Below are 57671 nucleotides of genomic sequence, written 5' to 3'. Positions count from 1 at the left end.
GTGAAGTTAGCACATGAAAAAGGAATTCAAGTAGTGCCGTTAGTAGGACCAAGTTCAATTTTATTAGCTTTAATGGCAAGCGGAATGAACGGACAAAGTTTCGCTTTCAATGGTTATTTACCAATCGATAAAAACGATAAAAAACAGGCTTTAAAGAATTTCGAACGTTTATCTCAGGATAAAAATCAGTCTCAATTGTTTATTGAAACGCCTTATCGCAATAATAAATTGATGGAAGATTTGTTGCAAATTTTACAACCAAGTACCTATTTATGTGTAGCTTGTGATATTACTTTGCCTACAGAATACATCAAAACCAAAACGGTTAACGAATGGAAAAAAGAAAAGGCCGATTTACATAATCGACCTTGTATTTTTATTATTCACAAAATGTAAAATTACTCTAAATCTACTTTTGCATTTGCATCTGCTTCAATGTGTGAAATATCGTAATTTGAAAATTTTCTGATGTAGCTTGATAACGATGTTCCAAAACCATCTTTGAAACCATTACGCCCATTACTTCTTAAATATTTTTTTACTGAACCAGCTCCACCTAAATGTGCTGCCGCAATTAAACCTGATTCTGTAATTTCTACACCATTGATTACTCTACCTGAATATTTTTGAATTTCTTTACGTAATTCCCACTTGTTTCTAGCGATTAAAGCTTTGAAAGCTTCATCTTGCCATACAGCATTACGTAAAAACTCTTGAAAATCATAAATACCCACAGTGCGCAGTGTACTTCTTCCGAATTGGTATTTACCCATGTATCCGTATGGATTCACTAAATGCAATATACATCTTGACTCTTTATAAGCCATTTTTTGAGCAAAACCTATAAAAGATTTACCAACTTGTGGCACTTTAATTGGTAATACCTCTTCGTTTTCATATTCATTTGGAACGTGGTATTTGATACCTTCGTAATTTGACAAATGAAATCCTTCTAATTTTTCTTTCTTAAAGGTTATAAAACCTGAAGAAACGACTAATACTAGGAGTGTCAATCCTATAAAATACGACCTTTTTTTTATCATGAATTGTTATTTCTCAGCGCCTGTCACCCATCTGAAATTACCGCTGCAAATATACAAAAAAAATTACAATATTGATTTACAGCATGTTAATAATCCCTAAAAGTAGATAAAATGCCCTTTAAGTCCGTTATACTCATCGTATTGCAAAGTAGGTGCTGGAATTTTAATCGTGTTAAAAACAGAGAAAAGTGTCTTTAAAAAATGAGATTTTGTAGTAATTTTCGTTAAGTCAACATCTAAACTAAGGTAAAATTGACGATATGGGTTTTGAATAATTCCGTTTTCGATTGCTTCAGCATCATTTCCGTACAACATTCCCTCTCCACTATAACCAATTGCGAGGTTTAACCACTTGGGAATAAAGCTATCTTTTGTAAACGAATGAACGTTAAACGACAACCAATACGTTTGACCGTTGTAATCTTTTAAAATTTCTTCGTTAAAGGATACTCCCAGAGTTTCAGGACGTTGTGAAGCGAATTTGGTTTGATGAAATGAAAACTTCGGTGTGATACGCTGTTCTTTCCAAAGTAATTCTTGAGAAACATACAGCGCCGTTCCCGAAACATTTGCAATAATATCGCCAGATGATGCTCCCCATTCTTGTGAAAAACCATCAAAAACCTCAACTACAGTTAAAAATCCTAATCCAAGAGTGGAACCATAAATTAGTTGTTCTTTTTTTGAAGCGCCGCTCCATTGTAACATTTCAGCTCCTACCCTTCCTAAATGATAAGTAGAATATAGATGTCCTAATTTATCCATTTGCAACCACTGATTGTTATCATTAATAAAATGAAAATCAGATTTTGGATAATCTTTATACCAAAGTTGGTTTAAACCTACTAGTGTTACTCCTAAAGCCACAGATTCACCAACATAAACACTAGTTCTTCTTGGTTTATTAAGCGTATCTGAAGGTTTTAAGAAAGTATTGTTATCTGATTGCGCTTGAGAAAAAACAGACACAAACAGAAAAATGAACAGCCAGCTAGCCCTGATTGCAATAAAAATCCTATGCTGAAAGCATAGATTGAAATGGAAAGCAGGAAAATGGTTTACTAATAAAGCCCAAGCCATTCGCTCTTAAAAATTAACGATCGATTCCTAATTTAGTAACCCACTCAGCATATTTTTTAGCATTTACTTGATGTGCTTCGTAGCTTGATGCAAAGGCATGATAACCTGGTTTATCTGGATTTGCACAGAAATAAATATAATCGTGTTTTTCTGAATTTAAAACTGCATCGATAGCCGAAACATCTGGCATAGCGATTGGTCCAGGAGGTAATCCTTTATTTACATAGGTATTGTAAGGAGAATTAATTCGTAAATCGTTAAAGAAAACGCGTTTAATTTCTTGGTCAAAATCGCCCGAACGTTTTTTGATTGCAAAAATAATGGTTGGGTCAGCCTGAAGTGGCATATCTTGTTTCAAACGGTTTAAATAAACGCCAGCTACTGTTGGTCTTTCATCTACTTTTGCAGTTTCTTTATGCACAATTGAGGCTAAAGTATATACTTGAATTGGTGTTAATCCTAACGCTTTTGCTTTTTCTGTACGCTCATTATTCCAAAAAATTCGGTATTCTTTTGCTAATTTTTGAGCAATTTTGTCCGCCGGTGTATTCCAATAGAACTCGTATGTATTAGGAATAAAAAGCGCTAAAATGGTTTCTTCCGTTAAGCCATTCTCTTCCATAAAAGGTGTATTGGTAAACGCTACATCTAATTTTAAACTATCAGGTTCTAATTGGGTAGCTAAACGTTGTACTAACTTACCTAGCGTTTCTTGATTGTTAAAAGCTACTTTTACAGGAACATTTAAACGTAAACTTCTTACCATATCAAAACTAGTCATGTCTTTTTTGAAAAGAAATTTTCCAGCTTTTACATTCGTACTATAATTTCTTGATGTGGCAACAAAATCAAATTTTTCAAAATCTTTTACCAATGGTTTTACAATTTCTACTACTTGTTCATAAGTTGAATTTGAAGGAATGTAAACATAAACTTCGTCTTGTGAAAACTGTGTATTAGGTGTAAAAGCTTTAAAATATACATAAACACCAACTGCAGTTGCTACTACGATTCCGGCAACAGCGATTATTGAAATTATTTTTTTTACGTTCAAGGGATTATTTTTTAAATGTGATTGATTAATTGATATAAAATTTCGTCTTCGTATTGATTGTTGATTTTATTCCAATCTTTTTTTACTCCGATTTTCTGAAAGCCAAATTTAGTAAAAAGGGAAATACTAATTTCATTTTTTGAACCAATATTTGCATATAGTTGATGCAATTGCAATTGATTGAATGCATAATTGATTACAAGTTGCAATGCTTCGGAACCAATTCCAGCATTTCGATTGGTTTCGCTTGAAATGACGATTCCAACTCCCGCTCTATTATTTTTAGGATCAAAATCAAATAAATCGATTAAACCTACTGCTTCAAAAGTATCATTTAAGCAAATAGCTAAGCGCAATTGTTTGGCTTCATAAATATCTTGGTGCGCATTTTCTAAATACTGACGAATCAAAAATCGACTATAAGGTGTTTGCGTGTTACTTACATCCCAAACTGATTCATTGTTTTCTATTTTGTAGATAAACTCTAAATCTTCGGGTTCGAGTGCGCGAAGGTATATGTTGGTTCCTTTTAATGTTATCATTCCAAATTCAAGTTCAAATACAAGTTCAAAAATCTAAATCAATCTTTCCTTCAAAAACGAAAGTTGCTGGTCCAATTAAGAAAACATTGGTGTAATTTCCATTATCTACGTCAAATTGTACTTTTAATTTTCCGCCTTCAACATTCAAATCTATGATATTATTATTTGTTTTTCCAGTTTGATGCATGGCGATGGCAACTGCTGTTACACCAGTTCCACAAGACAAAGTTTCATCTTCAACACCGCGCTCGTAGGTACGAACTGCAAAAATATCATTCGCTAATTGATATACAAAATTGACATTACTTCCTGCTTTTCCATACAAATCGGAATAACGTATTTTTGCTCCTTCTGTTTTGATATCCAATTCAACTAAATTATCTACCAATTGCACATGATGAGGCGAACCTGTATTTAAAAAGGTATAATCTTCATATTGATTAACTGTATCAACATCTTTCATTTGAAGCGCTACGATTCCTTCTGCATCGATAGTTGCGTAATGATATCCATCCACGGCTTCAAACTCGGCTTTGTTTTCGATAACACCCATTTGTTTGGCAAAAGCAACTAAACATCTACCACCATTTCCACACATTGAACTTTCATTCCCATCTGAATTATAGTAGACCATTTTAAAATCATATTGTGGATGATTTTCTAGAAGAATCAACCCATCACCACCTATACCGAATCTTCTGTCACATAGTTGTGCTACAAGTTTGGTATTATTTTTAGGAAAAAACTCCGAACGATTGTCAATCATAACAAAATCGTTTCCAGTTCCTTGATATTTATAAAATGTAAGTTGCATTGTGTAATTAATTTATACAAAAGTACGAATTATTAATAAGATGTTAAACATTGTTAATCGAGCGTTAAAGTGATTTTTTGGAATATTTTTTATTATAATTTTGAGTGAACAAAAATTAATACATATGAAAAAATTTGGAAGTTTATTACTCGTATCGCTCTTGAGTGGAGCTGTAACATTAGGTGCTTACAAATTCTTTTTAGAGCCAAATAATGCAGGAAAACTAACACTTGCATCACCTAATTATGCCAAAAATGTAAACTTAGGCGCAGAAAACATTGATTTTACCGCAGCAGCTGAAAACACGATTCATGCTGTAGTTCACGTAAAAAACGTGAGTGTTTCAAAAGTACCAAACAATCCTTTAATGGAGTTTTTCTATGGCTATCAAGGACCAAGAGAACAAACACAAATAGGAACAGGTTCGGGCGTTATTATTACCGAAGATGGTTATATTGTTACCAATAATCACGTTATTCAAGATGCAACTGAAATTGAAGTTACACTAAACAATAACAAATCCTACAAAGCAAAATTAGTCGGAACCGATTCTAAAATGGATGTCGCGCTTTTAAAAGTAGAAGCCGATGAAAAATTACCTTATGCGGTTTTTGGTGATTCTGACTCAATTAAAGTGGGAGAATGGGTTTTAGCAGTTGGGAATCCGTATAACTTAAATTCTACCGTTACTGCGGGAATTGTTTCGGCAAAAGCTCGAAATTTATCCAACAACGGAATTCAATCGTTTATCCAAACCGATGCAGCGGTGAATCCTGGAAACAGTGGTGGCGCATTGGTAAACACTCGTGGGGAATTAATTGGAATTAATACGATGATTTCTTCTCCTACAGGAAGTTATGCTGGATATTCGTTTGCTGTTCCATCGAATTTAACTCGAAAAATTATTGAAGATTTAATGCAATTTGGAAATGTTCAAAGAGGTGTTTTAGGAGTTGAAGGTGGCGAATTGAATTCGAATTACGCAAAAGAATTAGGAATCAAAGAAACACAAGGTTTCTATATTAATAAGGTGACTAAAAATTCGGGAGCTGAAAAAGCCGGATTAACCAAAGGTGATATTATTATACAATTAGACGATAAAAAGATCAATGGTTTTGCCGAATTATCAGCATATATTAATACAAAACGCCCTAATGATGTCATTCAAGTAAGTGTTTTACGTGATGGAAAACAAAAAACACTTCCGGTTAAGTTGACTAAAAAAGAAATTTTAAATTACGAATTCAACGGAATTGAATTTGAAGATCTTGATGCTGCTGATAAAAAACAATTCAACGTTAAAGAAGGCATCAAAATTAAGAAAGTCAACAATCCTGAATATGCCGAATATAGTGACATTTTAGACGGCGCTGTAATTTTAAGTATTGACGGAAATAAAGCAAAAGATATGGAGACTGTTTCGAGCTATTTGGCTAAAAAAGAAAATCAGAAAGCACGCTATCAAATTATTTCTAAAAACGGTCAGATGTATAGTATTATCATGTAAAAACACATTAATAAATGAACTTTAAAACCAGACATTATTTTTGTCTGGTTTTTTTATTAAAAAAATTTTACGAAAACGATTGAAATCTATACTTTTGCACCACAAAACAACACATTTATTTTCATGAGCAATATCTCTTTATACGAAAAAGAATTAGCTTTTCAGGCAGACAGAAGAAAAGCTGGTGTAGAATTCATTAAAATCATCAGTGATTTATGGTATGACAAATCAATTGAATTGGTTTTATTCCGTAATCAATTGATCGATAAAAACGTAAGTGAAATCATCAACTTACACGAGTACGCTGGTGCTTTTGTTGAAAAACCAATCAACGTTTTTGACTCAGTTGAGATTGCAAGTGCTATTGTAGATTTAGATTTACCACCATCAAGAATTGATATTGGAAAATTAACTTACGAATATCATTTAGAAGACGACAAATACAATGATGCCAAAGCATTCGTTATCGACAAATTAAAAAATGCAAAAAACTTCCAAGAAATAAAACCAAAAGATGTCGTGTTATACGGATTTGGTAGAATTGGTCGTTTATTAGCTCGTGAATTAATGTCGAAAATTGGAAAAGGACAACAATTACGTTTAAGAGCGATTGTAACTAGAGATAAAAATGACGCTGTTTTATTAGAAAAAAGAGCATCTTTATTACGTTACGATTCTGTTCATGGTGACTTCAATGGCTCGGTAATTGCAGATCCAGAAAACAATGCTTTATTGATTAATGGAACAACAGTTCACATCATTACAGCTAACACACCAGAAGAAATTGATTATACGGCTTTCGGAATTGAAGATGCATTAGTAATCGACAATACAGGAGCTTTCACTACTGAAGAAGCATTAAAACGTCATTTAACTTCTAAAGGAGCTGACAAAGTTTTATTGACAGCACCTGGAAAAGGAGTTCCAAATATCGTTTACGGAGTAAATCATGAAGATTATAACCCAGACGAAGTAAATATTTTCTCTGCTGCTTCTTGTACAACCAATGCGATTACTCCAGTTTTAAAAGCTGTTGAAGATACTTTAGGAGTTGTAAAAGGACACTTAGAAACGATTCACGCTTATACAAATGACCAAAACTTAGTAGATAACATGCACAAAAAATACCGTAGAGGTCGTGCCGCTGCTTTAAACATGGTTATTACAGAAACTGGCGCTGGAAGTGCTGTTGCAAAAGCTTTACCTGCATTAGCTGGAAAATTAACTTCAAATGCGATTCGTGTTCCTGTTCCAAACGGTTCATTAGTAGTATTGAATTTAGAAGTTGGAAAAAACACTTCAATTGAAGAAGTAAACAACATTATGAAAAAATACGCTTTAGAAGGTGATCTTGTAGAGCAAATTAAATACTCTTTAAACAATGAATTAGTATCTTCAGATATCGTAGGAACTTCTGCTCCTGCTATTTTTGATAGTAACGCTACCATTGTTTCTGGAGACGGAAAAAACATTGTAATGTATGTATGGTATGATAACGAATATGGTTACAGCCATCAAGTTATTCGTTTAGCGAAATACATTGCTAAAGTAAGAAGATACAGTTACTATTAGTAGATAGCATAAAATTTCAAAAGCTCTTAGTGTAAACTAGGAGCTTTTTTTGTTTTTGTCGAGATTGATTTTGGTATATTTGATCTGTCGAATTAGATAATATTAAACAAAATGAAACCAATTACGCTACTTTTTTATTTATTTATAATATGTGGTTGTAGTAATAAAAATTACAATCTAATAATTGATATAAAAGAAGAATATGAAAATAACTACGAAGATAAAATTGTTTTAAGAGACAAAGGTTTCAGACCAAATAAAGAAATTTTTAAAAAATTAAAAAAAGATATAAAGGGTGATTTTATTTACATCTTTTCGTGGGTTAATCATTTACCAATAGCAGGAGTTGATGAATATAAATCAATTCTATATGATAAAAACACGCAAAAAGTATTCTATATAAATAACACTTCCGAAAATAAGAAAAGGATTAATATTGCAACTGAAAATAAAAATTTCAAAGAAGAGAAAAATTTATTAGATGGTTTTTTAGATGGAAAAATTGATTCTTTAGTAAACTTAAAACCTAGATATGTTTCCTCAGAAATAGGATCTGATTATTATATTTTTGATTCAACATCAAAAAAGGTTTTTGTGATTAAAAATTTCACTTTGAGATAAAACCAATCACAAACTCATTAAACGAAAAAGCTCTTAGTTTTCACTAAGAGCTTTTTATTTATTTTTTCACCAAGTTATCCATGACAATCCTAAACGCATCGTCATCCCAATTGGTTGCTACTTTAGATTCCACTACAATTCTTCCTTTTTTACTTAATAAATAGGTAGAAGGAAAAGTGGTGAATTCCATAGGCTTCGGAATTCGACTCAAACTAAAATACACTGGAAATGTAAATTGATGTTTTTCAATAAAATTACGAACCTCTATCTGTGAATTTTTAGTCACAAAGTAAAACTGAGCCTTCGTTTTATATTCGTCATAAATAGTTTGTAGCAATTCTAATTCTTCCACAGCATTTGAATTATTTAAATCCCACATGTGAATTAAGATTACATTATTTTGATCCACATACATGCTTTTTTCTACTCCACTTGGACCAATTAATGCCCAATCATAAAATCCAACTACTTTTTGTTCTTCTACAGGAATAAATTTTGGAGATGGTAAAGTTGAAGTGCTTTTTGCATTGGCAAAATAAAATACCAAACCAGAAACACCAATAAAAAACACCAATAAAAAGATTTTTTTAGTATTCATGATTTTATAATTTAAAGGTTACTCTTTCGAAGCAATATAACGTTCTGCATCTAATGCTGCCATACAACCAGTACCTGCAGCTGTAATAGCCTGACGATATACATGATCAGCAGCATCACCTGCTACAAATACACCTGCTACATTTGTTTTAGAACTTCCAGGTACATTTACGATGTAACCTGTTTCGTCTAACGTAATGAAATCAGCAAAAATATCAGTATTTGGTTTGTGACCAATCGCTACGAAAAATCCTGTTGCTGGAATTTCAACAACTTCTCCTGTTGCTCTATTTTTTGCTTTAACTCCAGTAACAACTTGTCCGTCACCTAAAACTTCTTCTGTTTCAGTATTCATTAAAATTTCGATGTTTTCAGTTTTTTGAACACGTTCAGCCATAATTTTAGAAGCTCTAAATTTATCACTACGAACTAACATCGTTACTTTTTTACATAATTTAGATAAGTAATGTGCTTCTTCACACGCACTATCTCCTGCTCCTACGATTACTACTTCCTGATTTCTATAGAAAAATCCGTCACAAACCGCACAAGCGGAAACACCACCACCTAATTTTAAATAGTGTTGTTCCGATTCTAATCCTAAATATTTAGCAGAAGCTCCAGTAGAAATAATTACCGTTTCTGCATGGATTTCTATAGTATCATTAATCCAAACTTTATGAATATCTCCAGAGAAATCTACTTTTGTAGCCCAACCATCACGAATATCTGAACCAAAACGTTTTGCTTGTTCTTGCAACTGAACCATCATCTCAGGTCCGGTTACACCTTCAGGATATCCTGGAAAGTTTTCAACTTCATTAGTTGTTGTTAATTGACCACCTGGTTGTTGTCCTTGATATAAAACAGGATTCATATTCGCTCTAGCCGCATAAATAGCCGCAGTATATCCCGCTGGACCAGAACCTATAATTAAGCATTTTACTTTTTCGATTGTATCTGACATAACTTTATTCTTTTAAGAGTAGCAAATGTAAGTTTTTAATTAAAATTATTTCTTAAAAATAGATTAGAATTCACTATTTCATAATAAACTAAATTTATTTTTAAAAAACGTTTTGAAAATAACAATATAGTTCTATATTTGCACTCACAAATTCGGGGTGTAGCGTAGCCCGGTTATCGCGCCTGCTTTGGGAGCAGGAGGCCGCAGGTTCGAATCCTGCCACCCCGACAAAAGACCTTCAATTGAGGGTCTTTTTTCATTTATAAAAATCTGTTTTCTATCTGCGATGCAAAGCATCTGTTTTATCCGCGTTCTAAAACCTATATTTTTTTAGCATTTATTCCCAAAACTTTCTCACCAAAACAAAAAACACATAGAATATTATTTCTATTTTTGCTAAAACAATCAATTTAAGAATCTTTATGCTAATTATTGGAATTGCCGGCGGTACCGGAAGTGGAAAAACAACAGTTGTACATCAGATTATGAATGAGTTACCTGCTACTGAGGTAGGTATTATTTCTCAAGATTCTTACTACAAAGAAACGCATCATCTGAGTTATGAAGAGCGTACCAAAATTAATTTCGACCATCCAAGAGCTATTGATTTTGAGTTGTTAGTAACACATCTTAAAGATTTAAAAGCAGGAAAAACAATCGAACAACCTGTTTATTCTTTCGTTACTCACGATAGAACTGACGATAAAGTCATCACACATCCAAGAAAAGTAATGATTGTAGAAGGCATCTTAATTCTAACCAATCCAGAATTAAGAGATATGTTTGACATTAAAGTATACGTTCATGCCGATTCTGACGAACGCTTAATTCGTCGTTTAAAACGTGATATTGCAGAACGTGGTCGTGACATGGAAGAAGTTTTGAATCGCTATCAAAACACGTTAAAACCAATGCACGAACAATTCATCGAGCCTACAAAAGCTTTTGCTGATATTATCATTCCAAATGACAAATACAACACGGTTGCTATTGATGTAGTGCGTGCTGTAATTAATCAAAGAATCGCTTAAAATGAAAAAAATAAAGAATTTAATTGCCAATTATCCGTTCCTAAGGTTTTTAGTGAACCGTTATATTTTGGTATTACTTTTCTTTATTGTTTGGATGTTATTTTTCGACAATTATTCCTATTTAGAACATCGTGTTTTAGATAAAGAAATTGAGGAAATTGAAGACAACATTCAATACTACAAAACCGAAATCAAAAAAGACAGCGCCAATATAAAACACCTTAAAAATGATGATCGTGTTGAAAAATACGCTCGCGAAAAATATTATATGAAACGCGAAAACGAAGATATTTACATCATCGAATTTGAAGGCGAAAAGAAAGCTGAACCAGAGAAAACAACTAGTAACAATTAAACATATAATTCGTGGCTAACAACAATTTATTTTCCGATTTTGAAGCCGTTTCTTCTAAACAATGGAAGCAACAAATTCAATACGAACTAAAAGGTGCCGATTACAACGAAACATTAGTTTGGGAAAGTCCAGAAGGCATAAAAGTAAAACCGTTTTATCACAATGATGAAACAGCAATAAATCTTGACGCCATTGTTCCAATAAAACCTTTTGCAATCGTTCAAAATATTTTTGTTCATGATGTTCAAAAATCAAACGCTCGTGCGCTAGAAACGTTACAAAGAGGAGCTGAAAGTGTTCGCTTTACATTAGAAAACGATACGGTTTCAATTGAAGAATTAATGCAAAATCTTCCATTAGAAAATGTGAATTATTATTTCAATTTACCTTTTCTTTCTGTTGAATTTTCGAATAAAATCAATGATTTTAAGGCAAAAAACAATGCTAACATCTTTATCCAAAACGATCCAATCGGACAATTAGCAAAAGACGGAAATTGGTTTGAAAACCTTGAAAAAGATTTCGAAAAACTAAACACAATTGCTTCAAAAACAACTGTTCCGTTTTTAACTATTTCAAGTAGAATTTATCAAAATGCAGGAGCGAATATCGTGCAACAATTGGCTTACACTTTAGCGCAAGCAAACGAATATTTCAATAGAATTCCAGCCATCAACCAACCGATTACGATTGAAGTTGCTGTTGGAACAAATTACTTTTTCGAAATTGCGAAACTAAGAGCATTACGTATTTTATTCAACACATTAGCATCAGAATACAACCATAATTTTGATTGCCATATCATCGCAACACCAACCAAACGCAACAAAACCTTATACGATTACAACGTAAACATGTTGCGAACGACTACGGAATGTATGTCGGCCATTTTAGGTGGAGCAGATGCGGTTGCGAATTTAGCTTACGATGCAATTTATCACAAAGACAACGAGTTTGGTGATAGAATTTCAAGAAACCAATTGTTAGTTTTAAAACACGAAAGTTATTTTGACAAAGTGAATAATCCTGCTGATGGTGCTTATTACATTGAAACATTAACAGAACAATTAGCAGAAAAAGCTTTGGAATTATTCAAAGATATCGAGAAAAATGGTGGATTGATTTCGCAATTAATCGATGGAACCATTCAAAGAAAAATCAACGAAAGTGCTCAAAAAGAACAAGAACTTTTCGATTCAGGGAAAGAAGTTTTATTGGGAACCAATAAGTATCCAAACAAAAACGACCAAATGAAAAACGACTTGGAATTGTATCCTTTCGTAAAACAAAACGCCAGAAAAACGTTAATCACACCAATTATCGAAAAACGTTTGGCTGAAAAATTAGAACAAGAACGATTATCTCAAGAGCAATAATCATGAGAAAAGATATACAACATTTAAAGTTAGAAGTTAGAAGTCAGAAGTTAGAAGTTTCTGAAAAACAACACTTCACCACAGCCGAAAACATCGAGTTAAAACCAACTTACACTAAAGAAGACATTTCCGATTTAGAACATCTTGGTTTTGGCGCTGGTTTTGCACCCAATTTACGCGGACCTTACGCTACCATGTACGTTCGCAGACCTTGGACGATTCGTCAATATGCAGGATTTTCGACTGCTGAAGAAAGTAATGCTTTTTACAGAAGAAACTTGGCCGCTGGACAAAAAGGTTTATCCGTTGCCTTCGATTTAGCAACACACAGAGGTTACGATTCGGATCACGAACGTGTTGTTGGTGATGTTGGAAAAGCTGGAGTTGCGATTGACTCGGTGGAAGATATGAAAGTACTTTTCGACCAAATTCCATTAGGTGAAATGTCGGTTTCGATGACGATGAATGGTGCGGTTTTACCTATTATGGCATTCTATATTGTGGCAGCGGAAGAACAAGGCGTTACTCCTAACCTATTATCAGGAACGATTCAGAATGATATTTTGAAGGAATTCATGGTGCGAAATACCTACATTTATCCACCTACGCCTTCGATGAAAATTATTGCCGATATTTTTGAATATACGAGTAAAAACATGCCAAAATTCAACTCGATTTCTATTTCGGGTTACCACATGCAAGAAGCGGGAGCTACTGCTGATATTGAATTAGCTTACACTTTAGCAGATGGTTTGGAATACATTCGCACAGGTTTAGCAGCTGGAATGGATATTGATACGTTCGCTCCTCGCCTTTCGTTTTTCTGGGCGATTGGAATGAATCATTTTATGGAAATTGCAAAAATGCGTGCCGGTCGTATGCTTTGGGCAAAACTATTGAAACAATTCAACCCTAAAGACGAAAAATCATTGGCTTTAAGAACGCATTGCCAAACTTCGGGTTGGAGTTTAACCGAGCAAGATCCTTTTAATAACGTGGCTCGAACTGCGATTGAAGCAGCCGCAGCAGCTTTTGGAGGAACACAATCGTTACACACCAATGCTTTAGACGAAGCGATTGCTCTACCAACCGATTTCTCGGCTCGAATTGCACGTAATACCCAAATCTTTTTACAAGAAGAAACCAAAATTTGCAAAACGGTGGATCCTTGGGCAGGAAGTTATTATGTAGAAAGTTTAACAGCTGAAATTGCAGAAAAAGCTTGGGCTTTAATTGAAGAAGTAGAAGAATTAGGCGGAATGACAAAAGCCATTGAAGCTGGAATTCCAAAATTAAGAATTGAAGAAGCTGCTGCGCGTAAACAAGCCCGTATCGACAGCAGTCAAGATATTATTGTTGGGGTGAACAAATACCGTTTGGAAAAAGAAGATCCGTTACATATTTTGGATGTAGATAACCAAATGGTGCGCAAACAACAAATTGAACGTTTAGAACAAATTAAAGCGACTCGTGATAACGCTAAAGTTGCCGAATGTTTAGCAAAATTAACCGAAAGCGCTAAAAATGGTGGTGAAAATTTACTATCTTTAGCAGTAGAAGCAGCACGAAACAGAGCTACATTAGGTGAAATTAGTGATGCTTTAGAAGTAGTTTTTGGAAGATATAAAGCACAAATTAGAAGTTTTAGCGGCGTGTATAGTAAAGAAATTAAAAACGACGAAAGTTTTGAAAAAGCAAAACAATTAGCCGATGCTTTCGCGAAGAAAGAAGGTCGTCGTCCTCGTATTATGATTGCGAAAATGGGACAAGATGGTCACGATCGTGGAGCAAAAGTAGTAGCAACAGGTTATGCTGATGTTGGATTTGACGTAGACATTGGTCCATTATTCCAAACACCACAAGAAGCAGCCAAACAAGCGGTTGAAAACGACGTGCACATTTTAGGCGTTTCTTCTTTAGCAGCGGGACACAAAACCTTAGTACCACAAGTTATTGAAGAACTAAAAAAATACGGAAGAGAAGATATTATGGTAATTGTTGGTGGTGTAATTCCTGCACAAGATTACCAATTCTTATTCGACGCCGGAGCTGTAGCGGTTTTTGGTCCTGGAACTAAAATTAGCGATGCCGCGATTACGATTTTAGAGGTTTTATTGGAGGAATAAATAAAAACTTGTCATGCTGAACTCATTTCAGCATCTAGAAATAAAAAACACCAGCAGAAATGTTGGTGTTTTCTTTTTATAAAATCTGTAAAATCAGCGTTGCAAAGCATTCGTGTTATCTACGTTCCAAATAACCATCCACCGCCATCACACCTTCCAAAAAATCAATCCCTTTCACTTCTTCAAAAAAGTCGATTTCGGTTTCGTGCGGTAAAAAATCGGAGATGATGCGCACGATAAAATCTTGTGGTTTTTTCAAATATTTAAAAGTGTAATCTTCCATATTTACAACCGTTTTCTCGGCTAAATCGGTTGTTCTTACAAACTTGTCGGAAGTTAAGGAAGACAAACAAGGTAAATTTAGCTTTGGTTTTTCGGTGATAATGGGTTTTCCGTTTTCAAACAAACCGCCTTCGTAACCGTATAGCGAGGCATTAGTAATTTCGATAGGTTTTCCTAAATGCAAATAATCGGGCAAATGAGCTTCTTTTCCTACTACAGCAGCAAAACCCATTAATACACAAATATCGTGTGGTGGCATTTGCATCATCGCCTTAGCCGTACTTTCACGACCAATTCCAGAAACGATTACTTCGTAAATATGATTCAAATTGGAAATTCGATCTAAAGCGTTAAGTACTTTTTCTCGTTCAATTTCCATTGGTGTCAATATAATTATCTTCAAAATCTCAGAATTAAACCACAAAATAAAGTAATTTGAAGAGATTAAAGCGTGTATATTTTTTATATTTTTGTTCCATGTCAAAACTACCTAACATCACAACCAGTATTTTCTCTGTAATGTCGCAATTAGCGAACGAGCACGGAGCCATTAATTTATCGCAAGGATTTCCAAATTTCCCTGAAGACGAACGTTTGTTGCAAATTTCGGAACGTATTATTCGAGAAAACATTCACCAATATACACCAATGGCGGGTTTGCCTTCGTTATTGGAAAAAATTGCGAATCAAACTTTAAAACAATACGGTAGAAAAGTCAATACCGCAACTGAAATGTTAATTACCGCTGGCGCTACACAAGGCGTTTTTACAGCAATTAACACGTTTGTGAATCATGGCGATGAAGTGTTGATTTTAGATCCAAGTTATGACAGTTACGAACCTTCAGTTTTGGTTGCGGGTGGTAAACCAGTTCGTGTTTCATTAAACGATGATTACACACCGAATTTCAACCGAATTGAAAGCGCGATTTCTGTTAAAACAAAAATGATTATCATCAATAATCCACACAATCCTACGGGAAGAATTTGGACAGAACAAGATTTTGAAGCTTTAGAAACCATTTTAGAAAAACATCCACAAATTCTTATTTTGGGAGACGAAGTTTACGAATATATTACATTTTCGCAACCGCATATTTCATTTAATACACGTCCAAAATTAGTAGAACGAACGATAATTGCTTCGTCTTTTGGAAAATCATTACACGTTACGGGTTGGAAAGTGGGTTACTTAATTGCACCTGAAAATCTAATGTACGAAATGAAGAAAGTACATCAATTTTTAGTGTTTAGTGTGAATAGTTTTTCGCAACATGCTATTTCGGAATATTTGAATGTAGTTGATTTTAGCGAAGTTTCGAAAATGTACCAACGCAAACGCGATTTGTTTCAAAACCTAATAAAAGACAGTCGTTTTGAGTTAATGCCTTGCGATGGAACGTATTTTCAAGTGGTGAATTACAACCAAATTTCATCCAAAAACGATGTGGATTTTGCTAAAGAATTGATTGTAAATCATGGTGTGGCTTCCATTCCGATTTCCGTTTTTTACAATGATGCTACGGATAGACATATGCTTCGTTTTTGTTTCGCTAAAACGGATGAAACTTTAATTGCCGCGGCTGAAAAACTGAATCAGATTTAAAAGTCGAAGGACAATATTAAGCGCAATTTCATACAAAAAAAAAGCTAATCTTCAACTAAACAAGACTTTAACCCATTGTTAACAAAATTGCCTTGAAAAAACCATAAATAATTGTATTTTTACGACTTAAAATTTTTAACTATCAAATGGGTAAAATCATTGCAATTGCCAATCAAAAAGGTGGTGTAGGAAAAACAACTACATCTGTTAACTTAGCGGCGTCTCTTGGTGTTTTAGAAAAGAAAGTGCTTTTAATCGATGCTGATCCACAGGCTAATGCCAGTTCGGGTTTAGGAATCGATGTAGAAAGTGTGGAAATTGGTTCGTATCAAGTTCTAGAACATAGCGCTACACCTGAAGAAGCAACCGTTTCTTGTTCGGCACCAAATGTTTCGGTGATTCCAGCTCATATTGACTTGGTGGCTATCGAAATTGAATTAGTAGACAAAGAAAATCGCGAGTACATGCTAAAACAAGCATTGGAAAGCATTAAAGATAAATACGATTATATTTTAATTGACTGTGCGCCTTCTTTAGGATTATTAACATTAAATGCATTAACAGCTGCTGATAGTGTTGTAATTCCAATTCAGTGCGAATATTTTGCATTAGAAGGTTTAGGAAAATTATTAAATACGATTAAAAGTGTTCAAAAAATACATAATCCGAATTTAGATATTGAAGGATTGTTATTAACCATGTACGATTCTCGTTTACGTTTATCGAACCAAGTGGTTGAAGAAGTTCAAAAACACTTTAACGATATGGTTTTTGAAACGATTATTCAAAGAAATATCAAATTGAGCGAGGCACCAAGTTTTGGAGAAAGCATCATTAACTATGACGCTACGAGTAAAGGAGCTTCAAATTATTTGAACTTGGCTGAGGAAATTATTAAGAAAAATCAATAATAGAGAAGATGACAAAAGCGGTAAAAAAACAAGCCTTAGGAAGAGGATTATCGGCTTTATTGAAAGATCCTGAAAACGACATCAAATCGGTTGAGGACAAAAACGCAGATAAAGTTGTAGGAAATATTATTGAATTAGATATCGAATCGATTGAAATTAATCCGTTTCAACCGAGAACGAATTTTAACGAAGAAACTTTACAAGAATTAGCCAAATCGATTAAAGAATTAGGTGTAATTCAACCGATTACTGTTAGAAAATTAGAATTTAATAAGTTCCAATTAATTTCGGGAGAACGTCGTTTGCGCGCTTCTAAATTAATTGGATTAAAAACGATTCCGGCTTATATTCGTTTAGCTAATGACAATGAATCTTTGGTTATGGCTTTGGTGGAAAACATCCAACGTCATGATTTAGATCCAATTGAGGTGGCTATTTCGTATCAAAGATTAATCGAAGAAATCAATTTAACGCAAGAAGAATTGAGCGAGCGCGTTGGTAAAAAACGTTCAACTATTACCAATTATCTTCGTTTATTGAAATTAGACCCAATTATTCAAACAGGAATGAGAGATGGTTTTATTTCGATGGGACACGGAAGAGCGTTGATTAACATTGACAATCAAGATGTTCAAAGCGATATTTATCATAAAGTGGTAACTCAAAATCTTTCGGTTAGAGAAACAGAAGCTTTAGTTAAAAATTATCAAGATAGTTTAAAACCAAAAACAGCTAAACCTGCAAAAGGCAACTCATTTGACATCAAAGAAGATGAGAAAAAAGCCTTTGCTAACTATTTCGGAACAAAAGTTGATGTTAAAGTAGCTGGCAATGGAAAAGGAAAAATCACAATTCCTTTCCATTCAGAAGAAGACTTTAATCGTATTTTAAAATTAATCAACTCTTAGTGAGAAGGCTACACTACATATTTATTTTAACTTGTCTTTTTCTAAGTTTTAAAGGAAGAGCACAAGAGGAAATGACGCTAAAAACGCAAGATACGGTTAAAGCTATTATTGACCCAAATCGTCCTGCTAGAGCCGCTTTTTATTCTGCATTGGTACCTGGACTTGGTCAAGCTTATAACAAAAAATATTGGAAAGTTCCTATTGTTTACATAGGTCTAGGTGTAGGTATTTATTCTTATAGCTGGAATCAAAAAAAATACCAAGGATTTAGAGATGAATACAAAAGACGATTAGACGGAACTTCAAATCCAAATCACCCAATTTATGGCGATTTAGATAATGACCGATTAATTCGTGGGCAAAAATTTCATCAAAGAAACAGAGATTTATCTGCATTAATTACAGCTGGAATATACATTCTAAACATCGTTGATGCTAATATTGACGCACACTTGATGCAGTTCAATGTTAACGACAATCTTTCTTTAAAACCCGATATGAATCAAAATCAAATTGATTACAAATTCAACTACGGAATGACATTAACCTATAGTTTTTAACAAAATATTAGGTAACAATAAGATCAAAACTACAACTAACTACTATGAAAATTGCACTTTTAGGATACGGAAAAATGGGTAAAGTTATTGAAAGAATAGCTTTAGAAAGAGGACATGAAATTGTATTAAAAAAAGATCAGGATAACACTTTTGAAGGATTGTTAAATGCTGATGTTGCTATCGACTTTAGTGTGCCTGATAGTGCTATTACCAATATTTCGGAATGTTTAAACAATGGGATTCCTGTTATTTCAGGAACTACAGGTTGGGTTGCAGACTATCCAAAAATGGTAAACTTATGTGAAGCTAAAAATGGAAGTTTTATTTATGCTTCAAATTTTAGTTTAGGTGTAAATGTATTTTTTGAATTAAACGAATACTTAGCCAAAATGATGGCCAATTTGAAACAATATAACGTTTCAATGGAAGAAATTCATCACACACAAAAATTAGATGCACCAAGCGGAACAGCCATTACATTAGCAGAAGGCGTTATCAAGCATACTGATTATTCTAATTGGACATTAGAAACCCCAATTAGTAACGAAATACATATTGAAGCAAAACGCATCGAAAACGTTCCTGGAACGCATAGTATTTTCTATGATAGCGAAGTTGACCAAATCGAAATCAAACACACCGCTCACAGCAGAGAAGGTTTTGCATTAGGAGCTGTTGTTGCTTCGGAATGGTTAGTTGGAAAAAAAGGGGTTTTTACTATGAAAGATGTTCTTTTTAATGGCTCTAAGCTATAGGCTTTAGGCAACAAGAAATATAATAATAAATAAACAGAGCTTAAAGCATATTGCTTAACGCTTATAGCAAAATAAAATTATGGAAATATCAGGTTGGTTAATTTTTATCTTATTAGTTCAGGTAATTCACGGAATTGGAACTTGGAAATTATATGTAAAAGCAGGTAGAAAAGCATGGGAAGCATTTATTCCGGTGTATAACGGAATTGTTTTAATGCAAATCATCAACCGACCAAAATGGTGGATTTTATTGCTTTTTATTCCAGTTATTAACTTGTTTTTATTTCCAATAATTTGGATTGAAACCCTAAGAACTTTTGATAAAAAATCAACTCTTGATATGGTTTTAGGAGTAGTAACATTAGGCTTTTACATCGCCTATGTAAATTACACACAAGAAACTACTTATCATGCCAATCGCGATTTAACGGCACCAAACAAAACAATGGATACGTTAGGTTCATTATCTTTTGCAATTGTTGTTGCCACATTAGTTCACACGTATTTTATTCAACCATATACTATTCCAACATCATCGTTAGAAAAATCGTTATTGGTGGGTGACTTTTTATTCGTAAGTAAATTTCATTACGGAGCAAGAACTCCTATGACTCCAATTGCTGCACCAATGGTTCATGATACTTTACCAATTGTAAAAGTAAAATCATATAGTGCTAAACCTTCATTGCCTTATTTTAGATTTCCTGCGTTACAAAAAATCGAACGCAATGATATTGTAGTATTCAATTGGCCAACCGATACAGTATATATGTTTAGAGATGGATTACATAGATATGCTGAGAAGCCTATAGATAAAAAAACAAATTATGTAAAAAGATGTGTTGGTTTACCTGGAGATAAACTAGAAATAAAAAATGGTGACTTATTCATCAATGGTAAAATTGAAAATTTACCTGAAAGAGCAAAAACACAGTATTCTTATTATACAGAATTTGATGAGAAAACTCCAATTAATGAAAACCAACTTTTTGAATTAAACACTTACAGAAGTGATAAATTTCAACGATATCAAAACAAAGTAGTATTTCCTGCAATCACGAGTGAAAATGTAGAAAAATTGAAAAAAATTGAAGGATTAAAACTTCTTCAAAAAAACATTGATACTACAAATACTATTTTTTCTTATGTTTTTAAATTAGACCCAAAACAAAATATTTCTGAAATTGAAAACATTGTTGAAAAATTAAAAGAAAATAAAATAAGTGCAACCATTAGAAAAGATGACAACTTATTATTTGTAGATTATATTCAAACAGATATCGTTAACTTTATTAAATCTCAAAAAGCGGTTACACAAACTATTGAGAAATATGAGATTTTCCCTCATGGTCCAAACCAAAAAAATTGGACTAAAGATAATCTAGGACCTATTGAAATCCCAGCAGCTGGAAAAACTGTAGCATTAAATCAAGAAACATTACCTTTTTACAAAAGAATCATTAAAGAATACGAAGGAAATGATTTAAAAATAAATGGTAATGAAATAAGAATTAATGGTCAGATTGCAACTTCTTACACCTTTAAGCAAGATTATTTTTGGATGATGGGAGACAACCGCCATAATTCTGAAGATTCTCGTTATTGGGGATTTGTTCCAGCTGATCATATCGTTGGAAAACCAATTTTCATTTGGATGAGTATCGATGGCATCAACGATGGTCTTAAAAACTGGAGCATTCGTTGGGATAGGTTATTTACAACTGTTAGCGGTGATGGCCAACCAAAATCTTATTTTCAATATTTCTTAATTGCTTTAGCAGCTTACTTTGCTTTTGATTATTTTAGAAAGAAAAAGAAAAACAAAGAAGAAGCATAATTTCAAATTACCAAAATGAATATTCTTATACATCCTACTTATTTCCCATCAATTAGTCATTATATAGCTATGATTAAGGCTGATTCGGTTACGTTTGAAATGGAAGATAATTTCCAAAAACAAACCAATAGAAACAGGATGTATATTTATAGTCCAAATGGTGTTCAATTACTAAATATTCCAGTAAAACATGCTGTTGAAAAACATCAGAAATACAAAGATGTTCGTATTGAAAACGATTTTGGATGGCAAAAAAACCACTTTAAATCACTTGAAGCTGCTTACCGAACTTCGCCTTTCTTTGAATATTTTGAAGATGATTTCCGTCCGTTATTTGAAAAGAAACATGAGTTTTTAATGGATTTGAATTTAGAAGTTTTTCAATTGGTAAACGATTCATTGGGAATTAAAATCCAACCAGAAAAGACCTCTGAATTTTTTCATGAAGCTTCTGATTATTCAGATTTCAGACATTTAGTAAACGGTAAAAAAGACAACTCTCAATTAGAAGAATACACTCAGGTTTTCAATGAAAAACATGGATTTATCAACAATTTAAGTATTCTGGATTTATTATTTAACGAAGGAAGATATGCTGTTGATTATTTGAAGAACCAACAAGTTTAATTTTATTTTTCTTCTTTTTTCTCCAAATTCAAGCGCGTTATTTGTGGGAAGTGATCGCTTTGAAAAAAGGTATCAATTGATTTAAATTGTTTTACCTGAATTGCATCATCTACCAAGATAAAATCAATTCGGGCAGGATAATATTTGAAATTATACGATTTTCCAAAACCAGTTCCCGCTTCTTCAAAAGCATCTTTCATGTCGCCTTTAATGGTTCTGTAAACATAGGAAAAAGCGCTGTTATTCAAGTCACTACAAATGATTTTTGGGTAAGAACAATTTTCGAAATGCTCACTTATAATCTCTGATTGTTGTTGTTGTTTTCCAAAAGCTAAACTCAATCTTTTTAAGATAAACTTCGATTTAGCTTCATCAATTTTCTCATTAATATCCGCACTAATTTTAACCGATTGCAAGTGAATACTATATACTCTAACCGTATCTTTTCCTTTTAATACATCCGCAAAAATAGCATTGTTAAAAGAATCCGGGAATTCAATTTCACCTTTGTTTATGATTTTGTAATTAGAATAAATGGCTTGCCCGTATTTTAGGTTTTCACCATTCAATTTCACATAAGAATAAGGATATCGACTAAAATCGACATTATCATTTGTAGTAAAATCTTGCAAACATAAAATATCAGGAGACTTTTCGTTTATTAGTTTTGAAATTTGTTCGGCCACATCATCTTTAGGCAACCATTCGTAAATATTAAACAATCTAACGTTGTATGACATTACCTTAAAATCAGTATCTTCTTTTGGTAAATTCGTTTCTGAAAACTTATAAAAACGGTTTATAAAAGTTATTCCTAACAACAATAAAATTCCAGACAATAACATTTGGCGTTTTAATTGTAATAGCCAATACACGAAAAAGAAAAAGTTTAAAATTAAAAACAACGGCATTATAAGTGTCAAAACACTTAAAAAAGGAAAAGCTTTTGGTGCTAAAAAAGGTAATAAATACGCAAGAAAAGTTAATATAGCAAGAACTATATTAAAAAAGAACATTATTTTACTCAACCATGTTTGTTTGCGCATCGATTACTTTCCTGCTTTAAATAGGAATTCTTTTTCTTCTTTTGTTAAACTATCATAGCCCGATTTACTGATTTTATCTAAAATATCATCAATCTGCTTTTGTGTTACATCTTTATTCTCTTGAAACGAATTTACACCTTTTTTTGTTGTATTGCGATGCACTTTTTTAAATGGTGTTTTCTTTTTTGGTTTGAAAAGATTTGCAAAAGCATCTAATAAAGCTGAAAAAGGCTTCGTAATATCTGTACCTGATTGCAATAATTTTATGTAGATAAATCCGAATAAAGCTCCGCCAAGATGTGCCAGATGTCCGCCTGTATTATCTAACGGCATTTGAATTAAATCTACTAATAAAATCACAAAAGCGACATGCCAAAGCTTGACAATTCCTATTAACGGAATGCGCAACAACATAAAAGGCGCATACGTTGCTGTTGCAATTAAAATAGCCATAATAGCACCACTTGCTCCAACCAATAAACCTGCTTTTCCAATAAAAATATAGGATAGAACGAATGTTAACCCAGAGAAAATTCCACCTAAAACATACACACCAAACAATTGCTTATCTGTAAAATAGGTATTGAATAAACGTCCAGAAAAATGAAGCACTATAAGATTAAAAATCAAATGTAAAAATCCCGCATGAAAGAAATTGAATGTGATTAATGTCCAAGGTGTTCTAATGAACGTTCCTAAATCAGACGACAGCGCTATCCATGTTGGAATTTGGAATTTCCCAGCAGAAAAACTATAAAAAAACACCAATGAAAACAAGAAGAAACCTATGTTCCAAAAGATTAACTTTTGCACCATACCTCCTGTTTTGTATTGTAGTTTTAAATCGTCTAAAATGTTCATTTTCTATTATTTATCCTTTATTCTATTTGATGAAAAACTATCTATCCCATCGATTTTGATTGAACTGGTTCTTCTTCCAATACCACATCATGATAAAACCAATTAAAGCGCCACCAACGTGAGCAAAATGGGCAATATTACCTCCAAAAAGACTAATTCCTGTTACTCCAGAAAATAAATCTAACAATACGATTACAGGTACAAAATATTTTGCTTTAACTGGCACAGGAATAAACATCATCATCAACTCAGCATTTGGAAACATAAAAGCAAAAGCAACTAATAAGCCATAAATAGCTCCAGAAGCTCCTACTGCCTGATTATTAAAGGCATCTCCCATTTGATTTACATAATTTTGAAGCAAAGCCGTATCAGAAGCATTAATATTTACACTATCTCCTTTTATTAAAGTTTGAATATCTTGAACAGAAACACCACTTTGGATTAAGAAATTTTGAGCGTCATGAAAGTAATAATAATTCACACCTGAATGAATTATGGCTGCTCCTAATCCACAAGAAAGATAGAAAAACAAAAACTTTTTTGCTCCCCAAAAATGTTCCAATGCACTTCCGAAAGAAATTAAAGCAAACATATTAAAGAAAATATGCATTAAACTTCCATGCATAAACATATGTGTGATAGGTTGCCAAAATTTAAAACCATCGCTTTCAAAATAATGAAGTGATAATAAATCATTGGCTTGTGGCACAAAATAACTTCCTATAAAAAATAAAACGTTAATAATTAATAACTGTTTTACGGTGTCGGTCATATTATTCATCATAGAGCAAATCTTTTATCTAAATCTTCTACCGTTAAGGTAATAAATGTGGGTTTTTGAAAAGGAGAAACGTTTGGATCTTTACAAGCAAATAACGAATTTACTAAATTCTCTTGTTCTTTTCCTGTTAAATACGTTCCTGTTTTGACGGCCATACTTTTTGCCATTGATTTGGCAATACTATCACTTTGTGAAAAACTACTTTCCGGAATTTCGTTTTGTAAATTACTAATTAATTCTTCTAGAACAATCGAAACTTCGCTCTCAGCCATTCCAATTGGCAATCCCGAAATCTGAACTGAATCGCTATTGAAAGCATCAAAAACAAATCCTGTATTTTCTAACGATGATTGTAATTCATTCAATAAAACCATTTCTTCCGAAGAAAAATACAATTCCAAAGGAAACAACAATTGCTGACTCGATGCTTTTTGAACCGTAATACTTGTTAGAAATTGTTCATATAACACACGTTGGTGCGCTCTACCTTGATCAATAACCAACATGCCCGATTTTATAGCACTTACAATATATTTTTTATGAATTTGATAAGTTGAAGAAGATTTTGTTTCCTCAACCTCATCATCAAATAATTTTCCAGTTACTTCTTCGCTTTCAAATGAGAACTGTTCTAATTCTTGTGTTTCTTGCTTTAATCCTACATATAAACTTTCCCAACTTGCTGTTGACGTTTCTCTCTTATAACTTCCAAAAGAAGAAAGCGATTTAGCAGCTGGTTTATCAGTAGCAAACGGATTAAAGCTAGAATCCACTTGAATCGTAGGAAAATCGGCTTCTTTATCTTTGTATTGATATGGCGTATCTAAATTAGAATCTCGTTCAAAATCTAAAACTGGCGCCACATTAAATTGTCCTAAACTATGTTTTACAGCCGAACGCAATATAGCATATAACGAATGTTCGTCATCAAATTTGATTTCGGTTTTGGTTGGATGAATATTGATATCAATGGTATGTGGCGGCACTTGCAAATACAAGAAATAACTTGGTTGATTGCCTTCTTTTAACAAACCTTCGTAAGCACTCATAATTGCATGATGCAAATACGCGCTTTTGATATATCTGTCATTTACAAAGAAAAACTGTTCGCCTCTACTCTTCTTAGCGAATTCGGGCTTTCCAACAAATCCTGTAATATTGATTAACTCGGTCTCTTCTGAAACAGGCACTAATTTTTCATTGGTTTTTCCACCAAAAATATTGACGATGCGTTGGCGATAATTTGAACTTGGCAAATTATACAACTCACTTCCATTATGAATCAACGTAAACGAAATTGACGGATGCGCCATTGCTACACGCTGAAATTCATCCATCACATGACGAAATTCCACCGTTTCCGATTTCAAGAAATTTCTTCTAGCTGGAATATTGAAAAAAAGGTTTTTAACAGCAAATGAAGTTCCTTTTGGTAAAACTGCCACTTCTTGAGTTACTAATTTACTGCCTTCAATTACGATATGAGTACCTAATTCTTCCTGATCTTGTTTGGTTTTCATTTCTACATGCGCAATTGCGGCAATTGAAGCCAATGCTTCTCCACGAAAACCTTTGGTATGTAAATCAAATAAATCTTCCGCTTGACGAATTTTAGAAGTTGCATGACGCTCGAAACACAAACGCGCATCAGTTGTATTCATACCTATACCGTTATCAATTACTTGAACTAAGGTTTTACCAGCTTCCTTAACTATTAATTTGATATCGGTAGCTTTAGCATCAACGGCATTTTCTAACAATTCTTTTACCACAGAAGCAGGTCGTTGAACGACTTCTCCGGCAGCAATTTGATTGGCAACATGATCGGGTAAAAGTTGAATTATACTTGCAGCCATTATTTTCTTCTAAAAATGGAAAAATCAAAATCGATTATAAAGAAAAATAACAGTACCAAAATCAAGGCAATGATGATTACTCTCATATTGAAAGATCTATTTTTTCTGTTACGACTACTCTCACGTGCATCTTGCCATTGACCTCTGAAATCGTTATAACTTACTCCATCTCTATCACGACGAATAGGTGAATCAAAATCAAACGGATTATCAACTGTTTTTCCTTGATAATGACGTGGTGTATAATTGAATTGCTTATTTTTTGGCATTCTACTTTTTCCAAACTTAATCATGTCGCATTATTTTTTTCAAATTTAGGGATTTTTACGCTTTTAACCTCCAAATTTTTGTTAACAAAAAATCCCGATGAAAATCGGGATTAGTATATTGATTTTAAAGGAAATCCTTTTATTTTCTATTCAAATCTACCATTTTAATTGCTGCAATAGCCGCTTCTACACCTTTATTACCGTGTTTACCTCCACTTCTATCTAACGATTGTTGCATGTTGTTATCGGTTAGCACACAAAAAATAGTTGGCACATCATATAAAAGATTTAAATCTTTCATTCCTTGTGTAACACCTTCGCATACAAACTCGAAATGCATAGTTTCACCTTTAATTACACAGCCAATTACAATTACAGCATCCAACTCTAATTTTTCATGCATTTGACGTGCTCCGAAAATCAATTCGAAACTTCCTGGCACATTCCAACGGATGATATTTTCTGGTAAAGCACCACAATCTGTTAAAGCAGAGAAAGCTCCGTTATATAAACCTTCGGTAACTTCTTCATTCCATTCTGAAACAACAATCCCAAACCGAAAATCTTTCGCGTTTGGGATTGTGTTTTTATCGTAATTAGATAAATTTTTATTTTCTGTTGCCATTCTTATTCAGTCATTGCAATGAAAGCATCAATATTCATTCCTTCTTTAGAAGTTTCATATTTCTCTTTAATCTCAACAAATAAAGCATGAGCTTCAGCTTTTTTACCAGCTGTTAAATATAATTGAGCTGCTTTTAATAAATATCTTGGTGTAGTGAAATCATTTTCAGAAGCTTCAGCTGCTTTTTTGTAATGAGCAATTGCATCTTCCACTTTATTAGTTTCCGATAAAGCATCTCCGATAGCTCCTAAAGCGATTGGTTTTAAAATAGCATCATCAGATTTAAATTTCTCTAAATAAGTAATAGCATTTTTAAAATCACCTAAGTTTAAGTAAGCCATACCCGCGTGGTAGTTAGCTAAGTTTCCAGCTGCAGTACCTTCGTATTGCTCAGCTACTCCTAAGAAACCTAATTTACCTTCACCACCTTTAAGTGCTAAATTATATAAAGAATCATTTTTCTCTGTAGCATCAACAGCTTGTTGAAAATATTGTTGTGCTTGGAAAATTTCGTTAGCTGCTTTTTCTTCTTTTGGCTCAACAACAAATCTATTGAATAATAAATATCCTAAAGTTCCAATCGCAATTGCACCTACAATACCTAAAAGTACTTTTTGATTTTTAGCTACCCACTCCTCAGTTCTTGAAGCTTTCTCGTCTAAAGTATTAAAAACCTCAGCCGTAGTACTATCTTGTACATCAACTGCTTCTACTTCGTCAAACTCGTTTTCAACTTTAGCTTCTTCTGGTTTTGGAGCTTTGTATCCTCTTTTGTTATATGTTGCCATTTATATTAAATTTAATGAGGTGCAAAAATATAATTTTTATTAAAATTAAAAACCATTTTAGTATATATTTTTAACAAATTCGATTTACTTTTGCATTAAGTCCTATTTTTAGTCCAAAATCAAAGTATATTTATTGTGTTTTTAAAACAATTATCGCTTCTTAACTATAAAAATTTAGCCCAAATCGAATTTGATTTTGACGCTAAGATTAATTGTTTTGTAGGGAAAAATGGCGTTGGAAAAACTAATATTTTAGATGCAATATATCATTTGGCTTATGGCAAAAGCTATTTCAACCCTTTAGCAGTTCAAAACATCCGACATGGCGAAGAGTTTTTCGTGATAGATGCTTTACTTGAAAAAAACGGCAAAGAAGAAAAAATTGTTTGCAGTTTAAAAAAAGGACAAAAAAAAACCATCAAACGAAACGGCAAAGTCTATGATAAACTTTCCGAACATTTAGGTTTGATTCCATTGGTAATTATTTCACCTTCTGATGCTGATTTGATTGTGGAAGGAAGCGAAACACGCAGGAAATTCATTGATAGCGTAATTGCAACTTTAGACAATACATATTTGCAATTGCTAATTCAATATCAAAAAACGTTAGCACAAAGAAATGCTTTATTAAAATATTTCGCCTTGAATCAGACTTTTGACGCGGATAATTTATCGATTTATAACGAGCAATTGAGTAATTCTGGACAATTGATTTTCGAAAAAAGAAAACAATTTCTAGCTGATTTTATTCCAATTTTCGAACAACATCACACCAATATTTCGGGCGGAAATGAAAAAGTTGCTTTAAAATACGAAAGTCAACTATTTGAAAAAGATTTAATATCTCTTTTAGAAGAATCACTTCAAAAAGACCGAATTATTCAATATACTAGCGCTGGAATTCATAAAGATGATTTGATTTTTGAAATTGATGGTTTTCCGATTAAGAAATTCGGTTCGCAAGGCCAACAGAAATCATTTTTGATTGCTTTGAAATTGGCGCAATTCGAGTTCATGAAAAAACAAAGTGGCGAATTACCAATCCTTCTTTTTGATGATATTTTCGATAAATTAGACGAAACACGTGTGCAAAAAATTGTAACGATGGTGAATGATGCCGTTTTTGGACAAATTTTTATTTCTGATACTCATGCAGAACGAACAGAACTGATCATCAAAGAAACGCATCAATCGTATAAAATATTTCCAATTTAAAATTCATAATACTACATTTGAAAAAAATTATTCTACTATGAATATTCAAACCAATTTCTCTCTAAAAAATTACAATACTTTTGGAATTGAAGCTAAAGCCAAACAATTTGTTTCGGTAAGCTCGATTGCAGAATTGAAAGAAGTATTGACAAAAAACGATGATATTTTTATTTTGGGTGGCGGAAGCAATATGCTTTTAACACAAGACATCGAAAAATTAGTCGTTCATGTGAATTTAAAAGGAAGAGAAATTGTTGAAGAAAACGATGATTTTGCCATTGTAAAAGCTCAAGCTGGTGAAAACTGGCACGAATTTGTACTTTGGTGTATTGATCAATATTTTGGTGGTATTGAGAATTTATCATTGATTCCAGGAAACGTTGGCACAACTCCAATTCAAAATATTGGCGCTTATGGTGTGGAAATTAAAGACACCATGTTTTCATGCGAAGCTTTAAACTTGAAAACATTAGAAATTGAAACTTTCACAAACGCTCAATGCAAATTTGAATACCGTGAAAGTGTTTTCAAAAACGAATTGAAAAATCAATATATTATCACTTCAGTTTGTTTTAAATTGACTAAGAAAAACCACAAAGTTTCTACTACTTACGGTGCAATTGAAACCGAATTAAAACAAAACGGAATCGAAAACCCAACTCTAAAAGATGTTAGCAACGCTGTAATTGCCATTCGTCAAAGTAAATTACCAGACCCTAAAGAATTAGGTAACAGTGGAAGTTTCTTCAAAAACCCGATTATTGCAAAAGAAGTTTACGAAAAAGCAAAAGCACTTCATCCCGAAATGCCGCATTATGTAGTTTCTGAAACTGAAGTAAAAGTTCCTGCGGGTTGGTTAATTGAACAAGCTGGTTTTAAAGGAAAACGTTTTGGTGATGCTGGAGTTCATAAAAATCAAGCCTTGGTTTTAGTGAATTATGGAACCGCAACTGGAGCTGAAATTGTAGCCCTTTCAAGAAATATCCAACAAACCATTTTAGAAAAATTTGGAATTGCAATAGAAGCGGAAGTAAATATTATTTAAGTCAAAATTCTTTTGTAAATTTGCAGTTCAAAATAGAAAAAGATGAAACTTGTATTGTTTACCATTGGACTTTTAGGACTTGCGTTTGCAGGTATCGCGATAAAAATTTGGGCAAAAAAAGACGGAAAATTCGCTGGAACTTGCGCTAGCCAAAGTCCGTTTTTGAATAAAGATGGAGAAAACTGCAGCTATTGTGGAAAAACTCCAGAACAAATGAAAGACTGCAACGAAGAATCGCACGCATAATTTTACCCATTTATGATACTAACAATACTCTTAATCGCTTTTGCGGTTATCGTGTTTATTCAATTTATTTATTACCTTTTTATTTTCGGAAAATTCTCATTTGGTAAAAAAACAGATGGAACTCCGAAACGTTTACCTATTTCCATTATTGTTTGTGCTAAAAACGAAGAAGAAAATATCAAAAAATATTTTCAAACTTTGGTTACTCAAAACTATCCAGATTACGAAATTGTCTTAATTGACGATGCTTCGAGCGATGAAACTTTGGAATTATTCGAAAGTTACGAAAAACAATATTCGAATGTAAAATTGGTAAAGGTTGAAAATGTAGAAGCATTTTGGGGTAATAAAAAATTCGCGTTAACCTTGGGAATCAAAGCCGCAAAAAACGAGTATTTAGTATTTACCGATGCGGATTGTTATCCTGCTTCAAACGATTGGTTGTTGCAAATTTCAACTCAATTCACCAAAGAAAAAACGATTGTTTTAGGATATGGTGCTTACGAAAAAGTAAAGAATTCCTTCCTAAACAAAATCATTCGTTTTGAAACAATGTTAACTGCTACACAATATTTTTCTTGGGCAAAAATTGGCAAACCTTATATGGGTGTTGGGCGTAATTTAGCTTATAAAAAAGAAGAGTTTTTCAATGTTCGTGGTTTTATGGATCACATGAAAATTCGTTCGGGCGATGATGATTTATTTATCAATCAAGCAGCAACAAAGAAGAATACAGCAATTTTATACACGCCAGAAAGTTTTACTTTTTCGGAACCAAAAACTACTTTTTCGTCTTGGATTTACCAAAAAAGAAGACACGCTACAACAGCGAAATTCTATAAAGGATTTGATAAATTTCAATTGGGATTATTTTTCTTTAGTCAGTTTTGGTTTTTAGTTTTGGCGATAATTTTATTGGCGTTTCAATTCCAATGGATGATTGTGACTGGAATTATCGTTTTTAGATATTTATTCACTTGGATTTCTTTAGGTTATGCCGCTGGAAAACTAAAAGAAAAAGATGTGATGTATTGGTATCCAATTATTGAAATTGTACTTATCTTTACTCAACTAAGCGTATTTTTTAGAAACCTCATCTCAAAACCTGTACATTGGAAGTAAATTCGGTAATTATTCAAGAAAACATTGAAAAAGCAAAAAAGGGAGACCAAGTTGCTTTCACGTTTTTATTGGATTTTTTCTGGAATGAAGTTTACGGTTTCATGCTAAAACGCACCGAAAACGAAACCGACACCGAAGACATCGTAATTGAAACTTTCGCAAAAGCGTTTGATAAAATCGCAACTTACAATCCAGAATACGGGTTTAATACTTGGTTGATTGCGATTGCAAAAAATGTACATATTGACATGCTTCGCAAAAAGAAATCATCTTTGTTTATTGAAATTAATGACGAAGAAGACCATCAAGCCTACAGCGTTGCCGATGATTCCAATTCTGCCGAAGATGAATTGATTATCGAGCAAAATTTAGCCCAATTACTACAATACATCAAACAATTGAAACCTGCATATCAGGAAGTCATTCAAATGCGTTATTTTCAAGAAATGACGTATCAAGAAATGGCAGAACAAATTGATGAACCACTAAATAACATCAAAATTAAGTTACTTAGAGCTAAAAAATTATTGGCGGAGATTATTTCAGGGAAGTAATTCACTTTTACATTTCCTAAAACTTTACTAAAGTTTTTACTTTTTCTAAATTCTTACTTCAAAATTCTAAATTTCATATCGTATCTTTGCCTATCAAAATTTTGATTATGGACACGGCTATTGACAATGTTTTTCCACCAAGAGAACCCAAACCAAAATGGTTACGCGTAAAATTACCAACCGGTAAAAACTACACCGAACTTAGAGGTTTAGTAGACAAATACAAACTGAATACAATTTGTACTTCGGGGAGTTGTCCTAATATGGGCGAATGTTGGGGCGAAGGAACGGCAACTTTCATGATTTTAGGAAATATCTGTACCCGTTCGTGCGGCTTTTGTGGTGTAAAAACAGGGCGCCCTGAAGATGTGGATTGGGATGAACCTGAAAAAGTAGCACGTTCTATAAAAATTATGAACATCAAGCATGCGGTTATTACTAGCGTTGACCGTGATGATTTAAAAGATATGGGTTCGATTATTTGGGCAGAAACCGTGAAAGCCATTCGCCGAATGAATCCAAATACTACTTTAGAAACGTTAATTCCAGATTTTCAAGGTAATACTAGAAATTTGGATAGAATTATTGAAGTTGCTCCAGAAGTAGTTTCTCACAATATGGAAACCGTAAAACGTTTAACACGTGAAGTTCGTATCCAAGCGAAATATGAGAAAAGTTTGGAAGTTTTGCGTTATTTGAAAGAGCAAGGTATCAAAAGAACGAAATCGGGTATCATGTTAGGTTTAGGTGAAACTGAGGAAGAAGTGATTCAAGTTTTACACGATTTAGCCGATGCAAAAGTGGATATTGTAACCATTGGTCAATACTTACAACCAAGTAAAAAACATTTACCGGTTAAAGAATACATCACACCAGAACAATTTGCGAAATACGAACAAATAGGAAAAGAATTAGGTTTTAGACATGTGGAAAGTGGCGCTTTAGTGCGTTCGTCTTATCATGCAGAGAAACATATTCACTAAAAGTTCAAATTCAAGAACAAATTCAAAATAAATAAAATTGAAAACACGAATTGCTATTAATGGTTTTGGAAGAATTGGACGTAATTTGTTCCGATTGCTTTTGAATCATCCTACTATTGAAGTGGTTGCCATCAACGACATTGCCGATAACAAAACAATGGCGCATTTGGTAAAATACGATAGCATTCACGGTGTTTTGAACAATAAAGTTTCATTTTCTGACGATTCTATTTTCATTGATGATAAATCCTATTTATTTTTTCACGAAAAAGAAATCAAAAATTTAGATTGGAAATCGATTAATATTGATATTGTTATTGAATCGACGGGAAAATTCAAAACGTTTGAAGATATTAACCAACATATTTTAGCTGGAGCGAAAAAAGTAATTCTTTCTGCACCTTCTGAAGTGGATGAAATAAAAACCGTAGTTTTAGGGGTAAACGAACACATTTTAGACGGAAGCGAAACCATCATTTCAAACGCAAGTTGCACAACAAATAATGCGGCTCCGATGATTAAAATCATTCAGGAATTGTGCGAAATTGAACAAGCGTACATCACTACAGTTCACTCCTACACTACCGACCAAAGTTTGCACGATCAACCCCATAAAGATTTACGTAGAGCTCGTGGTGCAGCGCAATCTATTGTTCCTACTACAACTGGAGCAGCAAAAGCATTGACAAAAATTTTCCCAGAATTAGAAGGAAAAATGGGCGGTTGTGGTATTCGAGTTCCAGTTCCTGATGGTTCGTTGACCGATATTACTTTTAATGTAAAACGAAAAGTAACTATCGAAGAAATTAATCAAGCATTTAAAAAAGCTGCCGAAACTAATTTCAAAGGTATTTTAGATTATACGGAAGATCCTATTGTTTCTGTGGATATTATCGGCAATCAAAACTCTTGTTTATTTGACGCACAATTAACATCTGTTATAGACAAAATGGTTAAAATTGTAGGTTGGTATGACAATGAAATTGGCTATTCTTCTCGATTAATTGACTTAATTACATTCGTTTCTAAAAAATAAAGTTTTTATTATCGCTAAAAAACTTTAAATTGCAGGGTTAAATTTAACTCAGGCATTTCTTGATTAAACGTATTCTCATATTATTTCTTTTGGTAACTATAAATGGTTACACGCAGTCTGTCTATAAAGATGCAGGAAAAATAAGCGATAGTACTGACTACTATTTAGAGATTGGTCTTTTCAATAAAGAAGCTAAAAAATCCTATACAAAAGCTATTTTGTATACCGAAAAAGCAATTGAATATGCCAAGGCTAACAAATTAGACAATAAACTTGCCGACTGTTATTTGCAATTAGCCACCATTTTTTACGAACTTGAAAAAAATGATTTAGCTATCGATTATTACATTAGAGCTATTAGTATTTATAGCAAAAGTGAACCTAAATCTAATATTGCTCTTTCCTATTATGGTTTAGGAAAATGTTACCTTAAAAAAAACAACATTGCCTTTGCTGAAATCTATTTTGAAAAAGCAACTGTTGTTTATAAGAAATTAAATTTCCTAGAAGCAATTGAATTAATTAACCTGCAAAAAGCTATCATCAAAAAAGAAAAAGGAAAATATAATGAAGCTAGCAATATATTAAGAGGTGTAGTAGAAAATATTAGTGACGACGCATTGCTAAGTACAAAAACAGAAGCTTATATACAGTTGGGCGAAATTGAGATTGTTAAGAAAAAGTATCCTCAAGCGATTAATTATTTAAATCTTGCAGACCAAACCAATCAAACAAACAATAATGATTTTCAGCTTACTAAACGTATTTACAAACTGTTAAGTACTACGTATGAGAAAAATAAAAACATTTCAAACGCTAATTTCTATCTAAAGAAATACGCTAATATTACCGATTCAATTGGGAAATATTACAATAGCTATGTTGCTGAAAATACGGTTGATAAAATTCAATTTGACAAACAGCTAAAAACGATTGAACAATTAGATAAAGAGAAAAAAAGCCAACAAAAAACCCTACGATTCTCAAAGTTAATTAGTATTTTGAGTATTGCACTTATTTCGATTTTATCATTATTGAGTTTATCGCTATACAAAAACAATAAAATTAGAATTAGTACTAATAAACTTTTAAAAGAAAAAAACAGAGAGTTAACTCTTGAAAAAGATAAAGCAGAAAGAGCTTCTAAAGCCAGAGCCGATTTCTTATCAACCGTAAGTCATGAACTTCGCACCCCTTTGAATGCCATAAATGGTATTACTTATCTTTTATTACAAGAAAAGCCAAAAGCAAGTCAGTTAAATTATTTGAAATCATTAGAATTTTCTGGAAACTATCTATTAAATTTCATCAATGATATACTAGAAATTAATCGTTTAGAATCGGATAAAGTAGTGATTGAAAAAATTAATTTTAATCTTTCCGAGTTAACTGAAAACATCGTTATTTCATTCAAAGAATTCATTCACGAAAACAACATCAAATGTCATCTGAATGTTGATAAATCTATTGATTACAATTTAAAAGGCGATCCAACTAAATTATCTCAAATTCTTATCAATTTATTAAATAATGCTATTAAATTTAGTAAGAATGGAGATGTGTGGTGCACCATCAAAAACAAACGAGAAACTAAAGATAATGTAACGTTATATTTCGAAATAAAAGATAACGGAATTGGCATCCCAAAAGACAAACAAGATGCTATTTTCGATAGTTTTAGCCAAGGTTCGGTTGAAATTAATCGTACTTATGGTGGAACAGGTTTAGGACTTTCCATTGTGAAGAAAATCTTAGAATTAATGGGAAGTGAAATTCACTTAACGAGTGAATCTGGCAAAGGAAGTGCTTTTAGTTTTGAATTAGAATTTGAAAAAGGAGTAGCTAATAAAACTAAGGAAATAGAAGCTACACCTGACTTAACTTTACTGAATAAGAAAAAAGTTCTTTTAGTTGAAGACAACAAAATCAACCAAATGATTACTCAGAAAATGCTTGAAAAAAGAGGCATTTCTTGTAATATTATTGACAATGGTGAAGATGCCATTGAAGATGCAAAAGCAAATGATTACGATTTAATTTTGATGGACGTTCACTTACCAGGAATTAACGGAACGGAAGCCACAAGCGAAATCAGAAAATTCAATAGTCATATTCCAATCGTAGCATTAACAGCAATCTCTCTGAATGAAAACAGAGAAATGCTCTTGTCCTATGGTATGAATGAAGTAATCACAAAACCTTTTGAACCAGAGCATTTCTATACGATTGTTACCAAATACTTAACTAGTACTGAGCAATCAAATTCTTAATTAAGTTTCTTACATGTGGTTCTGCTTTTTGAGCCGCTTGTAATACTTCTTCATGGTTTACTTCTTCGATATTTTCTTCATCACCCATATCAGTAATCACAGAAACCCCAAAGCATTCCATATTCATATGACGCGCTACAATCACTTCTGGAACGGTTGACATTCCAACGCAATCAGCACCTAACGCTTTTACCATTTTATATTCGGCAAGGGTTTCAAATGTTGGCCCTTGTAACCCTAAATAAATACCTTTTTTTAAATCGATATTTAGTTCTTTAGCTAATTCAAATGCTTTAGCATTCATTGCTTTTGAATACGGTTCACTCATATTAACGAATCTTGGACCAAAACGTTCATCATTATGACCACGCAATGGATGTTCGGGCATCATATTGATGTGATCTGTAATCACTGCAACATCACCTATTTTATAAGATGGATTTACGCCACCCGAAGCATTGGATACAATTAATTTTTCCACCCCTAAGTATTTCATTACACGAACTGGAAACGTTACTTGTTTCATATCATAACCTTCATAAAAATGAAAACGCCCTTGCATTGCAACCACTTTTTTTCCTTGAATGGTTCCAAAAACCAAAGCACCTTTATGGCCTTGAACGGTCGAAACAGGGAAGTTTGGAATTTCCGTATAAGGTAATGTATGTTCAATGGTAATATCCGCAGTAAATCCGCCTAATCCTGAACCTAAAATCACACCGTATTCTGGAGTAAAATTGGTTTTATTTTTAATATAACTAACTGTTTCTTGTACTTTGTCCCACATAATCTTCTATCGTTTTATCAATGTTTTTATTTAAAAAAGCTGATTTTATTGGCAAATAGAACAATTGCGATTTTGGCAATAATCCGTTTAAACGAACAAAATCTTTTTCTGTTGTAATTATTTTTCTTCCATTGGCTTTTGCCAAAATTTGCTCACAATCTTGTTTCGAAAAATGATGATGATCTGGGAAAACCAAAGTTTCATCAGATTCATTTTTTAGAAAATCGAAGAATAATTTAGGCTTTGCAATTCCAGCAACCAACACTTTACTTTCGGATTGAATTTCAGAAACCAACAATTGACTGTCATTTCCAAAAACAAAATCGTCGTACTGAATTGTAGTGAAGAAAACTTGCTGCTTTACCTTCAACTTTTCTCTGATTTTCTGCTGTGCAATTTCGGACAAATCATTCGGACATTTTGTGACAATTATCATATCCGCTCTTTTTTTACCTGAAGAGGGTTCGCGTAAATTCCCGAAAGGCAAAATATAATCATCGCAAAACAAATCGTCATACGCCGTGAGCAAAATATAAAATCCAGCTTTTACTTTTCTGTGCTGAAAAGCATCGTCCAATAAAATAACATCAGGCTTGTTTGAAAGTTGTAATAAATTTTCAATTCCGTTTTTTCTATTTGCATCAACCGCTACTTGAATATTCGGGAATTTGGAATAAAATTGAAAAGGTTCATCACCGATAGAACTCGCAGTAGCTTTTTCATCAGCCAAAATAAAACCTTCAGTTGTACGCTTGTAACCGCGACTCAAAACAGCGACTTTATAGTTGAAGGAAAGTAATCGGATTAAATATTCGATTTGAGGTGTTTTTCCGGTTCCGCCAACGCTAAGATTTCCAACTGCAATAATTGGAATATCAAAAGAAGAACTCTTGAAAATGCCTTTGTCGTATAGCCAATTTCGGATAAACGTAATGAGCCAATACAAAAAGGCTAAAGGGAAAAGTATTTTTCGTAACAAAATCATATTACGAAAGTATAATAAATTATCATCATATTAAAGTTTATGCTATTTATCATTTCATTTCTAACTGGTATTTCGTTAATTTGTGTAATCATTTAGTAAAATCAAACATCATGAAACTTTCCGATATACTTTCTGTTCTTGAAGAAATGGCGCCACTAGGTTACGCCGAAGATTTTGACAATGTTGGGCTCTTAGTTGGAAACCCGAATCAAGAAATTGATGGCGTTTTAGTTTGTCATGATGCGTTGGAATCGGTGATTGATGAAGCGATTTCGAAAAAATGTAATTTGGTCGTTTGCTTCCACCCTATTTTGTTTTCGGGAATTAAGAAAATCACGGGTAAAAATTATGTCGAACGTTCGATTTTGAAAGCCATTAAAAATGACATTGCTATTTATGCCGTTCATACTGCTTTGGACAATCATCAAAAAGGAGTGAATAAAATTTTCTGCGATGCTTTAGGTTTGAAACATTCGAAAGTACTGATTCCAAAAGAAAATTACATTCAAAAATTGGTTACCTATACGATTCCTGAAAATGTTGAAAAATTGCGAAATGCGTTATTTGATGCTGGCGCTGGAACTATTGGGAATTATGAAGATTGTAGTTTTAATTCGAAAGGAATTGGAACCTATATGGGAAATGAAAATTCGAATCCGGAAATTGGAGAACGTTTTGAATTTGTAGAAAACGAAGAAATTAAAATCGAGCTAACGTTTGAAAAGCATTTGCAAGGTAAAATCTTGAAGACTTTATTCAAAAATCATGTGTACGAAGAAGTAGCTTACGAAATTTATCAATTGGAAAACAAACATCAAAATATTGGTTTAGGACGCGTTGGAGAATTCGAAAATCCGCTTTCTGAAACTGATTTTTTACAATTGGTAAAAGACAAATTACAATGCGAAGGTATCAGACATTCGGCTTTCACAGGGAAATCAATAAAAAAAGTAGCAGTTTTAGGTGGAAGCGGTAGTTTTGCAATTAAGAATGCAATTTCCTCAGGTGCAGATGCTTATCTTACTGCCGACTTAAAATATCACCAATTCTATGAAGCTGAAAATCAATTACTTTTGGCTGATATTGGACATTTCGAGAGCGAAAGATTTACAAAAAATTATATAGTTGATTTTCTTAAAGAAAAAATCACTAATTTTGCACCAAATTCGCTGCAATGCGGAATTATTTTATCAGAAGAAAATACAAATCCAGTTAAGTACTTTTAAATATGGCAACAATCAAAGAGCTAAATGTAGAAGATAAGTTAAGAGCCCTTTATGCTTTACAACTAGTTGATTCTAAAATAGACGAAATAAGAAATGTAAGAGGAGAATTGCCTCTTGAAGTAGAAGATTTAGAAGATGAAGTTGCAGGACTTTCTACTCGTTTAGAAAAACTAAAAAGCGATTTAGAATCTATTGATGATTTAATCAAAGAAAAGAAAAATGCTATCGACGAGCACAAAGCTGCGATTAAAAAATATTTAGAGCAACAAAAAAATGTTCGTAATAATAGAGAATTCAACTCTTTAACTAAAGAAGTGGAGTTTCAGGAATTAGAAATTCAATTGGCTGAAAAACACATTAAAGAAATGAAAGCTTCTATTGAGCACAAAAAAGAAGTAGTAGCTCAAACTAAAGAAAAATTAGACGGAAAACAAACTCACTTAAAACATAAAAAAGCTGAATTAAGCGATATTATGGCTGAAACTGAAAAAGAAGAAAACTTCTTATCAGCAAAATCAGAAGAATTAAGAGGTCAAATTGAAGAGCGTTTAATTGCTGCTTACGACAGAATTAGAAACAGTGTAAGAAACGGTTTAGCGGTTGTTTCGATTGAGCGTGGCGCTTCTGCTGGTTCATTCTTTACTATCCCACCACAAACGCAAATGGAAATTGCAGCTCGTAAAAAAATCATTACAGATGAGCACAGTGGAAGAATCTTAGTAGACGGTGTTTTAGCTGACGAAGAAAAAGAAAAAATGGAGAAATTATTTGCTAGCATCTAATTGAATCCTTTTCCAAATAAATGAAAGTCCTTTTTTTAAAAGGGCTTTTTTTTGTTTTAAGATGCAAAGAATATTTCTGTAGAAAACTTGCTAATCACTATTCACTATTCACTATTTACTAAAAAAACCTATCTTTGCATCATGGAAGAAAATACAACACGAATTAATAAATTTTTATCAGAAACTGGCTATTGTTCTCGTAGAGAGGCTGATCGTTTGATTGAGCAAGGAAGAGTTACTATTAACGGAAAGATTCCGGAAATGGGGACTAAAGTTGCGCCTGGTGATGAAGTTCGTGTGAATGGTGAATTGGTACAACAGAAAAATGAGAAACCTATTTATTTAGCGTTTTACAAACCTGTTGGTATTGAATGTACTACCAACTTAGGTGTGCGAGACAATATTGTAGATTACATCAATTATCCAGAGCGTATTTTTCCTATTGGTCGTTTAGACAAAGCCAGTGAGGGATTGATTTTTATGACGAATGATGGTGATATTGTAAACAAAATTCTTCGTGCGAGAAACAACCACGAAAAAGAATACATCGTAACCGTAAACAAACCTATTACTGACCGATTTATTGACCGAATGGCAAACGGAATTCCGATTTTAGAAACGATTACCAAGAAATGTAAAGTAGAACAAATTAGCAAATACGTTTTCCGAATTATTTTAACGCAAGGTTTGAATAGACAAATTCGTAGAATGTGTGAGTATTTAGATTACGAAGTAACCGCTTTAAAACGTACCCGCATCATCAACATTTCCTTAGACGTACAAGAAGGCAAATACCGAAACTTAACCGATGCGGAAGTTGATGAATTGAACCAATTAATTGCGCCTTCCAGTAAAACGGAAGAAGCGAGTTTACCAAGTAATAAAAGTAAGTTTACTGGGAAAAGGAATTATGGGGAGCGAAATAGATAGAAAATAAATAATTTGAAAAAGCACGAGAAATTTCTCGTGCTTTTTTTGTTTTGTGGTCACGAGCGTGACGCTCGCGCTAGCGGGGGTAACAGATTATAAATATTTACTATTCTTTAATCATTACTAACAAATCTTGAATAAATTTTTTTTTGCTGATATTATATAAAGAAACTTTATCTCCAAAAATACTTTCAATAGTTATAAAATTCTGTCCTAACAATCTAAATGAATAAGGACGAAATGAATATTCCCATTCTGGTGTAAAATCAAAAGACAAAGTTTCTGAAGTATTATTGTACTTCTTTTCTTCAAAATTATATTTGTAATTAGCCGTAATTACAGTCAATGAATTAATTTCAGTAAAAACAAAAAGTAGATTATAAGTTGGAGTACTTAATTGTAAAATTTTATCGAGTTTGGCAACTTCTATTATTTTCCCATTTTGATAACTTAAAATATGATATATTCCTTTTTCATAAAAGTAATCATATGAATCTAGTATTTTAAGTTCTAAAACATCCTTAGGACGAAAAATCTTATTATTAAGAATATTTTCAACATGTTCCGAACTTTTAGAATTATACCAAATTGAAAACATATTCTTACTTCTATCAAGTGAAATTTGATTTATAATTATGTTTTCAACTAAACTTAGTGTTTTATTAATATCTGTTTCCTTTTCATAAATCAAAATATTCAACACTTTACTTTTTGATTCTTCATTATCAAAGAAAGCATAACATTTAAATTCTTTATCTTGAGTTAATCTTAAATTAATTTTATTCTCATAATTCATTTCTTTTAAAAGTAACTCAACATATTTTGCGGTAATTATATTTTTATTTACTTCTTCAGTTAAGAAAGCAGTTGATGAAATTAAATCAACATTTCCATATGACTTTTGAAATATCTTATTCTTATGAGCATTTATTATTCCGCATGAGAGAAGAAGAAATATATTTACAAGCTTTAACATTTTTGAGAGATATAATTAAACAACCAAATATAACATCAAATTTAAAAACAAACTATTTTCAAACCAAAAACACTTAAAATCCATAATGCTATAAACATTTTAAATTGCTACCTCCATTACATAATCATCCATAACATATCCATTTCCAATATCAATAACCTCGTCTTTTACTTTTGTAAAACCTAATTTGGTGTAAAAATGTATGGCGTTATTGTATTTGTTAACGTTTAAGAAAATGGCGTTTTGCTTATTTTCTATGGCTTTTTCTTTTACCAATTCAAAAAACAGTCGCCCCAAACCAGTGCCTTGTGTTTCGGGTAACACGTAAATTTTGTGAATTTTAGTTTTTTTGGGTTCGCTATTAATTTCATAGGAAACAAAACCTACATCTTTTCCATTATCGTCTAGCGCTAAATAAAAAACGTGACCTTTTTGCATTAATTCGCGCAAAGCGGTTTCGTTATAAAATTTGTCAATCATGTAATCTAATTGCGCTTTTGACAAGATTTCGCCATACGCCACAGGCCAAATTTTCTTGGTTAATTCAATAACAACGGGAATATCAGCCGTATTTGCTTTAACTAAATTCATATAGGTGTTCAACTAAAAAAGTCTCGCAATATACGAGACTTTTGTGTATTAAGCTTGACCCGTTGGACCAAAATTTAAAGGAATTGGCATTTGTTCGCCTTCTTCAATTTTTCCGTGAGCGGATTCAAATCTGTGGATATTTTCGCCTAACGCTTTCAACAGACGCTTAGCGTGTTGTGGTGTTAAGATAATTCTCGATTTTACTTTTGCTTTTGGTACACCAGGCATAATGGTTACAAAATCAACTACAAATTCTGAATTTGAATGATTGATAATTGCTAAATTAGAATACGTTCCTTCAGCTGTTTGTTCGTCTAATTCGATGTTAATTTGCCCTTGTTGGTTATTATTTTCCATGTTATATAATATTGCTATTTTGTTCTACAAGAATAAGTATAATTTGGGTAAAAAAAAAGCCTAACAGAAAATCTGTTAGGCTTTGTATTGGAATAATGGAACTAATTAGTAGTTAAACTCTTCTTTAGCAGCCATTAACTCATTGTATTCTTCTTTAGAACCTACTATTGTATTGTCGTAGTCTCTCATACCTGTACCAGCTGGGATTCTGTGACCTACAATAACGTTTTCTTTTAATCCTTCTAAAGTATCTACTTTACCTGCTACTGCAGCTTCGTTTAATACTTTAGTTGTTTCCTGGAACGATGCAGCAGAAATGAATGATTTCGTTTGTAACGATGCTCTCGTAATACCCTGAAGTACTGGAGTTGCAGTTGCTGTAATAACATCACGAGCCACTACTAAGTTTTTATCATTACGTTTTAATAACGAATTTTCATCTCTTAACTGACGTGGAGAAATAATTTGACCTGGTTTTAAATTCTCAGAGTCACCTGCATCCTCTACTACTTTCATTCCGTATAATTTGTCGTTTTCAACAAGGAAATCGCTTGTATGGGCTAATTGATCTTCTAAGAATAAAGTATCTCCTGGATCAACAATTCTTACTTTACGCATCATCTGACGAATAACCACTTCAAAGTGTTTGTCGTTAATTTTTACCCCTTGTAAACGGTATACTTCTTGAATTTCATTTACTAAATACTGTTGAACAGCAGATGGTCCTTGAATTCTTAAAATATCCTCAGGTGTAATTGCACCGTCAGAAAGTGGAGTTCCCGCTTTTACGTAGTCATTTTCTTGAACTAAGATTTGGTTAGAAAGTTTTACTAAGTATTTCTTCACTTCACCAAATTTAGACTCGATAGCGATTTCGCGGTTACCTCTCTTAATTTTTCCAAATGTTACAACTCCATCAATTTCAGAAACTACTGCAGGGTTTGAAGGATTACGAGCTTCTAACAACTCCGTAATTCTTGGTAAACCTCCTGTAATATCTCCTGCTTTTGAAGAACGACGAGGAATTTTAACTAAAATCTTACCAGCTTTAATTTTTTCTCCGTCATCTACCATAAGGTGAGCACCTACTGGTAAGTTGTAAGAACGAATTAATTCACCATCTTTACCATAAATCAATAAAGTAGGAACTAATTTTTTATTTCTACCCTCAGAAATTACTTTTTCTTGGAAACCAGTTTGCTCATCGATTTCAACTAAGAACGATTGTCCTTGTTCTAAATCTTCGTAAGCAATTTTTCCTGTAAATTCTGAAACAATAACTCCATTATATGGATCCCATTTACAGATAGTAGTACCTTTCTCAACAACGTCTCCGTCTTTAACAAAAATACTTGAACCGTAAGGAATATAGTGTGTATTTAATAAAATACCAGTTTTAGCATCAACTAATTTTAACTCAGTAGAACGTGAAATTACGATATCAACAGTATTTCCTTCAGCATCTTCACCTTTAACTGTTTTTAAATCTTCAATTTCTAATCTACCTGCAAAACGAGTAACAATACTAGATTCTTCAGAGATACCTCCAGCAACCCCTCCAACGTGGAACGTACGAAGTGTTAACTGTGTACCTGGCTCACCAATTGATTGCGCTGCAATAACTCCAACTGCTTCACCTTTCTGAGTCATCTTACCTGTAGCTAAGTTTCTACCGTAACATTTCGCACAAATACCTTTTGTAGCTTCACATGTTAATGGAGAACGCACTTCTACTCTTTCGATTGGAGATGCTTCAATTTTCTTAACGATTGCTTCTGTAATTTGCTCACCTGCATGAATTAAAACTTCATTATCAAGAGGATTAATTACATTTTGTAAAGCAACACGTCCTAAGATTCTTTCTCCTAAAGTTTCAACGATTTCTTCGTTTTTCTTTAAAGCAGAAACTTCAATACCTCTTAAAGTACCACAGTCTACAGAGTTTACAATAACATCTTGAGATACATCATGTAATCTACGAGTTAAGTAACCTGCATCGGCAGTTTTAAGAGCCGTATCCGCAAGACCTTTACGAGCACCGTGAGTAGAAATAAAGTACTCAAGAATCGAAAGACCTTCTTTAAAGTTAGATAAAATTGGGTTTTCAATAATTTCACCACCACCAGCAGTTGATTTTTTAGGCTTAGCCATCAAACCACGCATACCAGTTAACTGACGAATCTGTTCTTTAGAACCCCTTGCTCCAGAATCAAGCATCATATATACCGAGTTGAAACCTTGTTGGTCTTCACGGATATTTTTCATTGCTAATTCTGTTAATTGAGCATTCGCAGAAGTCCAGATATCAATAACTTGGTTGTAACGTTCGTTATTGGTAATAAGACCCATACTATAGTTCATCGAAATTCCATCAACTTGCTCACGAGCATCAGCGATTAACTGCGTTTTTTGTTCTGGAATTCTAATATCTCCTAATGAGAAAGATAACCCTCCACGGAATGCGAACTTATACCCCATATCTTTCATGTTATCCAAGAAAGCTGCTGTTGTAGGAACGTCAGTAACCGCTAAGATTTTACCAATAATATCACGAAGTGATTTCTTAGTTAATACCTCATTAATATATCCTGCAGCTTCAGGTACTACTTCATTAAATAATACTCTACCTGCTGTAGTTTGGATAATTTTATAAACTAATTCACCTTCTTCATTAAAATCTCTTGCTCTAATTTTCACTCTAGCATTTAATTCTAATTTTCCTTCATTCAAAGCAATATTTACTTCTTCAGCAGAATAGAAAGTTAAACCTTCTCCTAAAATTTTCATTTCTGGAGTAGACAAACGTTCTTTGGTCATATAGTAAAGACCAAGTACCATGTCTTGAGAAGGTACTGTAATTGGAGCACCATTTGCAGGATTCAAGATATTGTGAGAAGCCAACATTAATAATTGTGCCTCTAAAATAGCTTCTGGTCCTAATGGTAAGTGAACCGCCATCTGGTCACCATCGAAATCGGCGTTGAATGCCGTACATACTAATGGGTGTAACTGGATTGCTTTTCCTTCAATTAACTTTGGTTGGAATGCTTGAATACCTAAACGGTGTAACGTAGGAGCACGGTTAAGTAATACTGGGTGACCTTTAATTACATTTTCAAGGATATCCCATACAACTGGCTCTTTTTTGTCGATAATTTTCTTAGCCGACTTAACTGTTTTAACAATTCCTCTTTCGATTAACTTACGAATAACGAATGGTTTGTATAGTTCAGCAGCCATATCTTTTGGAAGACCACATTCGAACAATTTCATTTCTGGTCCAACGACAATTACAGAACGAGCAGAATAATCTACACGTTTTCCTAATAAGTTTTGACGGAAACGACCTTGTTTACCTTTTAATGAATCTGATAAAGATTTTAATGGTCTGTTTGATTCTGTTTTAACTGCAGAAGCTTTACGTGTGTTATCAAATAATGAATCTACAGATTCTTGTAACATACGTTTTTCGTTTCTTAAGATAACTTCTGGAGCTTTAATCTCCATTAATCTTTTTAAACGGTTGTTACGGATGATAACTCTTCTGTATAAATCATTTAAATCTGAAGTTGCGAAACGACCTCCATCAAGTGGCACTAACGGACGTAATTCTGGTGGAATAACTGGAATTACTTTTAAAATCATCCATTCTGGACGGTTTTCTCTGTTATAGTTAGACTCACGGAATGATTCTACAACATTTAAACGTTTTAACGCTTCTGTTTTACGTTGTTTAGATGTTTCGTTGTTAGCTGCGTGACGTAAACTATAAGAAAGTTCATCTAAGTCAGTACGAGCTAATAAATCCATAATACATTCAGCACCCATTTTAGCGATGAATTTATTAGGATCGTTGTCATCTAAATATTGATTTTCCATTGGAAGTGTATCTAAAATATTTAAATACTCTTCTTCTGTTAGGAAATCTAATCTTTGTAATGATTCGCCATCAGCATTTTTAGCAATACCTGCTTGAATTACTACGTATCTTTCGTAGTAAATAATCATATCTAATTTCTTAGATGGTAAACCTAAAATATAACCAATTTTGTTTGGTAACGAACGGAAATACCAGATATGAGCGATAGGCACAACAAGGTTGATGTGTCCTACTCTATCTCTACGTACTTTTTTCTCAGTTACTTCAACACCGCATCGGTCACAAACGATTCCTTTGTAGCGAATTCTTTTATATTTTCCACAAGCACATTCGTAATCTTTTACTGGACCGAAAATACGCTCACAGAAAAGACCATCTCTTTCTGGTTTGTGAGTACGATAGTTGATAGTTTCTGGTTTTAAAACCTCACCTCTAGACTCTCCTAAAATAGATTCTGGAGAAGCTAATCCTATCGTGATTTTGTTAAACCTTTTGATTTGGTTTTTATCTTTATTATTTCTATTATTCATCATAGTTTTTACTATTGATTTACTTGCAATTAAAAATTGATTTTGAACAGCTGTAGCAATGCTACTTTCCTGTTGACTCGAATTACTTCTCTAAACTTCAAATCTAAAATTTTGAAGTGCTAATTATAAAAACCAAAAGGTTTAAATAAAAAATCGGAACGGTTTACGGTTATAAATCCTTAAAAACTTATTATAAATAAGCATTCAGCTCCGAAAATATCGGAACTGAATACTGCATTCTTTTTTATTCTTCTAATCTGATGTCTAAACCAAGACCTTTTAATTCATGCATTAATACATTGAATGATTCAGGTAATCCTGGTTCTGGCATAGTTTCACCTTTTACGATAGCTTCGTAAGTTTTAGCTCTACCAATTACGTCATCCGACTTAACAGTTAAGATTTCTCTTAAAGTACTTGATGCACCGTATGCTTCAAGTGCCCAAACCTCCATCTCTCCAAAACGCTGACCTCCAAATTGAGCCTTACCTCCTAATGGTTGTTGCGTAATTAACGAGTATGGACCAATAGAACGTGCGTGCATTTTATCATCTACCATGTGTCCTAATTTCAACATGTAAATTACACCCACAGTTGCACGTTGGTGGAAACGCTCTCCAGTTCCTCCATCATACAAGTATGTATGACCGAATCTTGGAATTCCAGCTTCGTCTGTAAATTCATTAATTTGATCTAAAGTAGCACCGTCAAAAATTGGAGTTGCAAATTTCTTGTTCAATTTTTGTCCAGCCCAACCAAGAACTGTTTCATAAATCTGTCCGATGTTCATACGAGATGGTACCCCAAGTGGATTCAATACGATATCTACTGGTGTTCCGTCTTCTAAGAATGGCATATCTTCATGACGAACGATTTTAGCAACAATACCTTTGTTACCGTGACGTCCTGCCATTTTATCCCCTACTTTTAATTTACGTTTCTTAGCGATGTAAACTTTAGCAAGTTTTAAAATTCCAGAAGGTAATTCATCTCCAACAGTAATTGTAAATTTCTCTCTTCTTAACCAACCTTGTAAATCGTTTAATTTGATTTTGTAGTTGTGAATTAAGTCGTTTACCATTGCATTGGTATGCTCATCTGTTGTCCATTGACCTTTAGTTAAGTGAGCAAAATCTTCTACACCTTGTAACATCTTTTTAGTGAATTTTTTACCTTTTGGTAATACTTCTTCACCTAAATCGTTCATTACACCTTGAGAAGTTTTACCATCGATGATAACAAATAATTTTTCAATTAATTTGTCTTTCAAGTCAGTATACTTAACTTCAAATTCAACTTCTAATTTATCAACGTCTTCTTTATCTTTAGAACGTTTTCTCTTATCTTTTACTGCTTTCGCAAATAATTTTTTATCTAAAACCACACCATGTAAAGATGGAGACGCTTTTAATGAAGCATCTTTTACATCACCTGCTTTATCCCCGAATATAGCTCTTAAAAGTTTTTCTTCTGGAGTAGGATCTGATTCTCCTTTTGGTGTAATTTTTCCGATTAGAATGTCGCCAGGTTTTACCTCTGCTCCAATTCTAATCATACCGTTTTCATCTAAATCTTTAGTAGCTTCTTCAGAAACGTTTGGAATATCATTAGTTAATTCTTCGTTACCTAATTTAGTATCACGAACTTCTAATGTATAATCATCAATATGTAATGAAGTAAAAATATCATCACGTACTACTTTTTCAGAAATTACGATTGCATCCTCGAAGTTGTAACCTTTCCATGGCATGAACGCCACTTTTAAGTTTCTTCCGATTGCTAATTCTCCGTTTTGAGTAGCATAACCTTCACATAATACTTGACCTTTAGACACTCTGTCACCTTTTCTTACGATAGGTTTAAGGTTAATACAAGTACTTTGGTTGGTTTTTCTATATTTGATTAATTGATATGTCTTCTCATCTGTATCAAAGCTAACCATACGTTCTTCTTCAGTTCTGTCGTATTTGATTGTGATCATATCAGCATCAACATACTCAACAGTTCCGTTTCCTTCCGCATTGATTAATACTCTTGAATCAGAAGCAACTTGTCTTTCTAAACCAGTACCTACGATTGGAGCTTCAGGACGTAATAATGGAACGGCCTGACGCATCATGTTAGATCCCATCAAAGCACGGTTCGCATCATCATGCTCTAAGAAAGGAATCAATGAAGCTGAAATCGAAGCAATTTGATTTGGAGCAACGTCTGTATAATGAACGGCAGTTGGAGCAACCACTGGGAAATCTCCTTCTTCACGTGCAATTACATTTGTAGCGGTAATTTTACCATTTGCATCCATTTCAATGTTTGCCTGAGCAATCATTTTACCTTCTTCTTCCTCTGCACTTAAGTACACTGGAGTAGACTCTAAATCTACAACACCATTTGTTACTTTACGGTAAGGAGTTTCGATGAATCCCATTCCGTTTACTTTAGCATAAACTCCTAAAGATGAAATCAAACCAATGTTTGGTCCCTCTGGTGTTTCAATTGGACAAAGTCTTCCGTAGTGTGTATAGTGAACGTCACGCACCTCGAAACCAGCTCTTTCTCTAGATAAACCTCCAGGTCCAAGGGCAGATAAACGACGTTTGTGTGTAATCTCTGCTAATGGATTCGTTTGGTCCATGAACTGAGATAACTGGTTAGTTCCAAAGAATGAGTTAATTACCGATGATAATGTTTTAGCATTAATCAAATCGATAGGTGTAAACACCTCGTTATCACGAACGTTCATTCTCTCACGGATAGTTCTAGCCATACGAGCTAAACCTACACCGAATTGAGCAGATAATTGCTCACCAACTGTTCTTACACGACGGTTTGATAAGTGATCAATATCATCAATCTCTGCTTTAGAGTTGATAAGTTCGATCAAGTATTTAACGATTGTAATAATATCTTCTTTCGTTAAAACTTGTTTTTCCATAGGAATATCAAGGTTTAACTTTTTGTTCATTCTGTAACGACCTACTTCACCTAAGTTATAACGTTGGTCAGAGAAGAATAATTTATCTATAATACCACGAGCCGTTTCCTCATCAGGCGGTTCCGCGTTACGTAATTGTCTGTAAATATGTTCAACAGCCTCTTTTTCAGAGTTTGTTGGGTCTTTTTGTAACGTATTGTGAATAATTGTGTAATCAGCCGCGTTGTTATCCTCTTTATGTAAAAGAATAGTTTTTACGTCTGCTTCAATTATTTCTTCGATATTATCTTTATCAAGAATTGTATCACGATCTAAGATAATTTCGTTACGCTCAATAGAAACTACTTCACCAGTATCCTCATCAACGAAGTCTTCATGCCATGTATTTAATACACGTGCAGCAAGTCTTCTTCCTGCATATTTCTTGATACCTGTTTTAGATACTTTAATTTCTTCAGCTAAGTCGAAAATTTCTAAGATATCTTTATCTCTTTCAAATCCGATTGCTCTGAATAAAGTAGTTACAGGTAATTTTTTCTTTCTATCGATATACGCATACATTACGTTATTGATATCGGTAGCGAATTCAATCCAAGAACCTTTAAAAGGAATGATTCTGGCAGAATATAATTTAGTTCCATTTGCATGGAAAGACTGTCCAAAGAATACACCTGGAGATCTATGTAATTGTGATACAACTACACGCTCAGCACCATTAATTACGAATGTACCACTAGGAGTCATATATGGTATTGTTCCTAAATACACATCTTGAACGATTGTTTCAAAATCTTCGTGTTCAGGGTCAGTACAATATAATTTTAATCTAGCTTTAAGAGGCACACTATAAGTTAAGCCTCTATCAATACACTCTTCGATGGTATATCTAGGTGGATCAATAAAATAATCTAGGAATTCTAATACGAACTGATTTCTCGTGTCCGTAATTGGGAAATTTTCCATGAAGGTATTATACAGCCCTTCGTTGCCTCTTTCGTCAGATTTAGTTTCTAATTGAAAAAAATCTTTAAACGATTTCACTTGAATATCTAGAAAATCTGGATATTGTGGAATGTTTTTTGTTGAAGCAAAATTTAATCTTTCAGTCTGATTAGCAATCATCAATGGATAAAATTTTGATTTAAAAAAAGTAATTTTTGTGTAAATACACTGTTTTAATAATACTTCCTTTTTAATAAACAATACATCTTTAAAATAAACCAGGAAAGTTAGTTTAATTTTTTTCTTCGTTATTGTCTACTTTAAAAACGTATAAAAAATACAATAATTTAATATACGCAAAATGGTTTAGGTCTTTGAGAACATTCTCAAGACCTAAACCTAGCTTATTTATGAGTATAAATTATTTTAACTCAACTACAGCTCCTGCTTCTTCTAAAGCTTTCTTAAGACCTTCAGCCTCATCTTTAGAAACTCCTTCTTTAACATTTGTTGGAGCAGCATCAACTAAATCTTTTGCTTCTTTAAGACCTAAACCAGTTAATTCTTTAACTGCTTTAACAACTCCTAATTTAGAAGCTCCAGCGTCTTTTAATACTACTGTAAACTCAGTTTGCTCAGCAGCAGCACCAGCATCACCACCACCAGCAGCAACTACAACAGCTGCAGCAGCAGGCTCGATACCATACTCATCTTTTAATATTGTTGCTAATTCGTTAACTTCTTTAACGGTTAAGTTAACTAATTGTTCTGCGAATTGTTTCAAATCTGCCATTTTTTCTATCTTTTAAAATGTTTTGTAAAAATATAATTTATTAAGTGCGTACTTATTATTCTGCTCCTTCTTCCTTGTTAGGTTGATTTTGAAGAGCTGCAATAACTCTTTGAGCAGGAGATTGTAATAATCCAATAATTTCTGCGATAACTTCTTCTTTAGATTTAATAGCTACTAAGCTGTCTAATAAATTGTCACCGATGTAAATTTCTTGGTTAATATAAGCCCCTTTAAAGATTGGTTTTTCACCTTTCTTACGGAATTCTTTAATGATTTTTGCTGGCCCATTAGCTGTTTCAGCAATAAACATAGAAGTATTTCCTTTAAGAACTGATGATAAATCACCAAAGTCGTTATCAGAAGCTTCCATTGCTTTTTCTAACAATGTGTTCTTAACAACTTCTAATTTAATACCAGCTTTAAAACAAGCTCTTCTTAAGTTTGAAGTAGTATCTGCATCTAGTCCTGAAATGTCTGCTAAATAAACAACATTCACATCCGCTAACTGTGCAGTTAAATCTTCAATAGCGATTGATTTTTCTTCTCTAGTCATACTAAAAATTTTTAACTACCAATTATACTGCTTTAGGATCTAAAGCAATTGCAGGACTCATTGTACAAGATAAGTGAATAGACTTAATATATGTACCTTTAGCTGCAGTTGGTTTTAATTTGATTAATGTTTGAACGATTTCGTGTGCATTTTCATAGATTTTATCAGCATCAAAAGATACTCTACCTATTCCTGCGTGAACGATACCAGTTTTATCAACTTTGAAATCGATTTTACCAGCTTTTACTTCAGCAACAGCTTTAGCAACATCCATAGTTACAGTTCCTGTTTTAGGGTTTGGCATTAAACCTCTTGGTCCTAAAACACGTCCTAATGGACCTAATTTACCCATAACAGCTGGCATAGTGATAATAACATCAATATCAGTCCAACCGTCTTTGATTTTTTGAAGATAATCATCTAAACCTACGTGGTCAGCACCAGCAGCTTTAGCTTCAGCTTCTTTATCTGGAGTAACAAGAGCTAAAACTCTTACATCTTTACCAGTTCCGTGAGGTAATGTTACAACCCCTCTTACCATTTGATTCGCTTTTCTAGGATCTACCCCTAATTTTACTGCGATATCAACAGACTCATCAAATTTTGCAGAAGCAACTTGTTTAATTAATGCAGAAGCATCTTTTAAAGTGTAAAGTTTATTCTTCTCAATTTTTGCTGCAGCCTCTTTTTGCTTTTTTGTCAATTTTGCCATTGTCTAATTCTTTTTAGAGATTAAAAAGGAGCATTTCCTGTTACTGTTATACCCATAGATCTAGCTGTACCAGCAATCATACTCATAGCTTTTTCTAATGTAAATGCATTAAGGTCGGCCATTTTGTCTTCAGCGATAGCTTTGATTTGATCCCAAGTAACACTTGCTACTTTTTTACGATTTGGTTCTCCAGAACCAGACTTTAATTTTGCTGCTTCTAATAACTGAATTGCAGCAGGTGGCGTTTTAACAACAAAGTCAAAAGACTTGTCTTTATACACAGTAATTTGTACTGGTAAAACTTTGCCAGGTTTATCTTGTGTTCTTGCATTAAACTGCTTACAGAACTCCATGATGTTAACCCCAGCAGCCCCCAAAGCAGGTCCAACCGGTGGCGATGGATTCGCAGCACCTCCCTTAACTTGTAGTTTAACTACTTTACTAACTTCTTTTGCCATTTTTAAAAAAATTTAGCACATCTATCAATTGGAAGCGATTGATGTGATTTATATATGTAACGAAAATTATACTTTTTCAACTTGCATAAAACTTAATTCTAAAGGTGTTTTTCTTCCGAAAATTTTAACCATTACCTCAAGTTTACGCTTTTCTTCATTTACTTTTTCAATAGTACCATTAAAACCATTGAAAGGACCATCTACCACTTTAACTGTTTCACCAATAGTATATGGTATAGCAACACTATCAACTTTAACAGATAACTCATCAACTTTACCTAACATTCTGTTTACTTCAGACTGTCTTAACGGAACTGCATCTCCTCCTTTAGTTTCACCTAAGAAACCAATAACACCAGGAATTGATTTGATAATATGAGGAATCTCACCAGTTAAGTTAGCTTCGATCATGATATAACCAGGGAAATATACTTTGTCCTTAGCTATTTTTTTTCCATCTCTAACTTGCACTACTTTTTCAGTAGGAACAAGAACCTGAGAAATATAATCAGCCATACCTAATCTAGCTGTTTCTGTTTCAATGTAAGCCTTAACTTTGTTTTCCTGACCACTTACAGCTCTTACTACATACCATTTATTAACATTATTATCAGCCATACTGTAAGTACTATTTTAAAATGTTAAAAAAACCTTCAAGAGCTTTTACGAATAATTCATCAACACCCCAAGTTAATAAGGCGAAAACAACCGAAAACACAGCTACAATAATTGTCAAACGTTGTACATCAGCCCAAACTGGCCAAGTAACATTGGTTTTCAATTCATGAAATGCTTCAGATATGTAATTAACTACTTTTGTCATTTTAATCTTTATTTGCACGGGCGGAGGGATTCGAACCCCCATCAATGGTTTTGGAGACCACTATACTAGCCCTTGTACTACGCCCGTTTGTTAAAAAACCAGCAGCGAACTGCTGGTTTTATTTATTATTGACTAATAATTAGTCTAAAATTTCAGTAACCTGACCAGCACCTACTGTTCTACCACCCTCACGGATAGCGAAACGTAAACCTACTGATAAAGCGATAGGGCTTAATAATTGAACATCAATTGTTAAGTTATCACCAGGCATAACCATCTCTACACCAGCTGGTAAAGAAATAGTACCCGTTACGTCAGTTGTACGTACGTAGAACTGTGGACGGTAGTTATTGTGGAATGGAGTGTGACGTCCACCTTCTTCTTTTTTCAAGATATACACCTCAGCTTTGAAGTGAGCGTGTGGCTTAACAGATCCTGGCTTAATAATAACCATTCCTCTTTTGATATCTTCTTTAGCGATACCTCTTAATAATAAACCTACGTTATCTCCAGCTTCACCTCTATCAAGGATTTTACGGAACATCTCAACTCCTGTAATAGTAGAAGTTAATTTGTCAGCTCCCATACCAATGATTTCAACAGCATCACCTGTATTAGCAACTCCAGTTTCGATACGACCTGTAGCAACAGTTCCACGACCTGTAATTGTAAATACGTCTTCAACTGGCATTAAGAATGGTTTTTCAACGTCACGAACTGGTAATTCAATCCAGTTATCAACTGCATCCATTAATTCCATGATAGTAGCAACCCATTTTGGATCACCGTTTAATCCACCTAAAGCAGAACCTTGGATAACTGGACCATTATCACCATCATATTGATAGAAAGATAATAAATCTCTAATTTCCATTTCTACTAATTCTAATAATTCAGCATCATCAACCATATCCACTTTGTTCATGAATACAACCATTCTAGGCACACCTACTTGACGACCTAAAAGGATGTGCTCTCTAGTTTGTGGCATAGGACCATCTGTAGCAGCAACTACTAAGATAGCACCGTCCATTTGAGCAGCACCTGTAACCATGTTCTTAACGTAATCCGCGTGACCTGGACAGTCAACGTGAGCGTAGTGACGGTTAGCTGTAGAATATTCTACGTGAGATGTATTAATAGTAATACCTCTTTCTTTTTCTTCTGGAGCATTATCAATTTGATCAAATGATTTTGCTTCTGATAAACCAGCATCAGCTAATACTTTAGTAATTGCAGCTGTTAATGTAGTTTTACCGTGGTCAACGTGTCCGATAGTTCCAATATTTAAATGGGGCTTCGAACGATCAAAGGTTTCTTTTGCCATGATTTAATAATTTAATCTTAGTTATATATTAGTGTTCAAAAAATAAACTTTTTTAAGAGCCAATGACGGGAATTGAACCCGTGACCTCTTCCTTACCAAGGAAGCACTCTACCCCTGAGCTACACCGGCTTTTGTGTATTCAGAAGTTAGCCATCAGAATTCAGAAAAAAACCAAATCCCTCTCTCTAAATTCAAAATCTCGTGGGGAGAGCAGGATTCGAACCTGCGAAGACGTAGTCAGCGGATTTACAGTCCGCCCTCGTTGGCCGCTTGAGTATCTCCCCAAACCTTTTACATTCAGTTACTTATAACTTTGAGCCGATGGAGGGACTCGAACCCACGACCTGCTGATTACAAATCAGCTGCTCTAGCCAGCTGAGCTACACCGGCAACTTAAATATAAAAAGTCCGCTATTTCTAACGGACTGCAAATGTATATAATTTATTTTTGAATCAAAACATTTTTTATGTTTTTTTTCTTTTTATGAATGCGCTCTTAATTTTTCTTTTCTTTTTACAATTACTCTCTCTAAAGAATCGACCGACAAATCTACTCCTTCTTCAAAACTTTTAGCTGTTTTTTTAACTACAAAATCATCTCCTGGTACATTAATTTTTATCTCTACTGTTTTATTTTCTTTATCGCTAGTATTTTCTAATCTTAAAAAAACTTCGGATGATACTATTTTATCGTAATATTTTTCCAATTTATCCATCCTTTCTTGAATGAAATCTACTAACTTCTTGTCTACATTAAAATTTACTGCTTGCACATTAACTTTCATAATTCTGTTAATTAAAATGGTTATACAATCGAGTTATTTTTTATTCCTAGGATGCGCCTCTTGATACACTTTTTTTAATTCAGCCAAACTGCTGTGGGTATATATCTGAGTGGACGACAAACTAGCATGACCTAACAACTCTTTTACGGAATTTAAATCGGCTCCATTATTCAACAAATGCGTTGCAAAGGAATGCCTAAGAACGTGTGGACTCTTTTTTTCTTTTTTCGAGACAGTACTAAAGTAATGATTTATTAAGCGATAAACAAACGATTCACTTACTTTATTTCCAGTTTTAGATAAAATTAACATCTCTTTGTCGTTAACAACCTCTAAATGATTCCGTTGCTCCTTATATATTTTAAACAGAGTTATCGTGCAATCTAACATTGGAATAATCCTTTCTTTATTTCTCTTTCCGATAACTCT

Annotated in this window: 57 protein-coding genes and 5 tRNA genes (2 of these 62 cut by a window edge); 27 read left to right on the top strand and 35 right to left on the bottom strand. The window is 33.3% G+C overall.

Annotation, left to right across the window (positions count from 1 at the left end; translation table 11 throughout):
• A protein-coding gene (locus OJ995_RS04415; protein WP_264368316.1) for an SAM-dependent methyltransferase crosses the window boundary here: on the top strand, positions 1-396 show its 3' portion. It extends 339 nt beyond the left edge of the window; only the last 396 of its 735 coding nucleotides appear in the window; the start codon falls outside the window, past its left edge; its stop codon occupies positions 394-396.
• Positions 397-398: 2 nt separating this feature from the next.
• On the opposite strand, the gene OJ995_RS04410 is transcribed toward OJ995_RS04415, so the two are convergent.
• The 5 genes from OJ995_RS04410 to dapF form a co-directional block, all read right to left on the bottom strand.
• Positions 399-1043, bottom strand: coding sequence for a peptidoglycan-binding protein LysM (locus OJ995_RS04410; protein ID WP_264368315.1), 645 nt, complete (start codon positions 1041-1043; stop codon positions 399-401).
• A gap of 96 nt (positions 1044-1139) precedes the next feature.
• Positions 1140-2012 (bottom strand): DUF2279 domain-containing protein, encoded by an 873-nt coding sequence (locus OJ995_RS04405; RefSeq protein WP_264368314.1) that lies wholly within the window; start codon positions 2010-2012, stop codon positions 1140-1142.
• 124 nt (positions 2013-2136) lie between these two features.
• Positions 2137-3177: an endolytic transglycosylase MltG gene (gene mltG / locus OJ995_RS04400; RefSeq protein WP_264368313.1), complete on the bottom strand. Its 1041-nt coding sequence runs from the start codon at positions 3175-3177 to the stop codon at positions 2137-2139.
• An 11-nt stretch (positions 3178-3188) separates the two neighbouring features.
• On the bottom strand, positions 3189-3719 hold the full coding sequence (locus tag OJ995_RS04395) for a GNAT family N-acetyltransferase (RefSeq protein WP_264368312.1): 531 nt from the start codon (positions 3717-3719) through the stop codon (positions 3189-3191).
• 25 nt (positions 3720-3744) lie between these two features.
• Positions 3745-4533, bottom strand: a complete 789-nt coding sequence (gene dapF, locus OJ995_RS04390) for a diaminopimelate epimerase (protein ID WP_264368311.1) — start codon at positions 4531-4533, stop codon at positions 3745-3747.
• Positions 4534-4657: 124 nt separating this feature from the next.
• On the opposite strand from dapF, the gene OJ995_RS04385 reads away from it, so the two are divergent.
• The 3 genes from OJ995_RS04385 to OJ995_RS04375 all read left to right on the top strand — a co-directional run bounded on the left by OJ995_RS04385 (position 4658) and on the right by OJ995_RS04375 (position 8233).
• On the top strand, positions 4658-6040 hold the full coding sequence (locus OJ995_RS04385; RefSeq protein ID WP_264368310.1) for a Do family serine endopeptidase: 1383 nt from the start codon (positions 4658-4660) through the stop codon (positions 6038-6040).
• A 123-nt stretch (positions 6041-6163) separates the two neighbouring features.
• The gene (locus tag OJ995_RS04380) at positions 6164-7612 is read left to right on the top strand and encodes a glyceraldehyde-3-phosphate dehydrogenase (RefSeq protein WP_264368309.1); all 1449 of its coding nucleotides are present in this window, start codon (positions 6164-6166) and stop codon (positions 7610-7612) included.
• A gap of 111 nt (positions 7613-7723) precedes the next feature.
• Positions 7724-8233, top strand: coding sequence for a hypothetical protein (locus tag OJ995_RS04375; protein ID WP_264368308.1), 510 nt, complete (start codon positions 7724-7726; stop codon positions 8231-8233).
• Positions 8234-8291: 58 nt separating this feature from the next.
• Here OJ995_RS04375 and OJ995_RS04370 read toward each other — a convergent pair whose 3' ends face one another.
• Positions 8292-8831 (bottom strand): TlpA family protein disulfide reductase, encoded by a 540-nt coding sequence (locus tag OJ995_RS04370; RefSeq protein WP_264368307.1) that lies wholly within the window; start codon positions 8829-8831, stop codon positions 8292-8294.
• 18 nt (positions 8832-8849) lie between these two features.
• Positions 8850-9797, bottom strand: coding sequence for a thioredoxin-disulfide reductase (gene trxB, locus OJ995_RS04365; protein ID WP_264368306.1), 948 nt, complete (start codon positions 9795-9797; stop codon positions 8850-8852).
• 153 nt (positions 9798-9950) lie between these two features.
• Here trxB and OJ995_RS04360 point away from each other — a divergent pair.
• From OJ995_RS04360 to scpA, 5 genes are all read left to right on the top strand, one after another.
• Positions 9951-10025: transfer RNA gene (locus tag OJ995_RS04360), tRNA-Pro, on the top strand.
• Between the two features lie 194 nt (positions 10026-10219).
• Positions 10220-10828, top strand: a complete 609-nt coding sequence (udk, locus tag OJ995_RS04355) for a uridine kinase (RefSeq protein WP_264368305.1) — start codon at positions 10220-10222, stop codon at positions 10826-10828.
• A gap of 1 nt (position 10829) precedes the next feature.
• The gene (locus OJ995_RS04350) at positions 10830-11183 is read left to right on the top strand and encodes an FtsB family cell division protein (RefSeq protein ID WP_264368304.1); all 354 of its coding nucleotides are present in this window, start codon (positions 10830-10832) and stop codon (positions 11181-11183) included.
• An 11-nt stretch (positions 11184-11194) separates the two neighbouring features.
• Positions 11195-12559 (top strand): methylmalonyl-CoA mutase subunit beta, encoded by a 1365-nt coding sequence (locus tag OJ995_RS04345; RefSeq protein ID WP_264368303.1) that lies wholly within the window; start codon positions 11195-11197, stop codon positions 12557-12559.
• Positions 12559-14685, top strand: a complete 2127-nt coding sequence (gene scpA, locus OJ995_RS04340) for a methylmalonyl-CoA mutase (RefSeq protein ID WP_264368448.1) — start codon at positions 12559-12561, stop codon at positions 14683-14685. Before OJ995_RS04345 ends, scpA begins: the two co-directional genes overlap by 1 nt.
• 115 nt (positions 14686-14800) lie before the next feature.
• On the opposite strand, the gene OJ995_RS04335 is transcribed toward scpA, so the two are convergent.
• Complete coding sequence (locus OJ995_RS04335; RefSeq protein WP_264368302.1) at positions 14801-15370, bottom strand: hypothetical protein; 570 nt, start codon at positions 15368-15370, stop codon at positions 14801-14803.
• Positions 15371-15444: 74 nt separating this feature from the next.
• Here OJ995_RS04335 and OJ995_RS04330 point away from each other — a divergent pair, with 74 nt between their 5' ends.
• The 7 genes from OJ995_RS04330 (at position 15445) to OJ995_RS04300 (ending at position 22170) form a co-directional block, all read left to right on the top strand.
• A complete protein-coding gene (locus OJ995_RS04330) occupies positions 15445-16572 on the top strand; it encodes a methionine aminotransferase (protein WP_264368301.1) in 1128 nt (375 codons plus the stop codon).
• 146 nt (positions 16573-16718) lie between these two features.
• Positions 16719-17483 carry a ParA family protein gene (locus OJ995_RS04325; protein ID WP_264368300.1) on the top strand — a complete coding sequence of 255 codons (765 nt, stop codon included), beginning with the start codon at positions 16719-16721 and terminating at the stop codon, positions 17481-17483.
• 8 nt (positions 17484-17491) lie between these two features.
• On the top strand, positions 17492-18391 hold the full coding sequence (locus OJ995_RS04320; RefSeq protein WP_264368299.1) for a ParB/RepB/Spo0J family partition protein: 900 nt from the start codon (positions 17492-17494) through the stop codon (positions 18389-18391).
• Positions 18392-18462: 71 nt separating this feature from the next.
• Complete coding sequence (locus tag OJ995_RS04315) at positions 18463-18951, top strand: DUF5683 domain-containing protein (RefSeq protein ID WP_284698664.1); 489 nt, start codon at positions 18463-18465, stop codon at positions 18949-18951.
• Positions 18952-18995: 44 nt separating this feature from the next.
• A complete protein-coding gene (gene dapB / locus OJ995_RS04310) occupies positions 18996-19706 on the top strand; it encodes a 4-hydroxy-tetrahydrodipicolinate reductase (protein ID WP_264368297.1) in 711 nt (236 codons plus the stop codon).
• 79 nt (positions 19707-19785) lie between these two features.
• Positions 19786-21543, top strand: coding sequence for a signal peptidase I (gene lepB / locus OJ995_RS04305; RefSeq protein WP_264368296.1), 1758 nt, complete (start codon positions 19786-19788; stop codon positions 21541-21543).
• A 15-nt stretch (positions 21544-21558) separates the two neighbouring features.
• Positions 21559-22170 (top strand): WbqC family protein, encoded by a 612-nt coding sequence (locus OJ995_RS04300; protein ID WP_264368295.1) that lies wholly within the window; start codon positions 21559-21561, stop codon positions 22168-22170.
• A gap of 2 nt (positions 22171-22172) precedes the next feature.
• Here OJ995_RS04300 and OJ995_RS04295 read toward each other — a convergent pair whose 3' ends face one another.
• The 7 genes from OJ995_RS04295 to OJ995_RS04265 form a co-directional block, all read right to left on the bottom strand.
• Positions 22173-23216 (bottom strand): endonuclease/exonuclease/phosphatase family protein, encoded by a 1044-nt coding sequence (locus OJ995_RS04295; RefSeq protein WP_264368294.1) that lies wholly within the window; start codon positions 23214-23216, stop codon positions 22173-22175.
• A 3-nt stretch (positions 23217-23219) separates the two neighbouring features.
• On the bottom strand, positions 23220-24077 hold the full coding sequence (locus tag OJ995_RS04290; protein ID WP_264368293.1) for a rhomboid family intramembrane serine protease: 858 nt from the start codon (positions 24075-24077) through the stop codon (positions 23220-23222).
• 37 nt (positions 24078-24114) lie between these two features.
• Positions 24115-24861 (bottom strand): rhomboid family intramembrane serine protease, encoded by a 747-nt coding sequence (locus OJ995_RS04285; RefSeq protein ID WP_264368447.1) that lies wholly within the window; start codon positions 24859-24861, stop codon positions 24115-24117.
• Positions 24861-26717 (bottom strand): DNA mismatch repair endonuclease MutL, encoded by a 1857-nt coding sequence (gene mutL / locus OJ995_RS04280; RefSeq protein WP_264368292.1) that lies wholly within the window; start codon positions 26715-26717, stop codon positions 24861-24863. Before mutL ends, OJ995_RS04285 begins: the two co-directional genes overlap by 1 nt.
• Positions 26717-27010 (bottom strand): hypothetical protein, encoded by a 294-nt coding sequence (locus OJ995_RS04275; protein WP_264368291.1) that lies wholly within the window; start codon positions 27008-27010, stop codon positions 26717-26719. The genes mutL and OJ995_RS04275 overlap by 1 nt, the downstream gene beginning before the upstream one ends.
• A gap of 115 nt (positions 27011-27125) precedes the next feature.
• Entirely contained in the window at positions 27126-27611 is a 486-nt protein-coding gene (ribH, locus tag OJ995_RS04270) for a 6,7-dimethyl-8-ribityllumazine synthase (protein WP_133610592.1), read from the bottom strand.
• A 2-nt stretch (positions 27612-27613) separates the two neighbouring features.
• Positions 27614-28399 carry a tetratricopeptide repeat protein gene (locus OJ995_RS04265; protein WP_264368290.1) on the bottom strand — a complete coding sequence of 262 codons (786 nt, stop codon included), beginning with the start codon at positions 28397-28399 and terminating at the stop codon, positions 27614-27616.
• A gap of 135 nt (positions 28400-28534) precedes the next feature.
• On the opposite strand from OJ995_RS04265, the gene recF reads away from it, so the two are divergent.
• The 8 genes from recF (at position 28535) to OJ995_RS04225 (ending at position 36870) form a co-directional block, all read left to right on the top strand.
• On the top strand, positions 28535-29614 hold the full coding sequence (gene recF / locus OJ995_RS04260; RefSeq protein ID WP_133610596.1) for a DNA replication/repair protein RecF: 1080 nt from the start codon (positions 28535-28537) through the stop codon (positions 29612-29614).
• 1 nt (position 29615) lies between these two features.
• Positions 29616-30659, top strand: coding sequence for a UDP-N-acetylmuramate dehydrogenase (gene murB, locus OJ995_RS04255; protein ID WP_264368446.1), 1044 nt, complete (start codon positions 29616-29618; stop codon positions 30657-30659).
• Between the two features lie 42 nt (positions 30660-30701).
• The gene (locus tag OJ995_RS04250; protein WP_262318221.1) at positions 30702-30905 is read left to right on the top strand and encodes a membrane or secreted protein; all 204 of its coding nucleotides are present in this window, start codon (positions 30702-30704) and stop codon (positions 30903-30905) included.
• Between the two features lie 12 nt (positions 30906-30917).
• Positions 30918-32027: a glycosyltransferase gene (locus OJ995_RS04245; protein WP_264368289.1), complete on the top strand. Its 1110-nt coding sequence runs from the start codon at positions 30918-30920 to the stop codon at positions 32025-32027.
• On the top strand, positions 32018-32581 hold the full coding sequence (locus tag OJ995_RS04240; RefSeq protein WP_264368288.1) for an RNA polymerase sigma factor: 564 nt from the start codon (positions 32018-32020) through the stop codon (positions 32579-32581). The genes OJ995_RS04245 and OJ995_RS04240 overlap by 10 nt, the downstream gene beginning before the upstream one ends.
• Before the next feature lie 107 nt (positions 32582-32688).
• On the top strand, positions 32689-33564 hold the full coding sequence (gene lipA, locus OJ995_RS04235) for a lipoyl synthase (protein ID WP_026724855.1): 876 nt from the start codon (positions 32689-32691) through the stop codon (positions 33562-33564).
• Positions 33565-33601: 37 nt separating this feature from the next.
• Positions 33602-34600 carry a type I glyceraldehyde-3-phosphate dehydrogenase gene (gene gap, locus OJ995_RS04230; protein WP_264368287.1) on the top strand — a complete coding sequence of 333 codons (999 nt, stop codon included), beginning with the start codon at positions 33602-33604 and terminating at the stop codon, positions 34598-34600.
• A gap of 89 nt (positions 34601-34689) precedes the next feature.
• Positions 34690-36870 (top strand): tetratricopeptide repeat-containing hybrid sensor histidine kinase/response regulator, encoded by a 2181-nt coding sequence (locus OJ995_RS04225; RefSeq protein ID WP_264368286.1) that lies wholly within the window; start codon positions 34690-34692, stop codon positions 36868-36870.
• Here the strand turns inward: OJ995_RS04225 and OJ995_RS04220 are convergent.
• Positions 36845-37657, bottom strand: coding sequence for a purine-nucleoside phosphorylase (locus OJ995_RS04220; protein WP_264368285.1), 813 nt, complete (start codon positions 37655-37657; stop codon positions 36845-36847). The two genes, OJ995_RS04225 and OJ995_RS04220, sit on opposite strands and share 26 nt — an antisense overlap.
• Positions 37629-38642: a tetraacyldisaccharide 4'-kinase gene (gene lpxK / locus OJ995_RS04215; RefSeq protein WP_264368284.1), complete on the bottom strand. Its 1014-nt coding sequence runs from the start codon at positions 38640-38642 to the stop codon at positions 37629-37631. The genes OJ995_RS04220 and lpxK overlap by 29 nt, the downstream gene beginning before the upstream one ends.
• Positions 38643-38752: 110 nt before the next feature.
• Here lpxK and OJ995_RS04210 point away from each other — a divergent pair, with 110 nt between their 5' ends.
• From OJ995_RS04210 to rluF, 3 genes are all read left to right on the top strand, one after another.
• Complete coding sequence (locus tag OJ995_RS04210) at positions 38753-39868, top strand: Nif3-like dinuclear metal center hexameric protein (protein WP_264368283.1); 1116 nt, start codon at positions 38753-38755, stop codon at positions 39866-39868.
• A 2-nt stretch (positions 39869-39870) separates the two neighbouring features.
• Positions 39871-40650, top strand: coding sequence for a zinc ribbon domain-containing protein (locus OJ995_RS04205; protein WP_133610617.1), 780 nt, complete (start codon positions 39871-39873; stop codon positions 40648-40650).
• A gap of 141 nt (positions 40651-40791) precedes the next feature.
• The gene (gene rluF, locus OJ995_RS04200) at positions 40792-41580 is read left to right on the top strand and encodes a 23S rRNA pseudouridine(2604) synthase RluF (RefSeq protein ID WP_264368282.1); all 789 of its coding nucleotides are present in this window, start codon (positions 40792-40794) and stop codon (positions 41578-41580) included.
• A 106-nt stretch (positions 41581-41686) separates the two neighbouring features.
• Here rluF and OJ995_RS04195 read toward each other — a convergent pair whose 3' ends face one another.
• The 18 genes from OJ995_RS04195 to OJ995_RS04110 all read right to left on the bottom strand — a co-directional run.
• A complete protein-coding gene (locus OJ995_RS04195; RefSeq protein ID WP_264368281.1) occupies positions 41687-42556 on the bottom strand; it encodes a hypothetical protein in 870 nt (289 codons plus the stop codon).
• Between the two features lie 99 nt (positions 42557-42655).
• On the bottom strand, positions 42656-43147 hold the full coding sequence (locus tag OJ995_RS04190; RefSeq protein ID WP_264368280.1) for a GNAT family N-acetyltransferase: 492 nt from the start codon (positions 43145-43147) through the stop codon (positions 42656-42658).
• A 48-nt stretch (positions 43148-43195) separates the two neighbouring features.
• Positions 43196-43504, bottom strand: coding sequence for a DUF3467 domain-containing protein (locus OJ995_RS04185; RefSeq protein WP_264368279.1), 309 nt, complete (start codon positions 43502-43504; stop codon positions 43196-43198).
• 105 nt (positions 43505-43609) lie between these two features.
• Positions 43610-47917, bottom strand: a complete 4308-nt coding sequence (gene rpoC, locus OJ995_RS04180) for a DNA-directed RNA polymerase subunit beta' (protein ID WP_264368278.1) — start codon at positions 47915-47917, stop codon at positions 43610-43612.
• Between the two features lie 241 nt (positions 47918-48158).
• Complete coding sequence (rpoB, locus tag OJ995_RS04175; RefSeq protein WP_133610631.1) at positions 48159-51971, bottom strand: DNA-directed RNA polymerase subunit beta; 3813 nt, start codon at positions 51969-51971, stop codon at positions 48159-48161.
• Positions 51972-52212: 241 nt separating this feature from the next.
• Positions 52213-52584: a 50S ribosomal protein L7/L12 gene (rplL, locus tag OJ995_RS04170; protein ID WP_026724869.1), complete on the bottom strand. Its 372-nt coding sequence runs from the start codon at positions 52582-52584 to the stop codon at positions 52213-52215.
• Between the two features lie 55 nt (positions 52585-52639).
• Positions 52640-53137 carry a 50S ribosomal protein L10 gene (gene rplJ / locus OJ995_RS04165; protein WP_264368277.1) on the bottom strand — a complete coding sequence of 166 codons (498 nt, stop codon included), beginning with the start codon at positions 53135-53137 and terminating at the stop codon, positions 52640-52642.
• Between the two features lie 22 nt (positions 53138-53159).
• Positions 53160-53849 (bottom strand): 50S ribosomal protein L1, encoded by a 690-nt coding sequence (gene rplA, locus OJ995_RS04160; protein WP_264368276.1) that lies wholly within the window; start codon positions 53847-53849, stop codon positions 53160-53162.
• Positions 53850-53869: 20 nt separating this feature from the next.
• Positions 53870-54307, bottom strand: a complete 438-nt coding sequence (gene rplK, locus OJ995_RS04155; RefSeq protein ID WP_008256586.1) for a 50S ribosomal protein L11 — start codon at positions 54305-54307, stop codon at positions 53870-53872.
• A 66-nt stretch (positions 54308-54373) separates the two neighbouring features.
• Positions 54374-54925: a transcription termination/antitermination protein NusG gene (gene nusG, locus OJ995_RS04150; RefSeq protein WP_026724873.1), complete on the bottom strand. Its 552-nt coding sequence runs from the start codon at positions 54923-54925 to the stop codon at positions 54374-54376.
• A gap of 10 nt (positions 54926-54935) precedes the next feature.
• Complete coding sequence (gene secE / locus OJ995_RS04145; RefSeq protein WP_194093115.1) at positions 54936-55130, bottom strand: preprotein translocase subunit SecE; 195 nt, start codon at positions 55128-55130, stop codon at positions 54936-54938.
• A 15-nt stretch (positions 55131-55145) separates the two neighbouring features.
• Positions 55146-55217 (bottom strand) — tRNA-Trp (locus OJ995_RS04140).
• Positions 55218-55269: 52 nt separating this feature from the next.
• Positions 55270-56457, bottom strand: coding sequence for an elongation factor Tu (gene tuf / locus OJ995_RS04135; RefSeq protein WP_264368275.1), 1188 nt, complete (start codon positions 56455-56457; stop codon positions 55270-55272).
• 57 nt (positions 56458-56514) lie between these two features.
• Positions 56515-56586, bottom strand: a tRNA-Thr gene (locus tag OJ995_RS04130).
• A 73-nt stretch (positions 56587-56659) separates the two neighbouring features.
• A tRNA-Tyr gene (locus tag OJ995_RS04125) sits at positions 56660-56741 on the bottom strand.
• 32 nt (positions 56742-56773) lie between these two features.
• Positions 56774-56847, bottom strand: a tRNA-Thr gene (locus OJ995_RS04120).
• A gap of 92 nt (positions 56848-56939) precedes the next feature.
• Positions 56940-57242 (bottom strand): ribosome hibernation-promoting factor, HPF/YfiA family, encoded by a 303-nt coding sequence (gene hpf / locus OJ995_RS04115; RefSeq protein WP_264368274.1) that lies wholly within the window; start codon positions 57240-57242, stop codon positions 56940-56942.
• A gap of 33 nt (positions 57243-57275) precedes the next feature.
• Positions 57276-57671: the final stretch of a tyrosine-type recombinase/integrase gene (locus OJ995_RS04110; RefSeq protein WP_264368273.1), read on the bottom strand. Its footprint extends 495 nt past the window's final position; 396 of the gene's 891 nt are visible here — the last part of the coding sequence; the start codon falls outside the window, past its right edge — the gene reads right to left on this strand; it ends in the stop codon at positions 57276-57278.

This window comes from Flavobacterium lacisediminis (assembly GCF_025909975.1).
In the GTDB taxonomy this organism is placed as follows: domain Bacteria; phylum Bacteroidota; class Bacteroidia; order Flavobacteriales; family Flavobacteriaceae; genus Flavobacterium; species Flavobacterium lacisediminis.
This window is presented reverse-complemented; position numbering and strand designations above follow the sequence as displayed.

What these genes read in the sequence shown, in the direction of transcription:
- OJ995_RS04185 (WP_264368279.1), bottom strand. Translation starts at nt 43,504, where the DNA reads ATGGAAAATAATAACCAACAAGGGCAAATTAACATCGAATTAGACGAA.
- tuf (WP_264368275.1), bottom strand. Translation starts at nt 56,457, where the DNA reads ATGGCAAAAGAAACCTTTGATCGTTCGAAGCCCCATTTAAATATTGGA.
- OJ995_RS04190 (WP_264368280.1), bottom strand. Translation starts at nt 43,147, where the DNA reads ATGAATTTAGTTAAAGCAAATACGGCTGATATTCCCGTTGTTATTGAA.
- OJ995_RS04385 (WP_264368310.1), top strand. Translation starts at nt 4,658, where the DNA reads ATGAAAAAATTTGGAAGTTTATTACTCGTATCGCTCTTGAGTGGAGCT.
- OJ995_RS04325 (WP_264368300.1), top strand. Translation starts at nt 16,719, where the DNA reads ATGGGTAAAATCATTGCAATTGCCAATCAAAAAGGTGGTGTAGGAAAA.
- OJ995_RS04250 (WP_262318221.1), top strand. Translation starts at nt 30,702, where the DNA reads ATGAAACTTGTATTGTTTACCATTGGACTTTTAGGACTTGCGTTTGCA.
- nusG (WP_026724873.1), bottom strand. Translation starts at nt 54,925, where the DNA reads ATGGCTGATAATAATGTTAATAAATGGTATGTAGTAAGAGCTGTAAGT.
- ribH (WP_133610592.1), bottom strand. Translation starts at nt 27,611, where the DNA reads ATGGCAACAGAAAATAAAAATTTATCTAATTACGATAAAAACACAATC.
- OJ995_RS04320 (WP_264368299.1), top strand. Translation starts at nt 17,492, where the DNA reads ATGACAAAAGCGGTAAAAAAACAAGCCTTAGGAAGAGGATTATCGGCT.
- secE (WP_194093115.1), bottom strand. Translation starts at nt 55,130, where the DNA reads ATGACAAAAGTAGTTAATTACATATCTGAAGCATTTCATGAATTGAAA.
- udk (WP_264368305.1), top strand. Translation starts at nt 10,220, where the DNA reads ATGCTAATTATTGGAATTGCCGGCGGTACCGGAAGTGGAAAAACAACA.
- lipA (WP_026724855.1), top strand. Translation starts at nt 32,689, where the DNA reads ATGGACACGGCTATTGACAATGTTTTTCCACCAAGAGAACCCAAACCA.
- OJ995_RS04195 (WP_264368281.1), bottom strand. Translation starts at nt 42,556, where the DNA reads ATGTTAAAGCTTGTAAATATATTTCTTCTTCTCTCATGCGGAATAATA.
- rplK (WP_008256586.1), bottom strand. Translation starts at nt 54,307, where the DNA reads ATGGCAAAAGAAGTTAGTAAAGTAGTTAAACTACAAGTTAAGGGAGGT.
- OJ995_RS04300 (WP_264368295.1), top strand. Translation starts at nt 21,559, where the DNA reads ATGAATATTCTTATACATCCTACTTATTTCCCATCAATTAGTCATTAT.
- hpf (WP_264368274.1), bottom strand. Translation starts at nt 57,242, where the DNA reads ATGAAAGTTAATGTGCAAGCAGTAAATTTTAATGTAGACAAGAAGTTA.
- dapB (WP_264368297.1), top strand. Translation starts at nt 18,996, where the DNA reads ATGAAAATTGCACTTTTAGGATACGGAAAAATGGGTAAAGTTATTGAA.
- lepB (WP_264368296.1), top strand. Translation starts at nt 19,786, where the DNA reads ATGGAAATATCAGGTTGGTTAATTTTTATCTTATTAGTTCAGGTAATT.
- OJ995_RS04330 (WP_264368301.1), top strand. Translation starts at nt 15,445, where the DNA reads ATGTCAAAACTACCTAACATCACAACCAGTATTTTCTCTGTAATGTCG.
- mutL (WP_264368292.1), bottom strand. Translation starts at nt 26,717, where the DNA reads ATGGCTGCAAGTATAATTCAACTTTTACCCGATCATGTTGCCAATCAA.
- rplA (WP_264368276.1), bottom strand. Translation starts at nt 53,849, where the DNA reads ATGGCAAAATTGACAAAAAAGCAAAAAGAGGCTGCAGCAAAAATTGAG.
- rplJ (WP_264368277.1), bottom strand. Translation starts at nt 53,137, where the DNA reads ATGACTAGAGAAGAAAAATCAATCGCTATTGAAGATTTAACTGCACAG.
- OJ995_RS04370 (WP_264368307.1), bottom strand. Translation starts at nt 8,831, where the DNA reads ATGAATACTAAAAAAATCTTTTTATTGGTGTTTTTTATTGGTGTTTCT.
- OJ995_RS04245 (WP_264368289.1), top strand. Translation starts at nt 30,918, where the DNA reads ATGATACTAACAATACTCTTAATCGCTTTTGCGGTTATCGTGTTTATT.
- OJ995_RS04205 (WP_133610617.1), top strand. Translation starts at nt 39,871, where the DNA reads ATGGCAACAATCAAAGAGCTAAATGTAGAAGATAAGTTAAGAGCCCTT.
- dapF (WP_264368311.1), bottom strand. Translation starts at nt 4,533, where the DNA reads ATGCAACTTACATTTTATAAATATCAAGGAACTGGAAACGATTTTGTT.
- trxB (WP_264368306.1), bottom strand. Translation starts at nt 9,797, where the DNA reads ATGTCAGATACAATCGAAAAAGTAAAATGCTTAATTATAGGTTCTGGT.
- OJ995_RS04210 (WP_264368283.1), top strand. Translation starts at nt 38,753, where the DNA reads ATGAAACTTTCCGATATACTTTCTGTTCTTGAAGAAATGGCGCCACTA.
- OJ995_RS04275 (WP_264368291.1), bottom strand. Translation starts at nt 27,010, where the DNA reads ATGATTAAGTTTGGAAAAAGTAGAATGCCAAAAAATAAGCAATTCAAT.
- OJ995_RS04410 (WP_264368315.1), bottom strand. Translation starts at nt 1,043, where the DNA reads ATGATAAAAAAAAGGTCGTATTTTATAGGATTGACACTCCTAGTATTA.
- rpoB (WP_133610631.1), bottom strand. Translation starts at nt 51,971, where the DNA reads ATGATTGCTAATCAGACTGAAAGATTAAATTTTGCTTCAACAAAAAAC.
- OJ995_RS04350 (WP_264368304.1), top strand. Translation starts at nt 10,830, where the DNA reads ATGAAAAAAATAAAGAATTTAATTGCCAATTATCCGTTCCTAAGGTTT.
- rluF (WP_264368282.1), top strand. Translation starts at nt 40,792, where the DNA reads ATGGAAGAAAATACAACACGAATTAATAAATTTTTATCAGAAACTGGC.
- OJ995_RS04285 (WP_264368447.1), bottom strand. Translation starts at nt 24,861, where the DNA reads ATGAATAATATGACCGACACCGTAAAACAGTTATTAATTATTAACGTT.
- rpoC (WP_264368278.1), bottom strand. Translation starts at nt 47,917, where the DNA reads ATGATGAATAATAGAAATAATAAAGATAAAAACCAAATCAAAAGGTTT.
- OJ995_RS04380 (WP_264368309.1), top strand. Translation starts at nt 6,164, where the DNA reads ATGAGCAATATCTCTTTATACGAAAAAGAATTAGCTTTTCAGGCAGAC.
- OJ995_RS04295 (WP_264368294.1), bottom strand. Translation starts at nt 23,216, where the DNA reads ATGCGCAAACAAACATGGTTGAGTAAAATAATGTTCTTTTTTAATATA.
- OJ995_RS04375 (WP_264368308.1), top strand. Translation starts at nt 7,724, where the DNA reads ATGAAACCAATTACGCTACTTTTTTATTTATTTATAATATGTGGTTGT.
- lpxK (WP_264368284.1), bottom strand. Translation starts at nt 38,642, where the DNA reads ATGATTTTGTTACGAAAAATACTTTTCCCTTTAGCCTTTTTGTATTGG.
- OJ995_RS04315 (WP_284698664.1), top strand. Translation starts at nt 18,463, where the DNA reads ATGACGCTAAAAACGCAAGATACGGTTAAAGCTATTATTGACCCAAAT.
- OJ995_RS04290 (WP_264368293.1), bottom strand. Translation starts at nt 24,077, where the DNA reads ATGAACATTTTAGACGATTTAAAACTACAATACAAAACAGGAGGTATG.
- OJ995_RS04265 (WP_264368290.1), bottom strand. Translation starts at nt 28,399, where the DNA reads ATGGCAACATATAACAAAAGAGGATACAAAGCTCCAAAACCAGAAGAA.
- OJ995_RS04395 (WP_264368312.1), bottom strand. Translation starts at nt 3,719, where the DNA reads ATGATAACATTAAAAGGAACCAACATATACCTTCGCGCACTCGAACCC.
- rplL (WP_026724869.1), bottom strand. Translation starts at nt 52,584, where the DNA reads ATGGCAGATTTGAAACAATTCGCAGAACAATTAGTTAACTTAACCGTT.
- OJ995_RS04220 (WP_264368285.1), bottom strand. Translation starts at nt 37,657, where the DNA reads ATGTGGGACAAAGTACAAGAAACAGTTAGTTATATTAAAAATAAAACC.